At 66.5% G+C, this 55626-nt stretch carries 59 protein-coding genes and 1 tRNA gene (2 of these 60 only partly in view); 31 read left to right on the forward strand and 29 right to left on the reverse strand.

Annotated features, from left to right (window positions below; translation table 11 throughout):
- The 4 genes from ACLJPD_RS23255 to ACLJPD_RS23270 all read right to left on the reverse strand — a co-directional run.
- A protein-coding gene (locus tag ACLJPD_RS23255; RefSeq protein WP_410874860.1) for an ATP-binding cassette domain-containing protein crosses the window boundary here: on the reverse strand, positions 1 to 221 show its beginning. 772 nt of this gene lie to the left of the window's left edge; only the first 221 of its 993 coding nucleotides appear in the window; it begins with the start codon at positions 219 to 221; its stop codon lies off the left edge, out of view.
- 3 nt (positions 222 to 224) lie between these two features.
- Entirely contained in the window at positions 225 to 1058 is an 834-nt protein-coding gene (locus tag ACLJPD_RS23260; protein WP_410874861.1) for an ABC transporter permease, read from the reverse strand.
- A complete protein-coding gene (locus tag ACLJPD_RS23265) occupies positions 1051 to 1839 on the reverse strand; it encodes an ABC transporter permease (RefSeq protein ID WP_410874862.1) in 789 nt (262 codons plus the stop codon). Before ACLJPD_RS23265 ends, ACLJPD_RS23260 begins: the two co-directional genes overlap by 8 nt.
- A gap of 335 nt (positions 1840 to 2174) precedes the next feature.
- Positions 2175 to 2897, reverse strand: coding sequence for a MerR family transcriptional regulator (locus ACLJPD_RS23270; RefSeq protein ID WP_410874863.1), 723 nt, complete (start codon positions 2895 to 2897; stop codon positions 2175 to 2177).
- A gap of 104 nt (positions 2898 to 3001) precedes the next feature.
- Here ACLJPD_RS23270 and ACLJPD_RS23275 point away from each other — a divergent pair, with 104 nt between their 5' ends.
- Positions 3002 to 4555 carry an alpha/beta hydrolase gene (locus ACLJPD_RS23275; protein ID WP_410874864.1) on the forward strand — a complete coding sequence of 518 codons (1554 nt, stop codon included), beginning with the start codon at positions 3002 to 3004 and terminating at the stop codon, positions 4553 to 4555.
- A 22-nt stretch (positions 4556 to 4577) separates the two neighbouring features.
- On the opposite strand, the gene ACLJPD_RS23280 is transcribed toward ACLJPD_RS23275, so the two are convergent.
- The 7 genes from ACLJPD_RS23280 to ACLJPD_RS23310 form a co-directional block, all read right to left on the reverse strand.
- Positions 4578 to 5069, reverse strand: a complete 492-nt coding sequence (locus ACLJPD_RS23280; RefSeq protein WP_410874866.1) for a hypothetical protein — start codon at positions 5067 to 5069, stop codon at positions 4578 to 4580.
- A complete protein-coding gene (locus ACLJPD_RS23285; protein WP_410874867.1) occupies positions 5063 to 5713 on the reverse strand; it encodes a hypothetical protein in 651 nt (216 codons plus the stop codon). Before ACLJPD_RS23285 ends, ACLJPD_RS23280 begins: the two co-directional genes overlap by 7 nt.
- A complete protein-coding gene (locus tag ACLJPD_RS23290) occupies positions 5706 to 6329 on the reverse strand; it encodes a hypothetical protein (protein WP_410874869.1) in 624 nt (207 codons plus the stop codon). Before ACLJPD_RS23290 ends, ACLJPD_RS23285 begins: the two co-directional genes overlap by 8 nt.
- Complete coding sequence (locus ACLJPD_RS23295) at positions 6326 to 7081, reverse strand: ABC transporter ATP-binding protein (RefSeq protein ID WP_410874871.1); 756 nt, start codon at positions 7079 to 7081, stop codon at positions 6326 to 6328. The genes ACLJPD_RS23290 and ACLJPD_RS23295 overlap by 4 nt, the downstream gene beginning before the upstream one ends.
- Positions 7074 to 8150, reverse strand: a complete 1077-nt coding sequence (locus ACLJPD_RS23300) for a FecCD family ABC transporter permease (RefSeq protein WP_410874872.1) — start codon at positions 8148 to 8150, stop codon at positions 7074 to 7076. Before ACLJPD_RS23300 ends, ACLJPD_RS23295 begins: the two co-directional genes overlap by 8 nt.
- Positions 8131 to 9183, reverse strand: coding sequence for an ABC transporter substrate-binding protein (locus tag ACLJPD_RS23305; RefSeq protein ID WP_410874874.1), 1053 nt, complete (start codon positions 9181 to 9183; stop codon positions 8131 to 8133). The genes ACLJPD_RS23300 and ACLJPD_RS23305 overlap by 20 nt, the downstream gene beginning before the upstream one ends.
- Before the next feature lie 335 nt (positions 9184 to 9518).
- Positions 9519 to 10151 (reverse strand): TetR/AcrR family transcriptional regulator, encoded by a 633-nt coding sequence (locus ACLJPD_RS23310; RefSeq protein ID WP_410874876.1) that lies wholly within the window; start codon positions 10149 to 10151, stop codon positions 9519 to 9521.
- 100 nt (positions 10152 to 10251) lie between these two features.
- Here ACLJPD_RS23310 and ACLJPD_RS23315 point away from each other — a divergent pair, with 100 nt between their 5' ends.
- The 7 genes from ACLJPD_RS23315 to ACLJPD_RS23345 all read left to right on the forward strand — a co-directional run bounded on the left by ACLJPD_RS23315 (position 10252) and on the right by ACLJPD_RS23345 (position 15748).
- Complete coding sequence (locus ACLJPD_RS23315; RefSeq protein ID WP_410874878.1) at positions 10252 to 11097, forward strand: NAD(P)H-binding protein; 846 nt, start codon at positions 10252 to 10254, stop codon at positions 11095 to 11097.
- 185 nt (positions 11098 to 11282) lie between these two features.
- The gene (locus ACLJPD_RS23320; protein ID WP_410874879.1) at positions 11283 to 12239 is read left to right on the forward strand and encodes a LysR family transcriptional regulator; all 957 of its coding nucleotides are present in this window, start codon (positions 11283 to 11285) and stop codon (positions 12237 to 12239) included.
- A gap of 136 nt (positions 12240 to 12375) precedes the next feature.
- Positions 12376 to 13371 carry an alpha/beta hydrolase gene (locus ACLJPD_RS23325; protein WP_410874880.1) on the forward strand — a complete coding sequence of 332 codons (996 nt, stop codon included), beginning with the start codon at positions 12376 to 12378 and terminating at the stop codon, positions 13369 to 13371.
- A 109-nt stretch (positions 13372 to 13480) separates the two neighbouring features.
- A complete protein-coding gene (locus tag ACLJPD_RS23330; RefSeq protein WP_410874882.1) occupies positions 13481 to 13810 on the forward strand; it encodes a PadR family transcriptional regulator in 330 nt (109 codons plus the stop codon).
- A gap of 2 nt (positions 13811 to 13812) precedes the next feature.
- Positions 13813 to 14184, forward strand: coding sequence for a DUF1048 domain-containing protein (locus ACLJPD_RS23335; RefSeq protein WP_410874884.1), 372 nt, complete (start codon positions 13813 to 13815; stop codon positions 14182 to 14184).
- Positions 14184 to 14987 (forward strand): ABC transporter ATP-binding protein, encoded by an 804-nt coding sequence (locus ACLJPD_RS23340; protein WP_410874885.1) that lies wholly within the window; start codon positions 14184 to 14186, stop codon positions 14985 to 14987. The genes ACLJPD_RS23335 and ACLJPD_RS23340 overlap by 1 nt, the downstream gene beginning before the upstream one ends.
- Positions 14987 to 15748 (forward strand): ABC transporter permease, encoded by a 762-nt coding sequence (locus tag ACLJPD_RS23345; RefSeq protein WP_410874887.1) that lies wholly within the window; start codon positions 14987 to 14989, stop codon positions 15746 to 15748. The genes ACLJPD_RS23340 and ACLJPD_RS23345 overlap by 1 nt, the downstream gene beginning before the upstream one ends.
- A 62-nt stretch (positions 15749 to 15810) precedes the next feature.
- On the opposite strand, the gene ACLJPD_RS23350 is transcribed toward ACLJPD_RS23345, so the two are convergent.
- Genes ACLJPD_RS23350 through ACLJPD_RS23360 form a run of 3 tightly spaced genes read right to left on the reverse strand, consistent with a single transcriptional unit; the run spans position 15811 to position 17463 of the window.
- On the reverse strand, positions 15811 to 16641 hold the full coding sequence (locus ACLJPD_RS23350) for a helix-turn-helix domain-containing protein (RefSeq protein WP_410874889.1): 831 nt from the start codon (positions 16639 to 16641) through the stop codon (positions 15811 to 15813).
- Complete coding sequence (locus ACLJPD_RS23355; RefSeq protein WP_410874890.1) at positions 16638 to 17153, reverse strand: DUF6879 family protein; 516 nt, start codon at positions 17151 to 17153, stop codon at positions 16638 to 16640. Before ACLJPD_RS23355 ends, ACLJPD_RS23350 begins: the two co-directional genes overlap by 4 nt.
- Positions 17125 to 17463 carry a hypothetical protein gene (locus ACLJPD_RS23360; protein WP_410874891.1) on the reverse strand — a complete coding sequence of 113 codons (339 nt, stop codon included), beginning with the start codon at positions 17461 to 17463 and terminating at the stop codon, positions 17125 to 17127. Before ACLJPD_RS23360 ends, ACLJPD_RS23355 begins: the two co-directional genes overlap by 29 nt.
- A 221-nt stretch (positions 17464 to 17684) precedes the next feature.
- On the opposite strand from ACLJPD_RS23360, the gene ACLJPD_RS23365 reads away from it, so the two are divergent.
- Positions 17685 to 17807 carry a hypothetical protein gene (locus tag ACLJPD_RS23365; protein ID WP_410874892.1) on the forward strand — a complete coding sequence of 41 codons (123 nt, stop codon included), beginning with the start codon at positions 17685 to 17687 and terminating at the stop codon, positions 17805 to 17807.
- Positions 17808 to 18321: 514 nt separating this feature from the next.
- Here ACLJPD_RS23365 and ACLJPD_RS23370 read toward each other — a convergent pair.
- The 3 genes from ACLJPD_RS23370 to ACLJPD_RS23380 form a co-directional block, all read right to left on the reverse strand.
- Entirely contained in the window at positions 18322 to 18732 is a 411-nt protein-coding gene (locus ACLJPD_RS23370; RefSeq protein ID WP_410874893.1) for a hypothetical protein, read from the reverse strand.
- Positions 18733 to 18872: 140 nt separating this feature from the next.
- On the reverse strand, positions 18873 to 20108 hold the full coding sequence (locus tag ACLJPD_RS23375) for a cation:proton antiporter (RefSeq protein WP_410874895.1): 1236 nt from the start codon (positions 20106 to 20108) through the stop codon (positions 18873 to 18875).
- Between the two features lie 11 nt (positions 20109 to 20119).
- Positions 20120 to 21670, reverse strand: a complete 1551-nt coding sequence (locus ACLJPD_RS23380) for a DUF1254 domain-containing protein (protein ID WP_410874897.1) — start codon at positions 21668 to 21670, stop codon at positions 20120 to 20122.
- 261 nt (positions 21671 to 21931) lie between these two features.
- On the opposite strand from ACLJPD_RS23380, the gene ACLJPD_RS23385 reads away from it, so the two are divergent.
- A complete protein-coding gene (locus tag ACLJPD_RS23385; protein WP_410874898.1) occupies positions 21932 to 22888 on the forward strand; it encodes an SCO6745 family protein in 957 nt (318 codons plus the stop codon).
- A gap of 81 nt (positions 22889 to 22969) precedes the next feature.
- On the forward strand, positions 22970 to 24538 hold the full coding sequence (locus ACLJPD_RS23390; RefSeq protein ID WP_410874899.1) for a DUF1254 domain-containing protein: 1569 nt from the start codon (positions 22970 to 22972) through the stop codon (positions 24536 to 24538).
- A 115-nt stretch (positions 24539 to 24653) separates the two neighbouring features.
- On the opposite strand, the gene ACLJPD_RS23395 is transcribed toward ACLJPD_RS23390, so the two are convergent.
- Together ACLJPD_RS23395 and ACLJPD_RS23400 are read right to left on the reverse strand one after the other, a co-directional pair.
- Entirely contained in the window at positions 24654 to 24782 is a 129-nt protein-coding gene (locus ACLJPD_RS23395; RefSeq protein WP_410874900.1) for a hypothetical protein, read from the reverse strand.
- Positions 24783 to 24866: 84 nt separating this feature from the next.
- Positions 24867 to 24940: transfer RNA gene (locus ACLJPD_RS23400), tRNA-Arg, on the reverse strand.
- A 137-nt stretch (positions 24941 to 25077) separates the two neighbouring features.
- Between ACLJPD_RS23400 and ACLJPD_RS23405 the strand changes: the two genes are divergently transcribed.
- The 7 genes from ACLJPD_RS23405 (at position 25078) to ACLJPD_RS23435 (ending at position 36627) form a co-directional block, all read left to right on the forward strand.
- Entirely contained in the window at positions 25078 to 27126 is a 2049-nt protein-coding gene (locus ACLJPD_RS23405) for a cytochrome c oxidase assembly protein (RefSeq protein ID WP_410874902.1), read from the forward strand.
- Positions 27123 to 28100, forward strand: coding sequence for a serine/threonine dehydratase (locus ACLJPD_RS23410; protein WP_410874903.1), 978 nt, complete (start codon positions 27123 to 27125; stop codon positions 28098 to 28100). The genes ACLJPD_RS23405 and ACLJPD_RS23410 overlap by 4 nt, the downstream gene beginning before the upstream one ends.
- Before the next feature lie 158 nt (positions 28101 to 28258).
- A complete protein-coding gene (locus tag ACLJPD_RS23415) occupies positions 28259 to 28618 on the forward strand; it encodes a hypothetical protein (protein ID WP_410874904.1) in 360 nt (119 codons plus the stop codon).
- Between the two features lie 69 nt (positions 28619 to 28687).
- On the forward strand, positions 28688 to 30364 hold the full coding sequence (ettA, locus tag ACLJPD_RS23420; protein ID WP_410874905.1) for an energy-dependent translational throttle protein EttA: 1677 nt from the start codon (positions 28688 to 28690) through the stop codon (positions 30362 to 30364).
- 233 nt (positions 30365 to 30597) lie between these two features.
- Positions 30598 to 35484: an NAD-glutamate dehydrogenase gene (locus ACLJPD_RS23425; protein ID WP_410874906.1), complete on the forward strand. Its 4887-nt coding sequence runs from the start codon at positions 30598 to 30600 to the stop codon at positions 35482 to 35484.
- Entirely contained in the window at positions 35481 to 35951 is a 471-nt protein-coding gene (locus ACLJPD_RS23430; RefSeq protein ID WP_410874907.1) for an acyl-CoA thioesterase, read from the forward strand. Before ACLJPD_RS23425 ends, ACLJPD_RS23430 begins: the two co-directional genes overlap by 4 nt.
- A gap of 4 nt (positions 35952 to 35955) precedes the next feature.
- A complete protein-coding gene (locus ACLJPD_RS23435; RefSeq protein ID WP_410874909.1) occupies positions 35956 to 36627 on the forward strand; it encodes a hypothetical protein in 672 nt (223 codons plus the stop codon).
- A 36-nt stretch (positions 36628 to 36663) separates the two neighbouring features.
- Here ACLJPD_RS23435 and ACLJPD_RS23440 read toward each other — a convergent pair whose 3' ends face one another.
- Entirely contained in the window at positions 36664 to 36984 is a 321-nt protein-coding gene (locus ACLJPD_RS23440; RefSeq protein WP_410874910.1) for an AzlD domain-containing protein, read from the reverse strand.
- A 55-nt stretch (positions 36985 to 37039) separates the two neighbouring features.
- Positions 37040 to 37732, reverse strand: coding sequence for an AzlC family ABC transporter permease (locus ACLJPD_RS23445; RefSeq protein WP_410874911.1), 693 nt, complete (start codon positions 37730 to 37732; stop codon positions 37040 to 37042).
- Positions 37733 to 37799: 67 nt separating this feature from the next.
- On the opposite strand from ACLJPD_RS23445, the gene ACLJPD_RS23450 reads away from it, so the two are divergent.
- Positions 37800 to 38369: a helix-turn-helix domain-containing protein gene (locus ACLJPD_RS23450; RefSeq protein ID WP_410874913.1), complete on the forward strand. Its 570-nt coding sequence runs from the start codon at positions 37800 to 37802 to the stop codon at positions 38367 to 38369.
- 15 nt (positions 38370 to 38384) lie between these two features.
- On the opposite strand, the gene ACLJPD_RS23455 is transcribed toward ACLJPD_RS23450, so the two are convergent.
- A complete protein-coding gene (locus ACLJPD_RS23455; protein ID WP_410874915.1) occupies positions 38385 to 39068 on the reverse strand; it encodes an HNH endonuclease in 684 nt (227 codons plus the stop codon).
- Between the two features lie 164 nt (positions 39069 to 39232).
- Between ACLJPD_RS23455 and ACLJPD_RS23460 the strand changes: the two genes are divergently transcribed.
- From ACLJPD_RS23460 to ACLJPD_RS23475, 4 genes are all read left to right on the forward strand, one after another.
- A complete protein-coding gene (locus ACLJPD_RS23460; protein ID WP_410874917.1) occupies positions 39233 to 39646 on the forward strand; it encodes a globin in 414 nt (137 codons plus the stop codon).
- 238 nt (positions 39647 to 39884) lie between these two features.
- Positions 39885 to 41486 carry an alpha-amylase family glycosyl hydrolase gene (locus ACLJPD_RS23465; RefSeq protein WP_410874918.1) on the forward strand — a complete coding sequence of 534 codons (1602 nt, stop codon included), beginning with the start codon at positions 39885 to 39887 and terminating at the stop codon, positions 41484 to 41486.
- 60 nt (positions 41487 to 41546) lie between these two features.
- The gene (locus ACLJPD_RS23470; protein WP_194829561.1) at positions 41547 to 41825 is read left to right on the forward strand and encodes a hypothetical protein; all 279 of its coding nucleotides are present in this window, start codon (positions 41547 to 41549) and stop codon (positions 41823 to 41825) included.
- Entirely contained in the window at positions 41812 to 42276 is a 465-nt protein-coding gene (locus tag ACLJPD_RS23475; protein ID WP_410874920.1) for a DUF5130 domain-containing protein, read from the forward strand. The genes ACLJPD_RS23470 and ACLJPD_RS23475 overlap by 14 nt, the downstream gene beginning before the upstream one ends.
- 24 nt (positions 42277 to 42300) lie before the next feature.
- Here the strand turns inward: ACLJPD_RS23475 and ACLJPD_RS23480 are convergent, their stop codons facing one another.
- Complete coding sequence (locus ACLJPD_RS23480) at positions 42301 to 42423, reverse strand: hypothetical protein (RefSeq protein WP_410874922.1); 123 nt, start codon at positions 42421 to 42423, stop codon at positions 42301 to 42303.
- A gap of 59 nt (positions 42424 to 42482) precedes the next feature.
- On the opposite strand from ACLJPD_RS23480, the gene ACLJPD_RS23485 reads away from it, so the two are divergent.
- Together ACLJPD_RS23485 and ACLJPD_RS23490 are read left to right on the forward strand one after the other, a co-directional pair.
- The gene (locus tag ACLJPD_RS23485; RefSeq protein ID WP_410874923.1) at positions 42483 to 43682 is read left to right on the forward strand and encodes an alpha/beta hydrolase family protein; all 1200 of its coding nucleotides are present in this window, start codon (positions 42483 to 42485) and stop codon (positions 43680 to 43682) included.
- 67 nt (positions 43683 to 43749) lie between these two features.
- Positions 43750 to 44151, forward strand: coding sequence for a helix-turn-helix domain-containing protein (locus ACLJPD_RS23490; RefSeq protein WP_410874925.1), 402 nt, complete (start codon positions 43750 to 43752; stop codon positions 44149 to 44151).
- Positions 44152 to 44163: 12 nt separating this feature from the next.
- Here ACLJPD_RS23490 and ACLJPD_RS23495 read toward each other — a convergent pair whose 3' ends face one another.
- Positions 44164 to 44778: a TetR/AcrR family transcriptional regulator gene (locus ACLJPD_RS23495; protein WP_410874927.1), complete on the reverse strand. Its 615-nt coding sequence runs from the start codon at positions 44776 to 44778 to the stop codon at positions 44164 to 44166.
- Between the two features lie 60 nt (positions 44779 to 44838).
- On the opposite strand from ACLJPD_RS23495, the gene ACLJPD_RS23500 reads away from it, so the two are divergent.
- From ACLJPD_RS23500 to ACLJPD_RS23510, 3 genes are all read left to right on the forward strand, one after another.
- Positions 44839 to 45831 (forward strand): patatin-like phospholipase family protein, encoded by a 993-nt coding sequence (locus ACLJPD_RS23500; RefSeq protein ID WP_410874928.1) that lies wholly within the window; start codon positions 44839 to 44841, stop codon positions 45829 to 45831.
- 64 nt (positions 45832 to 45895) lie between these two features.
- Positions 45896 to 47374 (forward strand): flavin-containing monooxygenase, encoded by a 1479-nt coding sequence (locus ACLJPD_RS23505; protein WP_410874930.1) that lies wholly within the window; start codon positions 45896 to 45898, stop codon positions 47372 to 47374.
- Complete coding sequence (locus tag ACLJPD_RS23510) at positions 47371 to 48204, forward strand: SDR family oxidoreductase (RefSeq protein ID WP_410874931.1); 834 nt, start codon at positions 47371 to 47373, stop codon at positions 48202 to 48204. Before ACLJPD_RS23505 ends, ACLJPD_RS23510 begins: the two co-directional genes overlap by 4 nt.
- Before the next feature lie 19 nt (positions 48205 to 48223).
- On the opposite strand, the gene ACLJPD_RS23515 is transcribed toward ACLJPD_RS23510, so the two are convergent.
- The 3 genes from ACLJPD_RS23515 to pepN all read right to left on the reverse strand — a co-directional run bounded on the left by ACLJPD_RS23515 (position 48224) and on the right by pepN (position 52139).
- Entirely contained in the window at positions 48224 to 48814 is a 591-nt protein-coding gene (locus ACLJPD_RS23515; protein ID WP_410874932.1) for a ClpP family protease, read from the reverse strand.
- Positions 48811 to 49416: a ClpP family protease gene (locus ACLJPD_RS23520; protein ID WP_410874934.1), complete on the reverse strand. Its 606-nt coding sequence runs from the start codon at positions 49414 to 49416 to the stop codon at positions 48811 to 48813. The genes ACLJPD_RS23515 and ACLJPD_RS23520 overlap by 4 nt, the downstream gene beginning before the upstream one ends.
- Positions 49417 to 49547: 131 nt before the next feature.
- A complete protein-coding gene (pepN, locus tag ACLJPD_RS23525; protein WP_410874936.1) occupies positions 49548 to 52139 on the reverse strand; it encodes an aminopeptidase N in 2592 nt (863 codons plus the stop codon).
- 185 nt (positions 52140 to 52324) lie between these two features.
- On the opposite strand from pepN, the gene ACLJPD_RS23530 reads away from it, so the two are divergent.
- A complete protein-coding gene (locus tag ACLJPD_RS23530; protein WP_410874938.1) occupies positions 52325 to 53161 on the forward strand; it encodes a phosphoribosylaminoimidazolesuccinocarboxamide synthase in 837 nt (278 codons plus the stop codon).
- Positions 53162 to 53169: 8 nt separating this feature from the next.
- Here the strand turns inward: ACLJPD_RS23530 and ACLJPD_RS23535 are convergent, their stop codons facing one another.
- Positions 53170 to 53526: a winged helix-turn-helix transcriptional regulator gene (locus tag ACLJPD_RS23535; protein WP_410874939.1), complete on the reverse strand. Its 357-nt coding sequence runs from the start codon at positions 53524 to 53526 to the stop codon at positions 53170 to 53172.
- Positions 53527 to 53647: 121 nt separating this feature from the next.
- Between ACLJPD_RS23535 and ACLJPD_RS23540 the strand changes: the two genes are divergently transcribed.
- A complete protein-coding gene (locus tag ACLJPD_RS23540; protein WP_410874940.1) occupies positions 53648 to 54469 on the forward strand; it encodes an NAD(P)-dependent oxidoreductase in 822 nt (273 codons plus the stop codon).
- A gap of 103 nt (positions 54470 to 54572) precedes the next feature.
- On the opposite strand, the gene ACLJPD_RS23545 is transcribed toward ACLJPD_RS23540, so the two are convergent.
- The gene (locus ACLJPD_RS23545; RefSeq protein WP_410874942.1) at positions 54573 to 55307 is read right to left on the reverse strand and encodes an NAD(P)H oxidoreductase; all 735 of its coding nucleotides are present in this window, start codon (positions 55305 to 55307) and stop codon (positions 54573 to 54575) included.
- A gap of 123 nt (positions 55308 to 55430) precedes the next feature.
- On the opposite strand from ACLJPD_RS23545, the gene ACLJPD_RS23550 reads away from it, so the two are divergent.
- Positions 55431 to 55626, forward strand: partial view of an AraC family transcriptional regulator gene (locus tag ACLJPD_RS23550; protein ID WP_410874943.1) — the 5' portion only. 752 nt of this gene lie beyond the right edge of the window; the window shows 196 of its 948 coding nt (coding positions 1-196); the start codon lies at positions 55431 to 55433; its stop codon lies off the right edge, out of view.

Here is a 55626-nt window from a genome sequence, read left to right on the forward strand (position 1 = left end):
AGGATGCCGGTGAGCATCTTGATGGTCGTCGACTTGCCTGCGCCGTTGGCGCCGATGTAGCCGACCGCCGAGCCGCGTTCGATCTGGAAACTCATGCGGTCGACGGCGGTGATGGTGTCGCGATGTCGGCGCCAGTGGCGGCCGTTCTTGCGGTAGACGGTGAATTGCCGGGTGAGGTCATCGATGTCGATGATCGGTTCGGAGTGCTCGTTCCCGTCCATCTCCTACCCCCCTCCTCCCTGATAGTGCCTCGTGCCGACCCGCCATGCCGCTGATGCGAGCAGCCACACCCACGCCGCGGCCAGTGGTGTCAACCACGCCGACCACGCGGGCAACAGTGGTGGCCCCGGCAGCCCGAGCAGTGCGATCGTCGGCACGTACGCCGTGAACGCGACGGGAATCGCGAACCCGAACAACAGTTTCAGCGGTGTCGGGAACACCGAGGCGGGCTGCATCGCGGCGAACGACCCGCCGTAGGTGAAGCTGTTGGTGAGCTCGGCACCATCTATAAGGAAGAACTGTAGTCCGGCCGCGCATACGAAAAGGCCACAGAACAGCGCGATTCCACTGATCAGGGTGATCACGATCAAGGTAACCGGGGCGATGCCCCAGTCGATATCGTTGCGCACCAGCCCGATCGCGAGCACGATCACCGCGACCGCGGCGCGGGCGAGCCTGCGTAACGAGATGTCGCTGGTCACCAACTGCAACAACAACGGTTGTGGGCGAAGGTGATACGCGTCAAGGGTGCCCATGCGGATCATCGACGGCAGCGAGTCCAGATGCCCGACCGCGACCTGGGCCAGCGCGAACGAGGTGTTGGACAACCCGAACAGCAGCAGCGCCGCATCGACGTCGAGGCCGCCGAGGGTTTTGACGCTGTGGAAGATGACCCACACCTCGGCGAACTCCACCAGGCCGATGAGGAAGGCGCTGAACACCTCGGTCGCGAACGAAAGGCGGTACACCTGCTGTGCTTTCACACGCGAACGCAATACTGCGAGATAGGGGGAGAACCAGGTCCCGGCTACAACACGCGCGGAAACCGGTTCAGCCACCCTGTACCTCCAGCCTGCGTTGTCCCGCTCGCAGCAACACCCTGCCGAGCAGTCCGATCACCAGCACCCAGAAGCCCTGTATCGCAACGATGACCATGGCATCCGTTCCAGCGGCCCGCCCTGACAGCGTATCGATCGGTGCCTGCAGGATGGACGGAAACGGCGTAGACATGGCGACGACACGCAGCCAGTCGGGGAACATGTGCACCGGGACGAAAAGCCCGGCCAGAAACGTTCCGACGATCTGGTACAGCACCCGGATGCCGCGGATCTCGACCACCCAGAACCCGATCAGCGCCACCGCGAACAGGCACAGAAACGACAACGCCACCGCGAGCAGCACACTGATCAGACCGAGCACATAGGCCATCGGTGAGTCCGGCATCGACAGGCCGAAGGTGGCGGCGCCGATCGCGATGCTCGGCACTCCGCGCGGCAGGATCGTGCAGGCCGCGCGGCCCATATCGGTGGCCAGGTAGCCGAGTTGCACGTCGATCGGGCGCAGGAAATCGATCGCGACGTCACCGGTTCTGATCCGGTCGACGAGGTCGATCTGCGGTCCCATGAACTGGGTGGCGCCGAGCAGTGCCTGCGACAACCACACATACGCCCCGATGGTGCCCTCGTCGTAGCCGCCGAAATCACCGGCGGTCCGCACCGCCGCGACCATCACCGCCGCACGAACGAATCCGAACACACAGTTGGTGAAAAGCCCGGCGAACATCGCCAGTTTGTATTGCGCCTGCCGCTTGAACCCCGCCCGCGCCAACGTCCAATACACCCGGAAAGCACCTGGCTTGCGACGACGCCGCACCGCGAAGGCAAGCCCACCATCCCCCAACACACTGCCCCGCACAATCATTCAACTCTAAGCCGATCGCCATGAATCAGGACGAAAACGGCCCGGATCGCTGGCGTTGCGCGCGTGCGGTTTACCGGTGGAAGCTCAGTCGGTAGGGAAGCCTGTCGCGAACAAGATCGCGATGGCGACCGAGCTGACCACGGAGATAGCAAGGATGATCCACATGAGGCGAAAGATTACCCGCCGCCGGGCGCAGTCACGGCATCGCCTCGTTGTGACCGTCGTCCCACGCCCTGACCTGCGGAAAGGGCTTGTCAGTCGGTATCGGGTGGGTAGAGCAGGTGGTGTAAGCGGATCAGGACGTCGAGCTGGGCTTCGTTGTAGATGTTCTTGATGGCGACGGCCATCGTGTGGTTCGCCCGCTCGGCACCGATCGGGGAGTCGGCGGTCTGGTTCAGCCCTGGGTGTTCGAGATAGAGCTGGCGGACAGACGGCGCCATCCGTTCGGCCAGCTCGGCACGGACGGCCTCGTCGGCATCGGCGGGCAGGTGGTCGAATGCGGCCATCGCGGGATCGTGATCGGTGTTCAGTACCGCGCGCAGCGCATCCTGGCCGGTCGGACCGAGTACCCGCGCGAGGATGAGGGTGAAGGCCCGGTCGGCGTCGGTGAGTTCGGCGGTGCCCGCGCCGAGGTCGGGTGGCAGGTCGGTGGGGGAGCCCTGCCCCAGGGTGAGGGCCAGTTCCACCCGGATGCCCTGCAGGCGTTCGATGGTGGCGGCCAGTTCGGCGTCGAGATTCCGCAGCGCCTCGTGCGGATAGTCACCGTCCTCACCCATCGCGGCGATCTCGGTCAGCGGTATCCCCAGCCCGGACAGGCGTTTGACCCGGAGCACGCGCAGCAGGTGCCCGACGCCGTAGTGCTTGTAGCCGTTGGCGCTGCGTTCGGGCTGCTCGAGCAGTCCCACGTCGTGGTAGTGGCGCACCGTCCGGACGCTGACGCCCGCGAGTTCGGCGAGCTCACGCGTGCTCCACGTCATGATCGGCTCCTCGATGGTCGGCGTGGTGTCGATTCTGCCGTTGACTGTGCCGTAACGGCACAGTGTCTACTGGCGTTCGCCCACCGACAATCGGGAGAATCGACATGGCACCGCCACGAGCCATCCGCTATCGGATCGCCGCCACACTCCTTTCGCTGCCGATGCTGTTCGCCTGCAGTGAGCCGCAATCGCCTGGTCCACCACAGCCTTCGCCGGAATTGCAGCGTTTCTACGGTCAGCAACTCGCGTTCGGCCCGTGTGAGGGATATGCCACGACCGACGCCGACGCCACCGCGTTCGCGAGCAGTCCTGGATTGCAGTGCGCGCGGGTGGAAGTCCCACTGGACTACGACCATCCGGACCGGCGCACCGCGCAGATCGCCTTGCTGAAAGCGCCTGCGCGCGGTGAGTCGATCGGCTCGTTGCTGCTCAACCCGGGCGGACCGGGCGGTCCCGGGATGAGCATGGCGGCCGTCGCCGCGACGACCTGGGCGGACAGCCCGCTCACCGAGCGATTCGACCTGATCGGCTTCGACCCACGCGGCGTCGGCGCCTCCACCCCGGCCATCGACTGCTTCACCGACGCCGAGGTCGACAACGGCGAGAGCATGACCACGGTGACCGTCGGTGACGGACGCTGGACCGAGCAGGACACCCGCAGGATGGTCGACAAATGTGCGGCCGGGTCCGGCGGCCCCGAGGTCCTCGCCACCGTGGGCACCAGGGACGCGGTGCGCGACATGGACATCCTGCGGGCGGCGCTCGGCGACGAAAAACTGAGCTACCTCGGTCAGAGCTACGGCACGCGCCTGGGCGCGGTCTACGCCGAGACGTTCCCGCGCAACGTGCGGGCGATGGTCCTCGACAGCGCCATCGATCCGCACGTGGGCACCGCCGACCGTCGCGTCTCCCAGTTCACGAGCTTCCAGCGATCCTTCGACCAGATGGCCGCCGACTGCGCGAAGAGCCCCGACTGCCCACTCGGCACCGACCCCGCGAAAGCCACCGGAGTCTTCCAGGACCTGGTGCGGCCACTGATCGATCGGCCGATCGTCACCGCCGACGGTCGCGAACTGGACTTCAACGCCGCCTACGGGGCGATCACCGCCGGGCTGTACAGCTCCGCGGCCTGGCCCACCCTCATCAAAGGCATCGCCGAGATCCGCGCAGGCAGAGCCGACACCCTGCTGAAGGTGGGCGAAGCCTTCGCCGGGCGTGACCCCGACGGCCGCTACAGCAACTTCAACGAAGCCCTCTTCGCCATCAACTGCATGGACGAACAGCGCCACACTCCCGAACAGGAACGCGCCCTCAAAGGACGGATCCAGCAAGCCGCCCCCTACACCGACGCGGGCCGAGGCACCGACGGCGCCCGCGACCCGTGCGAGTTCTGGCCCGTCGAACCGACATTGACCTACCCCTACGCCACCGACATCGACGGGCTACCCGACACCTTGACGATCTCGATCACCGGTGACCCGTCCACCCCGTACGCCGGCGGCATCAGCCTGGCCGAGACTCTCGGCGGAACCCTGCTCACCGTCGAAGGCGAACAACACACCGTCGCACTGTCCGGCGCCAGCCCCTGCGTCAACGACATCGTCGCCGACTACCTGATCAACCTGAACACCAGCCCGGATGCCCGATGCACGCTGTGAGGTCGACCTACCGTGGCTCGGCTCACGGGATCTGTTCGTAGACCTCGCCCACCTCGCCGGCGAGCAGCCGGTCGGTCATCTCCTGCTTCAGCACGGTCAGTCGTTCGTCGTCCGCCGGGGTGCGGTCGGTGCGGGCTCCGAGCTCGATGAATTCGTCGGTGACGAATCCGGCGTCGCGCAACCGCACCGACACGGTCCGGTCGCGATAGCCGAATTCCCAGACATAGCGGGCCAGGGTGGCGCCACGCTCGGTCGCGGCGAGTTCTGGCGCGACCACGAAACGATCGCCGGTGACCGCTCGCAGGACCATTTCGATCGCGTCTCGTCCGCCGGGGCCGGGGAACGCGGTGCGGACGGTGACCTCGCGACGCTCGACGGGACCGAGCACCGAGACGGCGTGCCGCATCGCGCAGTACGCGTGCGCCACCCCGCCCGGGAAGTGGGGCCCGTGGTATTTCATCAGGTCTGTGAACGAGATATCGATCGGCGTACCCGATTCGAGGACTGTCAGCATGGGTTCCTCTGATTGGCGGTGGCCCAGTACAACGCCGAATAGAGCAGTTGCGTTGCGCCGGGCATGAATCCGGACCCGTGGTGGTACACCGGGTCCATGGTGGTGACCAGCAGGCGACCCGGGGTCGACTGCTCGTCGAGATAGAGGATCGAACCGTCGCGGGCGCCGTCCTCGGTGTGTAGATCGACCAGGCTCACCGCGCCGGGCGGTGGCTCGAGCACACCGTGGTAGTGCCAGATCACCGCGCGATCGGCGAAGAAATCCCAGGCGGGGTGGCTGGGCTCGCGGGTGCGCAGCCGGTGGTCCTCGCCGGTTCGCCACCACCAGAACACGGTGGGACGACTCTGCAGCCGGACACCGGGCACCCAGCCCTCCACAGCGTTCTCGCCGAAGACCAGGACGGTGGCGCCCCGGTCGAGGGCGGCGAGAATGCCCGCGGTCCAGTGCCCCAACAGATCCGGGCGGAGCCGGTCGGACACCACGAGCACATCGATGTCGGTCAGTTCCTCTGGCGCCCCGGTCCGCACATGAATCGGACGGATCCGGTACGGCGCCAGCGCTGGATCGGCCAGGGTGGCCAGTTGCGCGTGGCTGCCGCCGTGTAGCAAGGCGATCGAGCGGGCGGCGCGAACGAGATCAGTCATCGCGGCCCGCCAACCATCGGACGAGCTGGGTGCGCAATCGGTCGGTGCCGCGGGCGGCGGTGGCGAACTGCAGCAGATCGTTGCCGCCGTGGACCAGCACCCGGCCCGCGCCGAGCGGGTAGTCGTAGTCGATCGGGGCGTTGGTCGTGCCGAGTGTGTGCACCACTCGGGCGTCGTCGGGCAGGTCCGCGTACCAGCCGCGCCCGTAGAAGCCGGCGACGCCGATCCGGGCCAGTTCTTCGAACGGCACAGGCCCCGGTGTTCCGGTGTTGTACAGGAAGGACTTCGGATCGGTTCCTGCCCACACGGGATGCTCGTTCACGCGGGTCAACGCGAGATCGCGCGGGTTGCGGAAGTCGAGCTTTCGCCACGTACTCAGGCCGTCGAGGAAGATGCGTTGCACGTGCCCGTTGACGACGACGCGGCCGCCGCGGGTGACGAAGGAATCCAAGAACGGCCGCTGTTGGAGCAAGTACTCCTGATCGACATCGCCGGTCAGATACACGCCGGTGACCGAGTCGTCGCATACTGTCGGCAGGTCGTAGACATCGATTTCCCGCATGCCGTCGATCACCTGCCGGTCACCTGGGGCCATGAGGGCGTTCAGCACCGTCACGAGATTCCCCTGCCGAAATCGGGAACGGTCAGTCGCCTTATCGCACTGGGTGTTTCGATGTCGGCGGTGACGATCGGCACCCCGTACATCTCGGAAAGCAGTGCGCCGGTGAGCAACTCGCGCGTCGGGCCGATCCGCTGATCGTCGGCGCTCACCATCAGCATCGACCGTTCGGCCACGTGCAGCGCGTGATCGGGGTGGTGGGTGGTCATCACGACCGCCAACCCCTCGTCGGCTAGCGCGCGGAGCACAGTCAGCACCTGGGCCTGGTTGCGGAGGTCGAGGGCGGCGGCGGGTTCGTCGAGCACGATGGTGTCGCAGTCGGAGACCAACGCCCGCGCGATGAGCACCAATTGGCGTTCGCCGCCACTGAGTCCGGTGTAGTCGCGGTCCGCGAGATGCGAAACGCCCACCCGGTGCAGCGCCTCGCGCGCGGCCTCGCGATCGGCGGCGCTGGGCGTGCTGTAGATCTTCACCGTCCGCGCCCGGCCCATGAGCACGATGTCGAGCACCGAGAACGAGAACACCACCGAATGGCTCTGCGGGACATAACCCACGCCGCCGGTCGTCGTGACGGCACCGGTCACGGGGCGGGTGAGTCCGGCCAGGCATTTGAGCATCGTGGTCTTGCCACGTGCGTTCGGCCCGAGCACCGCGAAAACCTGGCCCGCCGCGACGCGCACCGAGACATCACGAAAGATCCACGGCCCCTTGGCCGAATAGCGGAACGACAGCGAGCTCGCCTCAAGCATCCGAACCCCACAGGCGGGTTCGGTTGCGGATCAGCAGCGCCACGAAGAACGGTGCGCCGATGATGGCGGTGAGGATGCCGATCGGGATCTCGGTGGAGCTGATCGTGCGGGAGAGGGTGTCGATCAGGGTGAGATAGCTGGCGCCGAGCAGTGCGCTGACCGGCAGCACCATCCGATTGTCGGTGCCGACCATCATGCGCACCAGGTGCGGGACGACCAGTCCCACCCAGCCGATCACCCCGGCGACCGATACCGATCCCGCGGTGATCAACGCGACGCACACCAGCAGGAGATTGCGCAGCCGCTTGGGCGCGAGCCCCAGCGCGGTCGCGTCCTCGTCGCCCATCGCGAGAATGTTGAGCCGCCAACGCAGCGCGAGCACCACCAGTCCCGCCGCGACGATCGGAATCGCCGCGGTCAACACCTTTGTGTAGCTCGCCGTCGCGAGCGAACCCATGAGCCAGAAGACGATCGAGGGAAGTTCGCTGTAGGGGTCGGCGATATAGGTGATGAACGAGACCATCGCCTGAAACATCGCGCCGACCACGGTGCCGCCGAGAATGATCATCAAAAGCGGCGCCCCCGGGACGGCCCGAGCGATCGCCACGACCAGCGCCAATGCCGCCACACCGCCGAGGAACGCCCCGCCCACCAGTGCGGCGCCGCCGAATCCGGCGAGCAGGATCAGGACGCCGCCGAATGAGGCACCCGATGACACGCCGAGCACCTGGGCGCTGGCGAGCGGGTTGCGGAACACCGCCTGCATCACCGCACCGGTGAGCGCGAGCCCCGCCCCCAACAGGATCGACAACAGCACGCGAGGAAGTCGCACATCGAGCACCACCGTGCTCTCCTGCGGATACCAGGTCTGCTCGATCGGCAGGAACTGCCCCAACAGGATTCGCACGATCTCGTTCGGCGGAACGCCGTAGCGGCCGACGGAGAGCGCGCCGATCGCCACGACGATCAGCAGGACGAAGAACCCCGGAACCGCCAGCATCCGCCGATCGAACCGCCGCGGCGCCGGATCCACCGGCGCCGCCACGTGATCAACGGAGGAACTGGTCATAACCGGCCGCGTCTTTATTGAGGTCCAGACGCAGCACCTGGTCGATCTCGTCGTCGGTGATCTTGTAGGCGAACAGATCGTCGAACCCGGCGCGGATGTCTGCGCGCAGTTGCCCATCGCGCGTGCCCGGGTACAGGATCTGGTGCATCCACAGCCACATCATCGGCGATTCCGCGCCGGGCACCTGCCACCGGTAACCACCGAGTGGGGTCTTGTAGACGCGCTTGTTCTGGACAGCGCTCACATTCGCCAGTCTCGGGTCGGCGTAGATGTCGGCGGGAGTGCTCTGGTCGAATCCGCTGAGCATGATGACCTCGGGGTTCCAGGCCAGGATCTGTTCCGGGCCCACCTGTCCGGAGTCGGAGACGAAACCCTTGGTGACCAGATCCGCGCCGACCAGGTCGAACTGGAATCCGTCGTAACCCTTGGCGCTGGTGGTGCTATAGGTGTCACCAGTGCGCGACAGGATCATCGCCCGTGGGCGTTGGCCCTGCGTCGAGGCCACCCGGGCGCGCATCTCGGACTGCTCGGCGCGCTGCCAGTCGACGAGTTGCTGCCCACGTTCCGGCTTGCCCGCGATCTGCGAGAACAGGGTGATCCACTGTTCGAGATCGTCCTGGGTTCCGTATTTCAGTCCGACCACCGGGAAGCCCGCCGTCTCGATCGGCGCGATCACGTCGTTGCCCCGATCGCCCCACTGGACAACGACATCGGGATCGAGTTGCAGCAGCGTCTCGACATTCGGCACGAAATCGTTGCCCGCGATCACCGCGGAGTCGGCCGAGTCGGGGAACATGGTCGCGAACATGCCGCCCCGATTGGCGGCCAGTGTCGACTGGTTGATGCCGACGATGCGGTCGTAGCTGCGGTCCACCGCGGCGAAGATCGAAGGCGCTGGCATCACGGTGAAAGCCACGGTGTCCGCGGGCCCGTCCAGCGTGACGGTTCGGCCGTTCTGGTCGACGATCGTCAATGCTCCCGTGCCGCCCGCGTTCTCGGTCTGCGCGTCGCGGGTCGAGCACCCGGCGGTCACCGCGATCGCTCCGATCGCACCGATGGCTATCCATCGTCTGGGCCGAAAATTCAGCTTCCGCCGCTGTGCCCGCTGCGTATCCGATGCCATGCGCTCTACCGTCCTATCTGGTCCATCCTCTGATGGATCAGGTTAGGCTAACCTATATCGACGGTTTGCTGGGGCGTGTCCCACTTTCAGCAATTCGGTACCCGGGCGCACAGCTTCCTGTGGCGGGCCTCGTAAAACGACGGATCGATCGCATCGGTGATGAATGTTGCTGTACTGCATGGCAATTCCCGCCGCTGCTGCACCGCAACCGCCACCGGCAGGGAGTCGATGGAAGATGTGCGAAATCAGCGCAGCGGAGACGCTTGGAGATAGCAGATACCGTTCGCGGCGAGGCTGATCGCGGCAGCGGCATCCGAGGCCGACAACGAGCGACCGGTGTAGAGCAGATCGAACGCGTCGAAGCTGGTCAGCATCCACAGCGCGTCAGCGGCCCGGTCGACGGTCACGCCCTCGCGGAGGAGGCCCTGCGCTTCCAGGTTTTGCGCGACATCGTTCATGCAGGCGACGCGTTGATCCTCGAGGCGTTGCACTGCGCCGGCAACGGCCTCGGCGTCGAGTTGCGCCATCGAGTACAGCGCGCGGAAGACATCGCGATCTCCGGCGTACAGCGCGCAGACTCCCTCGATGCCGTTGCGCAGGCCGCGGCGGGCGTCGGGATCAGCGGCGGCCTCCGTCAATTGATCGAAGCCGCCGCGGTGCAGCAGCTCGGCGCCCAGGGCATCGAACAATCCGGCGCGTGAGCCGAAGACCGTGTACACGGTCGGTCTGGCAACGCGCGCCAGCCTGGCCACGTGCTCGACCCGCACCGGTCGGCTCGGCTCCGCGGACAGTTGGCTGCGCAGAGCGCCGAGGATGCGGCGGCGTGTGTCCTCGGCCGCCTCGGCACGCAGGCTCTGTTCGTACTTTCGATTCGACATCGGTGCTCATCTTACTTCACGCAACAGTGTGTAGTATCGAATACAGACCGTAGCTTCAAATTGAGTGCCCCCGCCCCGTGCGTGGGATCGAAAGGTAGACATGAGCGACAGTTCGTACTTGATCACCGGCGCGACCGGCAAGACCGGGCGCAGGGTGACTCGCCTGCTGACCGAACGTGGGTCGAGCGTGCGAGCCGCGTCGCGCACCGGTTCGATCCGCTTCGATTGGCAGCAGGCAAGCACCTGGAAGCCCGCAGTGTCCGGCGCTTCCGCTGTCTACCTGGTGCACCCGGAACTGGGCACCGACCAGGCTGCCGAACAGTTGGCAGCGTTCGCACGTGTCGCCGTCGATGCGGGCGTCCGGCGCGCGGTGATGGTGTCCATGGCGTCACCGGGGGCCGCCGTCGATACCTCCCCGGTAGCCGACGCGGAACGCTCGATCATCGACACGGGAATCGAGTTCACCGTGCTTCGGCCACGGTGGTTCTTCCAGAACTTCGACGAGGACTTCCTCTACGACGCGGTCGTAGCCCAAGACCTGCGCGTACCCGCAGGCGCCAATCCAGAGGGCTTCGTCGACGCCGAAGACATCGCAGCGGTGGCAGTCGCCGCGCTGACCGAAGAAGGTCACAGCGGCAAGGATTATGACGTGACCGGCCCTGCGCTGTTGTCCTTCGCCGACATTGCCGCAGAACTGTCGAACGCGACCGGCGCGACTATCACCTACACCCCGCTCAGCAGAGATCAGTACATTCAAGAGCAAGTCACCGCGGGTGTTCCTGTCGAATTCGCCCAGGTCATCGCCGACGCCTACGACCACATCGCGCGAGGAGACTTGGCATTCTTGACCAGCGACGTCGAGAAAGTCACCGGCCGCGCACCCGCCACTTTCGCAGACTATGCCCGGTCAGCCGCTGGACGGCATGCTTGGCCGAACCTCGCCTGACAGCTGGCCGATCGGGCTGAGGGGTGTTCGGGTGCGACCCGAGAGTCGCCCATTGAACGTGTCGGGGAGCGGAAATGCGTGAATGGATAGTCAAATTCAGCGCGGTCGATGATGACGCCGCTTCGACATTGCGGGTCATCGAACACTTCGACAGCCTGGTAGACCGAGGCGCGTCAGCGCTGGCGATGCTGCGTGCCGCCGCGGCCCTCGCCGACTGCCTTGTCGGTATCGACGACCGCACACGCAACCTGTGTATCGGACTCGACGCACAGGGACGAGCGCTCCCCGAAGACGAGCGGGATCGCATTTCCACTACCCGTCAGGTAAAGCGCGCCGAACACCTCACAGTCTGGCTCGACCGTCACGGTCCACCCAAACCGCTGGACCAGCTCATCCTGGAAAGACTGGCTCGAAGTGTGCACGGAGTCAGACCAGCGCGCTCCTCCGATCCCGACGGCGCCTCGATAGAGGTCATTTGTAATTCGGGAGCAACCGACGCGGCCCGCACCGAGGCACTGTCGCAGTTGGGACTGAGACCGGAATCTCCGGTGACGGTCACCGTCAGCAACATTGCCGATTCCCACGGGCTCCCCGCAGGATCGACCATCGATGACGTCCAGGTGCACCTGTGGCCGTCGACGACTGTCGACGAGGCGGTCCCTGCGGCAATCGCAGTGGGGATGCTCACGTGCGCGGGTCGCGACATCCACCGGATGTGGCACCTAGCCCGCACCGCGCTGCGAATAGCGGTGGATCCGGCAACGTCGGGACCTTGCCACGTCGACTACTCGACGCTGGGAAGTATCGCAGCGGTGGTCGATGCCATCGATGCCCGATCCGCCTCGAAGGTGGAAGACGTGCGGGTGCTTCTCGAGCTGAACAACCAAAGGCCCTGGGTCGTCTCGTCTCTCGACGCCGTACTCAGTTGCGACAGCACCCGTGAAGTCGCGCGGCAACTGAACTTGCATCATTCCACCGTCCAGCAGCGCGTCAGTTGGATCGGAACACAGTTGGGATACCCGTTGTTCAGCCGGGCCGGCCGTGCACGCGCCGCGACGACCCTGCTGTTGTGGAGGATCGTGGCTGCCGATGAACGTATCGGCCAGTCGACTTCCCCTTCCCAGTATTCGGGCCGGAGATAGGCGCGCCTTGCGCGGGTTTCCCCGCGGATCGTTCTTGGTTACCCGCCAATCGGCGGGCGTTATAGGACATATTGAGCGTCTTTGGCGGCTGGGATCGAACTCTCGGTCAGCGTCTACTTGTGGAGAAGGAGACCACATGACTGAGAAATATTCCCACGCCGATCACACCCCTCGACGGCCGCCGATCGACGCCGAGCTGATACCCGCCATGCAGGCGATGAAGACCCTTCTCCCAACGATCAGCCACGAGACCCTCGACGAATTTCGCGAGGTGATGGCAAACGGTCTACCGGGTCAGGAGCCCGACGACTACACAGCCGCCGGCAAAGTCCTTGTCGAAGAACTCGTCATCCCTGGATCAGAGCCAGGTCTCGAGCTGGCAATGACGGTTCTCAAGCCCGCCGACGGAAGCGGCCCATGGCCGCTGATTTACCACACTCACGGTGGCGGCATGGTGCTCGGAACCCGTTTCACCGGCTTCTCGCAGTTCATTCCCTACGCTGCCGACGGTAGCGCCGTCGTAGCCTCTATCGAATACCGGCTGGCACCCGAGAATCCTGATCCGGCTCCGATCACGGACTGCTACACGGGATTGGTGTGGTTGGCGCGTAACGCAGCGGCACTCGACGTCGACCCGGACCACATCATCATCACCGGCGGCAGTGCCGGTGGCGGCCTGGCCGCGGGGACCGCATTGATGGCTCGCGACAGGGGCTTTCCCCGCCTGACCCATCAAATCCTCAACCAGCCCATGCTCGACGACCGTCTGCACACTCACAGTGCCCGGATGCTCGACCGTGAAGGCATCTGGGACCGACACGACAACCTGTTCGGATGGGTCGGTCTGCTCGGCGAGCGTCGTGGCACCGACGACGTCTCCTACTACGCGGCCCCGGCACGAGCACAAGACCTGACCGATCTGCCACGCACGTTCATCGACGTGGGATCGGTCGAGAGCTTCCGCGACGAAGCAGTCGAGTACGCGATGCGCTTGTCGCAAGCGGGTGTCAGCGTGGATCTACATGTGTGGGGTGGAGGCGTTCACGGCTTCGACACGTTTCCGCAGTCCGCCCTGTCGCAGGCGGCGACAGCGACTCGTGACGAGTACTTCCGTCGGGCGCTCGAACGGTGACCCCGAACGGGTGACCACTGCCATCGGTCTAGTGAGTGTTGCTATGTAGCGGTACTCAGCGCTACTATCTACTGGTAGTCAGTGACACCGAGTAGGCAGGAGGTGCGTGGTGGGCAAGCAGATGACGGAAATGCTCAAGGGCACGCTCGAGGGCATGGTCCTGGCGATCTTGTCCGTGCGGTCCGCGTATGGCTACGAAATCACCGCGTGGCTGCGTGATCAGGGCTTCTCCGACATCGCCGAGGGCACCATCTATGCCCTGCTCGTGAGGATCGAGAAGAGGGATCTGGTCGACGTGGAGAAGGTCCCATCGGAGAAGGGGCCGCCGCGCAAGGTGTACACCCTCAACGCTGCAGGCCGGAACTATCTCGACGAGTTCTGGGGGACCTGGAGCTTCCTCGCAGAACGGCTGGAGCAGCTCCGCGAAGGAGGGAAGTAGACATGGCCAAACGTTGGATCGAGAAGGTCACCGGACCATTCGAGGACAAACGGCGCTACCGGCAGTACAAGGCACGCGTGCAGCAACTCCCGCCGAGTTATCGCACGACGGTCGAGGCACTGGACCGGTATCTGATGTATCGCGGGGCGATCACGAACGCGGATGTCCTGTTGGAAATGGCGGAGGATCTCGCCGACCTGTTCGAACAGAACGCCGCGGCCGGAGTTCCGGTCCGGGGGATCGTCGGGGACGACCCGGTGGAATTCGCGGAGACGTTCCTGGCGAACTACTCCGACGGTCAGTGGATCGATGGCGAGCGGCGACGATTGATCGCCGCCATCGAGCGCGTCGAACAGGAAGAGGAGTCGCGCTGATGTCGACACAACAACCGGCGATCCGCGTGCAGGGTCTGGAGAAATCCTTCAAGGACGTGCACGTGTTGCGTGGCGTGGACTTCGACGTGGCGCGGGGCAGCATCTTCGCGCTGCTCGGCTCGAACGGAGCAGGCAAGACCACGGTCGTGCGAATTCTGTCCACGCTACTCAAAGCGGACGCGGGAGCCGCCGCCGTCTGCGGCTTCGACCTGGCCACCCAGCCGGAGAAGGTGCGCGAATCCATCAGTCTCACCGGCCAATTCGCCGCCGTCGACGAAATCCTGAGCGGACGTGAGAATCTCGTGCTGATCGCGCATCTGCGGCGGCTCGAGAATCCGGGTGCGATCGCCGATGAGCTGCTGGAGCGGTTCTCGCTGACCGACGCCGGGTCGCGGAAAGTGTCGACCTATTCGGGTGGCATGCGTCGTCGCCTCGACATCGCCATGAGCCTGATCGGGAATCCGTCGGTCATCTTCCTCGACGAGCCGACGACCGGGCTCGACCCGCAGTCGCGCATCGAGGTGTGGAAGACGGTCAAGTCACTCGCCGACAACGGCACGACCGTGCTGCTCACCACGCAGTATCTGGACGAGGCCGAACAGCTCGCCGACCGGATCGCGATTCTGCACAAGGGCCGCATCATCGTCAACGGAACCCTCGCCGAGCTCAAGGGACTGCTCCCACCCGCGAAGGTCGAATACGTCGAGAAGCAGCCGACACTCGAAGACGTCTTCTTCGCCATCGTCGGTGATGACAGCACCGTCGACGCCGACGCGCCGACATCGATCAGTGAGGCACAGTGATGAATACCCGATTCTTCGGCGATACCGGTTACCTGCTGGGCCGATCTCTGCGCCATATCGCCCGCAGCCCGGACACCATCATCTCGACCGCGATCACGCCGATCGCCATGATGCTGCTGTTCGTCTACGTGTTCGGCGGTGCGATCAACTCGGGCTCGGAGTCGTATGTGAACTACCTGCTGCCCGGCATCCTGCTCATCACGATCGCATCGGGTATCTCCTACACGGCCTTTCGGCTCTTCCTGGATATGAAGAACGGCATCGTCGAACGATTCCAGTCGATGCCGATCGCACGCTCGTCCATCCTGTGGGCGCATGTCCTGACCTCGATGGTCGCCAATCTCATCTCGGTGGTGGTCGTTGTGGTGGTCGCCCTGCTGATGGGTTTCCGGTCGGGGGCGAGTGTGCTGGCCTGGCTCGCGGTCGCCGGCATCCTGGGATTGGTGACCTTGGCTTTGACGTGGTTGGCCGTCATTCCCGGTCTCACCGCCAAGTCCGTGGATGGCGCGAGCGCGTTCGCCTACCCGCTGATCTTCCTGCCGTTCATCAGCTCGGCGTTCGTGCCGACCGACAGCATGCCCGGTCCGGTGCGCGCTTTCGCCGAACATCAACCGGCGACCTCCATCGTCAACGCGATCCGAGACCTGTTCACCCAACAACCGGTCGGCACCGACATCTGGATCGCCCTTGGTTGGTGTGTCGGCATCCTCGTCATCGCCTACCTCGTCGCCACGGCCACCTATCGCCGCAAGGTCTCCTGAAAGCCCCGGGACCCTTGTCGTGCGGGCTGTCGTCTCGTAGGTCAGAGGCCCTCAGCCGCGGCTTACAGCCGCGTTTCCATCGCCTGGCGGATGAGCAGCCGGGCATGGTCCCCTGTGGCGGCCTGGCGGGCGAGCGCGTCGAACGCGCGGAGGTAGATCAGGATCTCGCGAGGTTGGGTCACCCGCAGTTCTGCCGTGATCGCCTCGACCGTGGCCAGCCGCTGATCGAACAGGACGAAGTTCGTCGCCTGGATCGGCATCTCGGCTTTCGCGGGGATGATGCCCAGCAGCACCCTGGACAAGCCCGCGACGGCAAGCAGGCGGTCCAGTTGGCCGACCATGACCGCGTCGCCGCCGACCGTGGTGTGTAGTGCCTGTTCGGCGATGAGAATGTGGAACTTCCGCCGACCTGAGTACAGGAGCTGTTGGCGTTCGATACGGGCGGCGACGCCTTGGTCTACGTCGTCGGGGGTCCGATGGAACTCGACGTAGCGGCGAAGAACTGCCGTCGCGTAGTCCGCTGTTTGCACAATGCCGGGGATGATCTGCGGTTGGAAGATTCGGATCATTTCTGCCGACTCAGCTAGGCGGATGTTCGCCTTCTGCTGCCGGCGTGTGCCGGTGCCCAAAACCTTGCGCCACTCGGTGTACGCGGTCTCGAGGTTGTGCAGGGTCGCGAGAAGGTCGGCGAGTTGGTCAGGGGTGCCAGCATGCGCGCAGTAAGCGCGGAGGTCGTCGGATGACGGTGTCTGTCTGCCGTTCTCGATCTTCGAAACCTTCGCCTCGCCCCAACCCGCGAGGTCAGCCAGGGCGCGGCCGGTAATGCCTGCGGTACGGCGAAGCTCCCGGAGCCTTGCCCCGAGAGCTTCCCGCGCATCTGCCGGATTGGTCACCCGGCGAACTCTACGAATGGAACAGCCACCTTCCACAGCCGGTCACGGGTCGCGACGAAATGATCGACCACGGCCGCGTCGGTGGTGACCGCAAAGCCTGCCGGGGCTCCGTGTTCGTCGGTCAGGTTGTAGACGACTCGCTCGTCATCGAACAACCAGGCATCATCCGGCGGAATCTCTCCGGCGTCGTGACGTGGCACGTACCGGATGTCTTCGCCCGCTTCGACGTTGTGGCCGGTGACCGACAGCAACCATCGCTGATAGTCCGACAGCGGGGTGGTGACCACACGGACACGGCTCACGCTGACGCCGCGTTCGGTGGTTTCCCGCATGAGCGCCTGCCACGGCGTCGTGGTGTACGGCGCTGGCTCACCAGCGAGAAACGCCCGCAGACGTTCATCCTCGTCTGCGACGAAATAGGCGTCTCGGCACTCGAAATGGAACGCTGACCGCTTGGCATCCCGGAACAGTCCGGGCCACAGGTCAGGCTCGTCGTTTGGCCGATAGCGCACCGTAGAAGGTCCTTTCGAGCTTGGGGACCTCGATCGCCGATTCGTCAGCGGCGAGGTTCATCTGTGCGAGCGTTTCCGGGTCGGTGATCGGTCGGCCGGTCAGGGTGAACGTGCCCCTACCGCTGTCGACTACCGGTGCACCGACGTAGGTATCTGGTTGGGCGAAACCTAGGAGCAGGTGCGGGATTTCGACGGTTTCCGGTGAGTCCGTCTGCCATCCCTGCACCGCGTAGGTGCCGCTGTCGGTGGCGAACAAGGTCGGGCAGCCACCCGAGTCGCTGCCGCCGTTGCCAAGGAACGTTAGGCGCATATCGCTACCCCCTGGTGAGAACTTGCGCGAGCTTTCCCGCACTCCCACATCGTGCCACCGTCTCACACCGGTTGTCGCCTGTTCAAGCCAGTTGGAGCAAGTTCGAGAAAGTTTCTGTTCGGGCGGTTATACAACCCCATACCGTCAGCTCCAACGCTCCCGGCGGGTTTGAACTGAGAGTCCCCGCCGGGAGTGGAACCCAAAGAGCACCAGGAGGCGCGATGCTCCCGCAGCGGACACCCGAAACCGAACGCCCCTACCCGACCAACGTTGCGCCACCGAGCGTGATCAGGCGACTGCTCGCAGCGCTCGACGCGTGGCCGACGAACAAGCAGACCTCATGACCAGCGCGACGAAAGCACAGCTGGACGCCCTTCACGAGCGTGCCGCGCGCCGAAAGATGACCGTGAAGCCAGCACCGGAAGGCTGGGCCCTTGCGAGTCCCTTCCGAGTGGTCTGCCTCGGCACCCTGGCAAACGTCGCCCACTGGTTGACCGCAGCCGAAGCGCGTGACCACGAACCGTTGCCGCTCAGTGCGGTCGGCGCACGGGCGGACTCATGATCACGCTCGGGTTCGTCCTCGCGGTTGCCATCCCGGCGGTTGTCCTGGTCGGCACGGTGCTCTGGCCCGAGCGCATCCCAGAGGATCGGACGGTGAACGCCATCCAAGCGCGCATCGAATCCGAGCGCACGCACCGAAAAGGTCGTCGGACTGGTGTCCGACGACCCCCGTGGTCGAATTCTGTGAAGCCCTGCCGCGCCTGGCGGTGCCGCGTCGAGTCGCGCCCCGACCTGGACGCTTGCTGAGGCCCCTTCCGGGATGTCGGAAGGGGCACTGCATTCCCAGCCGGCGTCGGATCAGGCCGTGCGCGGATTCCATGTCGTGACGGCCCAGATGACCACCACATCGAGCACGATGATCAGGATCGACCAGGCCGGGTAGTAGGGCAGCCACAGGAAATTCGCGATGATCGACAGTGACGCGATGACGACCGCGACAATTCGCGCCCACGTGGCGCCGCTCATCAGCCCTATCGCGCTCAGCGCGAGTACGATCCCGCCGATGATGTGGATCCAGCCCCACGTAGTGGTGTCGAATTCATAGACGTAGTCGATGCCGACGACGAACAGGTCGTCCTTGGCCACCGCGGCGATGCCCTGCAGAATGGACAACACGGCGACAACCAGGAGCAGGATCGCGGCGCCGATGGAAGTTCCTGCGGCGAAACCCTGCCGGACCGGATGCTCGGTTTCCGATAAGTGAGCCATCATGAATCCTTCCGTAGAAGACCGACGTCCAACGTTTCCCAATCGGAGCCGCGAAAGCCTCACCCGAAACGGATGAATTGGATCGCCAAAAGCGATGCGCAGTTGGTCACCCGTGTTCTTCGACTGGTTTCGAGATCACGTCACGGAACCGTTTGTTGCTCAGCGTGAGGATGGCGCCGAGCCCAGGCGGCGTAACGCTGGGCCATGGGTGCGGCACTGAGTCCATGAGCCAGTACCGAGAGCCCGATCGTCACGACCGCGGTGGTCAAGAGAAGATCTTGGTGGGGTAGTGCTCGGTCTTCTTCGAGGATGAGGATGGCGAAGACGATGGTGGCGAGCCCACGTGGACCGAACCAGCCGACAAAGGCAACGGTCGGTGCCCGGGTGTGGGTGCCGATCATCGACAGCGCGACCGGGACCATTCGGACAACGGTCAGGCTCAGCACCGCGTAGCCGAGCACGGCCAAGGACAGGTGGCCGAGGGCAGGGCCGAGCAGCACGGCACCGAAGACGATGAAGGTGACGGCATTGAACACGTCGCCGGATTCGTCGAGCAGACCGGCGTCGTCTTTGCCGCTCGCGGTGCGGCGGCGGATCGTGCCGAACGTCAGTCCACCGACGAATGCCGCGATAAATCCCGACCCGCCCAGTGGCACGGCGGCGGTGTAGCCGAGTAGGGCGGCCGCGACAGGAACGATCTGCGCCCACAATGGGTCGATCGTGTGGCGCCGCTGCGCGGTGACCAGGATCGCGGCGGCGATCGCCCCAGCGACAAGCCCTGCCAAGATGCCGTACCCGATCTGTTCGAAGACCAGTCGGGTGGCGGCACCACCACCGATCGCACCGGATTCGGCGTGCGCGATCGCCAGCACGATCAGGAACAGGGGCACACAGATTCCGTCGTTGAGACCGCTTTCGACATTCAAGCCTTGCCGCACCCTCGCCGGTAGCACGGGAAGTGTGACCACCGCCTGTCCCAACGCGGCGTCGGTAGGCGCCAAGATCACCGCGAGCAACAGCGCCTCGGGCCACGCGAGGTCACCGAGCACGACGACCGCGGTAGCGAAACCCGCCGCGATGGTCAACGGCAGACCGACACCGAGAAGTCTTGCGGGAAGGGAGATCTCAGCGCGAAGCTGGACCAGGTCCACCCGCGAGGCGTCGGAGAACAGCACCATCGCCAACGTCACCTCGGCGAGGAGTTTGATGATCTCGGCGGTGGCTTCGACATCGATCATCCCCAGCGACACGCCCCCGAGCAACAGACCGGCGGCGGTGAAGATCATCGGTGCGGTGATCGGTGTACCCGAGATCCGTCCCGAGATCGACGCGAAGATCAACAGCACCGCGGCGATCGCCGGTAATGCCCACGTCACGCGCGCTGTCCTTATCGCGCCCGGTCGATTTCGCCGGGTCGCCAGGTCTTGTCGAAGTAGGACGCGAGCGGACTGTAGAGGCGCAGGATCACGAAATATCCTTTGCCCGGCACACTTTGGATCCAGTTGCCCTCACCGACACCGTCAGGCTTGGTGGGGGCGAAGTGGATCGTGGTCGTCCCGTCTGTGTCGGCGTCGGCAGCCGGGGTCGGGTAGCTCTGGCTGCCGGAGCGCGGGAAGCGCTGTGGTGTCTGCAGCATCGACCGAGTCTGGTTGTCGTACAAGGTGATCGACCAGAACCTGGCCGCGGGGATATCGGGCGGCAATGTCACGCTGTAATGCTCGGCACCGTCGTAGTAGTTGTTCTCGGAGTCTTTGAAGGCAACCAGGTACTGCGACCCGATACCGGTCAGGCGCATACACATCGCCGGGGAGATACCGGTATAGCCGTAGAAGAACAACGTTCGCACGTTCAGCATCTTCGCGCCGCCGACCGGGAACGGTTCGATCCCGTCCGCGGTGACCAGCGGCGGCGGGGTCTCGAAGGTGTATCCGCCGGGGAAGAGCATGTTGGTCCATGCGGAGTTCGGGTAGAACCGCACACCGTCGGACTCGGGTGCATCGAACAACAGCGACCGGGCGGTCGCCTGGCCTATAGCGGCAGCCTCGTCCAGGATCTTGCGCATTCGCTGGTCAGGGGCGAACGGCTGGCCTTTCACGATGCCGATCGCGGCCAGCGCTCCCGTGGTCTCGGCGTCGGTAGCAGTAGCGGGCTGCTCCTGAATCATCGCGTTGAGGAGCTCGTAGAAGCCGAAGTCCGACGGGGGGATCGTATTGAACGCTTTGCCGCTCGCCTCGAGGAATTGCGTCTCGGGAGGCTCGGTTGCGGTGCCTGCGGGGACCTCACCTTCCAGTAGGGTCGCGACGCTGGTGCCGTAACCGCCCGGTGTGTACGGGTAGACCTTCAGGGTGCGTCGGATCACCTCGACTGTCGGCTTCGGGTCGTTGTCCTGCAGAAACGACCTACCCAGCATGAGTGCCTGGTTGGTACCCGAATGCCCGACATGGAAGCCGCTGTCGGGCAGCGTCCCGTCGTATGCCGGGGGAACGAGCAGGAATTTTCCGCCCTCGCCCCGGTCGGGGCCGGGAAGCCCGAAATCGATGATCCAGTGGAACCACATGTCGTCGAAGATGCCCAGCGCCATCGGCGGTGTCTCGACGACCATCGGCCCATCGGTGAGGTCGATGATGGCGACGTAGTAGACCGTGTCGGCGTTGGCAGTCAGGAACAGCGACTGAGAATCCATCAATTCCGAGAACATGACGACCGTGTTGTCCTTGGCACCGATGCTCTGGAACCCTTCACGCAACGCCCAGGTGGACGCACCCTGGAAGGCGTTGAGGAAGACCTCGGTCCCTCGGATCAAGGCGAGGTTGTCGTAGACCTTCGCCACGGTGTCGGCGCTCGGTGCGCCATCGGTGAAGTCCAATGCGCCAAGTGCGGTTTGTAGGCGGTCTTGAACGGTGATCTGTGCCGGAACGGTGTCGCGATCGCTGCTCATCTCTCGGCATTCCCTTCAATCCGGGTAGGCGATGTCGGACGTCGACAGAAACTGGCGTGAGGGCGATCGGGGACTGCACGGCCACGAAGTACGGGCCGGCGTCACACGCCACTTCAGAAATAGCGTCCTCCGAGAGTGGCGGGTCCCGCTTCACCCGAATCGGGTGAAGACTTCGACACGAGTCGAGGCCAGCCTTGGTCAAGGACGATTCACCGTGTCCTCTCCGACAGCAGTCGGACACGAGCACAAGGGGAAGATCCGATGACCGCAGATCTTCGAACGAATGCCCGCCGACTCCGCAACGCGGTCGAGCCGTTGGCAGCCGGCGTCTACTTCGCCCCTGAAGCGCACCAGGCCTACACCGCCCTCGGCTTCGACCCCAGCCCTGTCGCTCAGGACGGCGTCGCCCGCCCAGAAATGACGGCGTACTTCACCAGCCGCGGAGCGTGCATGGGCCACATCCCAGGCGAAGTCGCGGCCGCCGCGTTCGGTTGCTTCAACCCTGGCGTCGTCATCCCCGACCTCGCCGCAGGCTGGCAGATCACCGACCGAAAAACCATTCTCGCTGCCCGTGAACGGTCCGCGACCGCGATGCTCACTCGCATCCTCGGCGAACGACCCGACGGCCTTGTCCGGGCCACCGACCTCCTGCGCCGCGCCGCCGCAGCCGCAACCTGGCCCGCCCACCCCATCTATAGCGGACTACGCTCACTCGGCTTTCCCGATCACCCCATGGGCGCGCTCTGGCGCGCCGCTGACCTCGTCCGAGAACATCGCGGTGACAGCCATGTCATCTCCTGGGCAGTCGGCGGCGCCGACGCCGTCGAAATACTGCTGCTGACCGAGCAGTGGTGGGGTCTGCCCGCTCGCTCCTACACACCCTCACGCGGCTGGACCACCACAGACATGGACGCCGGTTTACAACGACTCGCCCAACGCGGGCTCATGAGCAGCGACGAGGAACTCACCGACGCGGGCCGGGCGTTCCGCGAAGAAATCGAGGTCCGTACTGACGAGCTCGAACGCCCGCTCCTCGACGCGCTCGGTGCCGACCTCGATGAACTGCTCTTCTACCTGGACCCATGGTCGGAAGCCATCATCGCCGGGCATTCCTACCCCACCCGGGTCGCCGGAATCTACAACGTCGGCGGCGGACCACACTTCGGCTCCGGGCTCACCATCGACACCGCAGCTGAGCACTACGAGAACAAGATCTGATCCACCGCGCAACGCTGCGTCCGAACGGAATCGAGCCGATCCGAGTCGATCTCATCCCTAGAACCTTTGGAAGGAACCGCAATGCCATCCGATACTTCCAAGACGCCGGTGCCCGACGCGATCACGACACCGTCGAGCGTGAAGACCGGGATCGGGACCCTGGAATTCGTCGACGGCTACCCGACGGGCGAGACCGCGGCGACGCTGCGTGACCACCTGGACCACCTGCACGGGGTCGAGACATTCATGAACACCATTCAGGGGGTGTCGGCGTTCGCCATCCGGAAGGGATTCCAGGACGCCGGGATCGCGGATGGTGATGTGGTGATCTTCTCCGAGCTGATGGATTCTCGGTCGCTGTTCCTGACCGCGAACGCCGACACCGTCTACTTCTGGTCCTTTCACGACCTCTCGCAAGGACCACTGGTGTTCGAGACACCCTCCGATGTTCTGGGCGTCTTCGACGACATATGGTTCCGCTGGATCAGCGACTTCGGCTTGCCAGGGGCAGACCGAGGACTGGGCGGCACCTACCTCCTGGTCGGCCCCGACTACGACGGGCCGCTGCCCGAGGGCGGCTGCTACATCCGCCACTCGCGCACCAACCACATCACCCTGCTCGGCCGAGCGTTCATCAACGAGAACCCCGGCGACGATCCCGCCCCGACGGTCGCCCGGATCAAAGAGCAGCTGAAGATCTACCCCTACGCCCCCGGCGGCTACGGCAGCAGCGTCGGCGCCTATCTGACAGGCAAGGGCCCACTCGGCAAGTCGACCACTCCACAGAGCCCCCGGTTCGTGGAAGGCACCGGCCTGGCGATGAACACCATCTCGCCCAACGACTTCGGCCACTACGAGATGCTCGACGCCTTGGTGCAACTGGAGTCGGCCGAGGCGCTCGACACCGAACTGGCCGGACAGTTCGCCGCCATCGGAATCGTCAAGGACGAGAAGTTCGCACCCGACAGCCGACTGAGGAAGATCCTCGACGACGCGGCGGCCGTAGGCAATGCCGCATCCCGGACACTGGGGATGGGTGCGTCCCCGACCGAGGGATTCCGCTACTACGACGGTGACACCGCGTGGTGGAACATGCTGTTCGTCGGTGGGTTCGAGTTCACCAACCCGCCGCCCAAGATCACTGTGGACGGCGTCGAGCCCTACCCGAACAAGAACGCCCGTCGGCTGCACTCGCGCACCTCGATGTTCTACACCGCCACTGCTATCACCCCGGCCATGTGCATGCGGCTGACCGGCGTCGGGTCGCAGTACCTGGTCGCCAACCTCGACGCCGACGGCCAACCCTTCGACGGTGCGAAGACCTACCGGGTGAGGCTCCCGAAGGACATCCCGGCTGCCCGCTTCTGGTCGCTGAACCTCTACGACAACCAGACCCGCTCCCTACTGCAGACCGAGCAGCGCTATCCCCGGGCCGGCAGCCAGGAGTTCCCCTCACCCGCCGCAGAGGCCGAGACGGACGGCTCCACCCTCGTGTACTGCTCGCCCGCTCAGCCCGACGGCATAGCCGCGGGCAACTGGATCCAGACCGACCCCGATAAGGGTTGGTTCGCCATTCTGCGCTGCTACAGCCCATTGCAGCCCTTCTTCGACAAGACCTGGCGGGCCGGTGAGTTCGAGGCGATGAGCTAGCCGCCGTCGCTTACGTCCGACGAGGGAAGCCGAGTGGGCCGAACCGCAACGGCCGAGAGCACCATTTGACGCGCTCTTGGCGAGATCTAGCTGGAAATAACCACTGCAGCCTGGATCAGGCCACCTGGAAGCGACGCTGGTCGCGGAATCGAACCGCAGCGATCTGGCGAAAACCTCGCCGGTCCAACCTGGTGCCGCCGCTGTCGCGTTCCACCTCTCCGACGGCGAGCAACAGCTGCTGCATGCACCGATCCGGTGACTTCGGAGTCGGGCTGGTTTCGGGGCTCGCGGGTGTAGTACCCGCAAGCCCCTCACCAGCACAAAGATGCGCCCCCGGCAGGAATCGAACCTGCGACCTAGAGATTAGAAGGCTCTTGCTCTATCCAACTGAGCTACGGAGGCAGTCGCATCAACCTTGGCCGAAGTCGGCCATGCTGTCCAGCCCGAAAAGTATAGCGACCGACCGGATGGCCGGGCGGGGGCTCGGGTGTGGCGCCCCATCGGGGCGTGGCCGGGCGCGTCGAACTACCCTCGTTGTCATGTCGTTATCGCAGGACCCGTCCGCTGGGTCAGCCGTCGACGGCGGGCCACCGGCGGAGTCGGGTCCGGCGGCGTCGTTCGGTGTGCTCAGCGTTGTGGCCGGGTGTATCGCCGCGGTGGTCGCGGCCATAGTGGTGGGGTTGTCGGCGGCGCATGCGCTCAGTTTGCTCGGGATACCCGATCCGGGTGCGCTGACAACATATGGGTTGCCTGCGCTGCGCGCGGTGGCCGATCTGGCCGCCGCGGTGACGGTCGGGTCGCTGTTGTTCGCGGCGTTCCTGCTGCCTCCGCGTGACGGCGGATTGCTCGAGGCGGGCGGGTATCGCGCGGTGCGGCGGGCCTCGGACGCCGCGCTGGTGTGGGCCGCGAGTGCGGCGCTGCTGGTGCCGTTGACGGTGTCGGACACGACCGGACAGCCGGTGAGCGCCATTTGGCGACCCGAAGTGTTGTGGCCGGTGATCACCCAGGTCGAGGTGGCTGGCGCCTGGCGCACGACGGTGCTGTTGGCGCTGATCGTGGCGATCGGCTGCCGGTGTGTGCTGCGCTGGGGCTGGACGCCGGTGCTGCTGGCGGGCGCCTTGGCGACCATGATGCCACTGGCGTTGACGGGGCATTCTTCCTCCGGTGGCTCCCACGATGTGGCGACCAATTCGCTGATCCTGCACATGGTGTCGGCCTCGGTCTGGGTGGGCGGGCTTGTCGCGGTGCTGGCGCACGCCATGCGCGGCGGCGCGAACACCGATATCGCCGCTCGGCGGTTCTCGGTGGCCGCGACCATCTCGATCGTGGTGATCGGCATCAGCGGCGTGATCAACGCCTGGGTGCGGGTGCCCGTGTCGGACCTGTTCACCACCACCTACGGCAGGCTGGTGCTCGCCAAAGCGGCCGCGCTGTTGGTGCTCGGTGCCATCGGCTATCTGCAGCGACGGGCCTCACTGCCCGCGTTGGCGGCCGACCCGCGCGACCGCGGTGCGCTGATCCGCTTCGCCGGCGTGGAGATGTTGATCTTCGCGGCCACCATCGGCCTGGCTGTCGGCCTCGGGCGCACCCCGCCACCGCCGCCGACCACGGTGCCGACGCCGGTCGAAGTGGAGCTGGGCTACACCCTCGCGGGGCCGCCCACGGTGAGCCGTTTGCTGTTCGACTGGCGTTTCGACCTGATCTTCGGAACCCTGGCGATCGTGCTCGCCGCGCTCTACCTGCTCGGTGTCTACCGCCTGCGCAGGCGTGGCGATGCCTGGCCGGTCGGTCGCACCATCGCCTGGTGCAGCGGCTGTCTGGTGCTGTTGCTCGCTACGTCGTCGGGGGTCGGGCGCTATTCACCGGCCATGTTCAGCGTGCACATGGGCGCGCACATGGCGTTGTCGATGCTGGCACCGATTCTGCTCGCCCTCGGTGGCGCGGTGACCCTGGCCTTGCGTGCGCTCCCGCCCGCCGGACGTGGGGGAGTGCCCGGCCCGCGCGAGTGGATTCTGGCGGCCGTGCACAACCCGGTCTCGCGGTTTCTCACCCAGCCCGTGGTGGCGTCGCTGATCTTCGTCGCCGGGTTCTACGCGCTGTACCTGGGCGGGATCTTCGACACCTATGTCGACTCGCACGCCGCCCACCTGATGATGAACGCGCACTTCCTGCTCAGCGGCTACCTGTTCTACTGGGTGGTGATCGGCATCGATCCCAAACCGCGCGAGGTGGCGCCGCTGACCAAGCTCGCGATGGTGTTCGGCACGCTGCCGTTCCACGCGTTCTTCGGCATCGCGCTGATGAGCATGACGACCGTGCTGGGCGACTGGTTCTATCGCACCCTCGACCTCGGCTGGAACATCGACCTACTCGCCGATCAACGCAACGGCGGCAGTTTCGCCTGGGCCAGCGGTGAGGTGCCGTTGGTCGTGGTGATGCTCGCCCTGCTGATCCAGTGGTCACGCAGCGACACCAAGCTGGCCAAGCGCACCGACCGGGCCGCCGACCGCGACAATGACGCCGACCTGACCGCCGTCAACGCGATGTACGCGGAGCTGGCGCGGCGTGACGGCGAGGTCCGCCGGTGAGCGGATTCGGCGTGCCGTCGAGCGAATCGACCGAGCGGGCCGAGCCGGTGCGGGTGCTGCGCGCCGATGTGCGGGCGGCGCGGCGGCGGCTGGCAGGCCGGGTGCGCAAGACGCCGGTGTTCCACACGACTGTGGACGGTCCGAACGGGCCGGTGCCGGTCTCGCTGAAAATGGAATTCCTGCAGCACGGCGGCACATTCACGGTCCGTGGCGCGCTCAATGCCCTGCTGACCACCGATAGTGGCGCCGACCACGTGGTCGTCGCCTCGGCGGGCAATGTGGGGATCGCGGTCGCGTTGGCCGCCGCGCAGCTGGGCAAGGAATGCACGATCGTGGTGCCGGAGTCCGCGCCGCACACCAAGGTGGCCGCGATGTGGGCGCACGGTGCCGAAGTGCTGTGGCACGGGACGACCTACGCAGAGGCGCAACGGCGGGCCCTCACCCTGGCCGCCGAGCGCGGCGCCGACCATCTGCACGCCTATGACATGCCTGCCGTGGTGGCGGGCGCCGGGGTCATCGGGCTCGAGCTCGAAGAACAGGTGCGCGGCAGACCGCCGGTGCTGGCCGCGGTCGGCGGCGGTGGGCTGATCGCGGGCCTCGGCGCGGCGCTGGGCAAGCGCAGGGAGATCGTCGGCATCGAATCCGAGCACATCCCGGTGCTCTCCGCCGCGCTGCGGGCGGGCGCGCCGGTCGATATCGACGTGTCCTCGCGGGCCACCGAGCTGCTGTGCGCGACCAGGGTCGGCGACATCGCCTTCGAGATCGCCCAGCGGCATCAGATGCCCGCTCTCGCGGTCGCCGACGACGCGGTCGCCGCTGCCCGCGCGTATCTCTGGCGCGAATTCCGCGTGGTGGTCGAGCTCGAGGGCGCCGCCGCACTGGCCGCCGTGCAGAGCGGTGTGTACACGCCGGAGCGCGGCGTACGGCCGATCGTGGTCCTGTGCGGGGCGAATACCGAACTCCCCGTGCTCTGACTCGGTAGGTATCCACAACCTCCCGATTCATCCACAGATTCACTCAGCGCCTCCCACCCGCCCCTTCGCCGAGCCATCCTTGGGTGGTCAAAGCGACAACGGTGGATTCGAACGGGGGCGTCTTCCATGTATGAGACACACACGACGGTGGTCGATCGTTGCACCGCGGCGATCCGGTGATCGCCTACGGCCAACTGCGCACGCACGAGTATCGCGGCAAAGACGGCACCGAGCGGCGGGATCTGGAGATGCGCGCGGTCGCGGTCGGGCCCGATCTTGCGCGCTGCCACGCGAGCTTCGTTCGCCGGTCCGAGGGCATGCGATCGCTGCCGCACACGGCGGTGCGGAATATCTCCGACCCCCGCGGCGCTGCCATACCGAAGGCCGACGACGCTGCCACCGGGTATGCGTCGACCGAAGCCGTTGCCGTAACCTCTACGACCGTGGCGGATCCTGTCCCCGCGCGATCGCCGGACGTGGTGTCGAGCACCAACGGTGTCGAGCAGGTCGACGCATGAGGGTCGTTTCCGCGGCACTCGTCCCTTCCGCATCCCGTCCCATTTTCCCCCACCGATAGGCTTCCGCGTATGGCTGAGTTCATTTATCAGATGATCAAGGTGCGCAAAGCGCACGGCGACAAAGTCATCCTCGACGACGTGTACTTGAACTTCCTTCCCGGCGCCAAGATCGGTGTCGTTGGTCCCAACGGCGCGGGTAAATCCAGCGTGCTGAAGATCATGGCGGGACTGGACCGGCCGAACAACGGTGAGGCGTTCCTCGGTTCGGGTGCCACGGTCGGCATCCTCATGCAGGAACCGCACCTGAACGAGGAGAAGACCGTCCGCGGCAACGTGGAGGAGGGCCTCGGCGAGGTTAAGGTCAAGCTGGATCGGTTCAACGAGATCGCCGAACTGATGGCCACCGACTACTCCGATGAGCTCATGGACGAGATGGGCAAGCTCCAGGAGTTCCTCGACCACGCCGATGCCTGGGATGTCGACTCCCAGCTCGAGCAGGCCATGGACGCACTGCGCTGCCCGCCGCCGGACGAGCCGGTCACCAACCTCTCCGGTGGTGAGCGTCGCCGCGTCGCACTGTGCAAGTTGCTGCTGAGCAAGCCCGACCTGCTGCTGCTCGACGAACCGACCAACCACCTCGACGCCGAGAGTGTGCTCTGGCTCGAGAAGCACCTCGCCGACTACCCGGGCGCCGTGCTGGCCGTCACCCACGACCGGTACTTCCTCGACAATGTCGCCGAGTGGATCCTCGAGCTCGACCGTGGCCGCGCCTACCCCTACGAGGGCAACTACTCCACCTACTTGGAGAAGAAGTCGCAACGCCTCGAGGTCCAGGGCAAGAAGGACCAGAAGCTGCAGAAGCGCCTCAAGGACGAACTGGCCTGGGTGCGGTCCGGCGCCAAGGCCCGCCAGGCCAAGAACAAGGCTCGACTGGGTCGCTACGAGGAGATGGCGGCCGAGGCCGAGCAGCACCGCAAGTTGGACTTCGAGGAGATCCAGATCCCCGCGGGTCCGCGACTGGGTGACATCGTGGTCAACGTCTCGCACCTGGACAAGGGCTACGGCGATCGTCAGCTCATCAAGGATCTGTCGTTCACGCTGCCGCGCAACGGCATCGTCGGCGTCATCGGACCCAACGGTGTCGGTAAGACGACGCTGTTCAAGACCATCGTCGGTCTCGAATCGGCCGACAGCGGTGAGGTGAAGGTCGGCGAGACGGTCAAGCTGAGCTATGTCGACCAGAACCGCGCGGGCATCGACCCGAAGAAGAACGTCTGGCAGGTCGTCTCCGAAGGCTTGGACTTCATCCAGGTCGGCAACCAGGAGATGCCCTCGCGCGCCTACGTCAGCGCGTTCGGCTTCAAGGGCCCGGATCAGCAGAAGCCGGCCGGGGTGCTCTCCGGTGGTGAGCGCAACCGCCTGAACCTGGCACTGACCCTCAAGCAGGGCGGCAACCTGATCCTGCTCGACGAACCGACCAACGACCTCGACGTCGAAACCCTCGGTTCGCTCGAGAACGCGCTCGAGCAGTTCCCCGGCTGCGCCGTCGTGATCTCGCACGACCGGTGGTTCCTCGACCGCACCTGCACCCACATCCTGGCGTGGGAGGGCGACGACGACAACGACGCCAAGTGGTTCTGGTTCGAGGGCAACTTCGAGGCCTACGAGGCGAACAAGGTCGAGCGTCTCGGCGCCGAAGCCGCTCGCCCGCACCGTGTTACGCACCGCAAGCTGACGCGCGACTGATACGCGCGGCCCGTGCGACGGCCCGGTGGAACGATCTGTGAACGGTCGCTCTGCCGGGCCGTCGGCGTTGTGCCGATCGCTGCCCCCTCGCGTTCATCCAGCGTTGTGCAAGTTACCGGCGCGGCAAGCCCGAATTCCCTGAGCGTGTTCGAGTAGCCGGAGCTAGTCTCGAAAATGCGTCACCCGCGTTGCGAAATCGAAGCGAACCACAATCCATGGGAGTGGGCTAAACGATGACGGTCTCGTCGGAAATCTCGAGCGCGGCGTGGGCCGCGGGAATGCCGCAGAGCTTGCGCGGCGATCTCGCGACTCTCGAGGAGGCGTATTTCCGACACGTCGATGCCGGAGACCTGGACTTCCCGATCCCCGGAATCACTCAGATCTTCCGGCACCACATGGAATTGGCCGCCGTTCGCCTGCCGGGCAACGCCAAGGTCCGGGTGCACCACCCCGACGACGGGACCGGGATGGGCGCGGCGGTCCAGGTGGTCACCGACGACATGCCGCTGCTGGTGGAGTCGCTCACCGCGGCGCTGGGCCGGATGCAGGTGAGTGTCTCCGAGGTGATCCACCCGATCTTCGAGGTCACCCGCGACGAGAGCGGCCACCTCGCCGGCGCCGCGGCGCACGAGGTGGACCGCCACGGCGCGACCGGGCTCACCGAATCGTGGATGCACCTGCAGCTGCACCCCTCGACGAGTCGGGCCCAGCTCGATCACATCGAACGCACCGTGCCCGCGGTGATCGCCGACGTCCGTCAGGTGATCGACGACACCGAGGCCATGGCCTCGGTGCAGAGCTCGCTCGCCGATGAGCTCGACCGATCCGCCGCCGCGGGCGCCACACCGTTCCCCGGGGTCGAGGTGTCCGACTGCGCCCAGTTGCTGCGCTGGCTGGCCGACGGCAACTTCACCCTGCTCGGTTACGGGCGCTACCGCCGTGGTGTCGAGAACGGCCACACCGTGTCGACGGCGGTGCCCGGCGCGAGCCTCGGCGTCCTTCGCCCCGATGTCGGCACCGACTTCCAGGTGCCGATCAACGGCGAAGACCGTCCGCTGCTGATGCTCACCCAGGGTCTGGTGCGCGCGACCGTGCACCGCTCGGTGTACCCGTACTTCGTCGGCGTCGCCGATGTCGACGAGGTGGGCGCGGTGTTGGGTGTGCACCTGTTCATCGGGGTGTTCACCGTGAGCGCGGTGCACGAGAACGTGCTCGACATCCCGGTCATCAATCGCCGGGTGCGTACCGCGATCGAGGCCGCCGGGTTCGACAAGGACTCGTTCTCCGGGCAGGCGATGCTCGAGGTGATCGAGTCGTTCCCGCGCACCGAACTGTTCTCCGCCGACATCGAGACCATGCGACGTACCGCCGTCGCGGTGCTCGGCGTCGGCTTGCGCAGGCAGGTCCGGCTTTTCCTGCGCTGTGACGGCTACGGCCGCTTCGTGGCCTGCATGGTGTATCTGCCGCGTGATCGCTACACCACCGCGGTCCGCCTGCACATGCAGGACATCCTGGTCGCCGAGCTCGGCGGTGTCGATATCGACTACTCGGCACGGGTGAGCGAAAGTGAGCTCGCCAGTGTGTATTTCACGGTGATGCTGCCGGCCGAGGCCGCCGGGGGGACCGCCCCCGACACCTCCGAGGACAACCGCCTGCGGCTGCAGGCCTTGCTCAACGCGGCCAGCCACACCTGGGACGACCGGATCGACGATGCGGTCGCCTCCTCCACCGTGCTCGACCCCGCTGTGGTCACCCGGTATTCGGCCGCATTGCCCGAAAGCTACAAGGAGGACTTCGCGCCCGCCCGCGCGCTGGCCGACATGGTGCGCCTCGAGCGACTCACCGAGGGCGGCATCGGCCAGTACCTGTACCGCAGGCCAGAAGCGGCGCCCGGATCGTGGCGGTTCAGCCTCTACATCGCCGGTTCCGGTGTCTCGCTGAGTCAGGTGCTCCCGGTGCTACAGAGCCTGGGCGTCGAGGTGGTCGACGAACGGCCCTACCAGCTCGAACGCGAAGGTGGCACCGAGCGCTGGATCTACGATTTCGGGCTGCAGGCCCGCCCCGAACTGCTGCGCAACGCGCTCGGCGGCGACCTCGACGCCGCACTGCTCGAAGCGCCGAGCCAGGTCGACGCCCTGCGTACTCGGTTCACCGACGCCTTCGAAGCAGTCTGGTACGACCGTGCCGAAGCTGACGGTCTCAACGAACTCGTGTTGCGCGCCGGGCTGCCGTGGCGGTCGGTGGCGATTCTGCGTGCCTACGCGAAATACCTGCAGCAGGCCGGATTCCCGTACTCCCAGGTCAATATCGCTCGCGTGCTGCTGGCTCATCCTGAGGTCGCGCGGGACTTCGTCGATCTGTTCGCCGCCCGATTCGATCCGGCCACCGTCTCCGCCGAGGCCGCCGCCGAACTCGAGGCGCGGGTGCGGGCCGGGATCGACGAGGTGGTCAGCATGGATGCCGACCGCATCCTGCGCGCCATCCTCGGCCTGATCAAGGCCACGCTGCGAACCAACAACTACGTCCTCGATGCCGACGGCCGCCCGCGCGACTACCTGGCGCTGAAGGTCGAGCCGCGCGAGATCGCCGAATTGCCCAAGCCGCGGCCGAAATTCGAGATCTTCGTGTACTCGCCCCGTGTCGAGGGCGTGCACCTGCGGTTCGGGTCGGTGGCCCGTGGCGGGCTGCGCTGGTCGGACCGGCTCGAGGACTTCCGCACCGAGATCCTGGGGCTGGTCAAGGCACAGGCGGTGAAGAACGCCGTGATCGTGCCGGTCGGCGCCAAGGGTGGCTTCGTGGTGAAGCGCCCGCCCGCGCCGGTCGGTGACGCGGCCGTCGACCGTCAGGCGAGCATTACCGAGGGCGTCGCGTGCTATCGCACCTTCATCTCCGGGCTGCTCGACGTCACCGACAATGTCGACCTGGCCACCGGCGCGGTGCTGCCGCCCGATCGGGTGGTGCGCCGCGACGGCGACGACACCTACCTGGTGGTCGCTGCCGACAAGGGCACCGCCAGCTTCTCCGATATCGCCAACGAGGTGGCCCTGAGCTACGGCTTCTGGCTCGGCGACGCCTTCGCCTCCGGCGGCTCGGCAGGATATGACCACAAGGCGATGGGCATCACCGCCAAGGGTGCGTGGGAAGCGGTCAAACGCCATTTCCGCGAGATGGACATCGACACCCAGAGCCAGGAATTCACCGTTGTCGGCGTCGGCGATATGAGCGGTGACGTGTTCGGCAACGGCATGCTGCTCTCCCCGCACATCCGGCTGGTCGCCGCGTTCGACCACCGCCACATCTTCCTCGACCCGAACCCCGACGCCGCGAGTTCCTTCGCCGAACGCGAGCGGTTGTTCGCGCTGCCGCGTTCCTCGTGGGCCGACTACGACCGGACCTTGATCAGCGAGGGTGGCGGCGTGTTCGAGCGGACCGTCAAGTCGGTGCCGCTCTCGCCGCAGGCCAGGATCGCGCTCGGGCTGCCCGACTCGGTACAGGCGCTCTCGCCGCCGGAGCTGGTGCGGGCGATCCTGCTCGCGCCGGTGCAGTTGCTGTGGAACGGCGGCATCGGCACCTATGTGAAGGCGAGTACCGAATCCAATGCCGAGGTGGGCGACAAGTCCAACGACGCGGTGCGGGTCGACGGAAATCAGTTGCGGGTCAAGGTGATCGGTGAGGGTGGCAACCTGGGCGCCACCGCGCTCGGCCGGATCGAGTTCTGCCGCAACGGCGGCAAGATGAACACCGACGCACTGGACAATTCCGCCGGCGTCGACTGCTCCGACCATGAGGTCAATATCAAGGTTCTGCTCGACGGCGTGGTCAGCGCGGGTGGGCTCGCGCCCGCCGACCGCAATCCGCTGCTGGCTTCGATGACCGATGAAGTCGCCCGAATGGTGTTGCAGGACAACGTCGATCAGAACGCCTTGATCGGCATCGCCCGCACCGACGCACCCCACATGCTCACGGTGCACGGCCGTGTCATCGCCCACCTCGAACAGCGCCGCGGCCTGGATCGCGAGCTCGAAGCGCTGCCCTCACCCGCCGAGCTGACCCGCCGCGCCGAGGAGGGCGCCGGACTCGCCTCGCCCGAACTGGCCAATCTGCTCGCGCACGTGAAGCTCGGGCTCAAAGCCGACCTGCTCGACACCGATCTGCCCGACAGCACCTTTTTCGCGACGAAGCTGCCGCTGTATTTCCCGACACCGCTGCGCGAACAGTTCGGTGCGGCGATCAAGAAGCACCGGCTGCGCCGCGAGATCGTCACCACGATGATCGTCAACGAGGTCGTCGACTACGGCGGCATCACCTACGCCCACCGGCTCAACGAAGAGGTCGGCGCCACCACCTCCGACACGGTGCGCGCGTTCGCCGCCGTCACCGAGATCTTCGGGCTCCATGACGTGTGGTCGCGCATCCGGAGCTCCGATGCTCCCGCCGCGGTCTGTGACCTGCTGGAACTGGAATCCAAGCGGACCCTGGACCGAGCATCGCGATGGCTGCTGACCAACCGTCCGCAGCCGGTCGCGGTCGGTGCCGAGATCAACCGGTATCACCGCCGGGTGCAGGAGCTGGCGCCGCAGGTGCCGGGCTGGTTGCGCGGGCATCACGTCACCTCGCTCACCCAGAGCGCGGCCGAGCTGATCGCTCGCGGTGCGCCGACCGACCTGGCCACCGAGGTATTCGGGCTGCTCGGACTGTTCCCGCTGCTGGATATCGTCGACATCGCCGATATCACCGATCGCGACGGCGCCGAGGTGGGCGGGCTGTACTACGCGCTCAACGAGCACCTCAAGATCGACTGGCTGCTCGAGGCCGTGAGCCACCTCGAACGTGGCGACCGCTGGCACGCGTTGGCCCGGCTCGCCCTGCGCGACGACATGTACGGTTCGCTGCGTTCGCTCACCCTCGATGTGCTCTCCGGGGGTGACCCGGAGGAAACGGCCGACGAGAAAATTGCATACTGGGAGTCGAAGAACCAGTCCCGGCTGGGCCGTGCGCGCGCGGCACTGTCGGAATTGTTCGAGTCCGGGACCCACGACCTCGCCACACTGTCGGTCGCCGCGCGACAGGTGCGGAGCATGGTGAGCGGGGTGGGCGCCCAATCGGAGGTACCACGGTGACGAGTTCGCCGAACGGCAACACCGCCACGCCCACACCAGAGCTGGTGTTGCCGCAGCGTTTTCACGCGAAGGTCGAGATCCGCTGGTCGGACATGGACGTGTTCCAGCACGTCAACCATGCCCGGATGGTGACGCTGCTCGAAGAGGCGCGAATTCCGTGGTTGTTCGACGACGACAAGCCGACGGCGTCGATGGGGCGGCAGGGCTGTGTGCTGGTCGACCTGCACGTGAAGTACCGGGGGCAGTTGCGGCACGAGGACACCCCGCTCGACATCGCCATGTGGATCAAGCAGTTGCGGGCGGTCGATTTCACCATCGGCTACGAGGTGCGTGCCAACGGTGCGGCCCCCGATTCGCCGCCCGCGGTCATCGCGACCACCCAGCTCGCCGCGTTCGACATCGATACGCAGCGGCTGCGCAGGCTCGGCGAGTCCGAACGCGACTACCTGGCGCTGTGGCGGGCCTGATTTCGTGAGCCCTGAACAACGGGTGCTGCACACGCCCGACCCGGCCGAGCGTGAGAACCTGGCCACTTTCCTCAGCCGTGCCATCCGCCTCGACCCGGCCGCTGTCGTCCGGTTGCGGCGGCGCGGGTCCAGTCTTGTCTCTGCTTGGGTGGCAACAGGATTCGAGACCCTCGCGGTGCGCACGATCACCGCTGAGCTCGGCGTCGACGATGTCACTGTCGGTGCGGACATGGTCCTTGCCGGGCTGGGTACGGGGCACCCGGTGGACCTCGGCTATTCGATGGACTCCGCCTGGCGCGGGGCGCTGCCCCCTACCGACGGCTTCACGCACGTCGACGACGTTCCGGCGCGGACCCTGGTCGAGCTGGCCGAACGCGGCGCGGATGTGGCGCGCGAGCACGGTGGTCCCAAAGGGCCACCGGCCTCCCTGCTCGACCAGTCGGTCCTGACTGTCACCGGCCCCGGCGATATCGAGGTTCAGGTGCCGATGCGCGTGGTCTTCGCGCTCACCGCGATGGATTTCATTCCGCATGCGGGGGAGAAGACCGAGTCACGTCGGATCCAGCCGTCGGAGCTGGTGCGGGTTCGGGCGACGCGGACCTGGCTGCGGTTGGATGCGCGGTACGGGTCGGTGGCTCGGCGGTTGGGTGGCGGGATTCCGTTGTCGCCCAGCTGAATTGGGTGGGCCGCGGACCTGCAGTGAACGGTGGGGTCAGTGCACGCCGAGGAGTCGCAGCACCGCGGTCGTGGTTGCCGCGGCCAGCACGGTGACGAGCAGAGGGGCCCGCCGCCAGGCGAGCACCCCGCCGACCGCGACGCCGGCGGGGAGGGCGATACCCAGGTGGCCGGAGCCGGTAGGCAATGTCGCCGTCGCGACGAGCGCCGCGAGCAGGATCAGGGCACCGGTATCGAGTAGGTGAATCGCCCTTGGAGACAACCGCAGTCGGTGTCGCATCGCCGGGCCGGTCCATCGGAGGGCGTAGGTTCCGACTGCCAGGGCCAGCATGGCGGGCAGCAGATAGGGCGCGTTCATGCGACCACCGAGGCTTCTGTTCGCGTTTGGTGGAGGGGCGAGGGTGTCGACGATGTCATGCCGTCACCGGATCAACAGCAGGCGCGGGCGGTCGGAGCGCGAAGATCAGTCCGACCAGGGCGATCAGTACCGGCAGGCCCGCCGGAACGAACGGCGCGACGACCACGGCCGACCCCGCACCGACCAGTACCGGTCGCAACGTCGACCGATCGCGCAGTGCGGGCAGGATCAGCGCCAGCAGGATCACCGGGAACACCGCGTCCAACCCGAGCGCCGACGTGTCGGGAACGAGTGAACCCAGCGCCGCGCCGAGGGTAGCCCCCAGTGGCCAGCACAGCGCGACCCCGATCCCGCAGGCCCAGTACGCCGCGCGTTTGCGTTCGTGGTCGCCGGGCGCCGCGGCGAAAGCGACCGACTCGTCGTTGAGGACGTGGATGCCGAGCACTCGTTTCCAGCCGTGCCCGAACACCTCGGGCGCCGACAGCCCGTACGGCAGGTGTCGCGCGTTGAGCAGCAGCCCGGCCACCACCGCAGCCAGCGGACTACCGCCGGCCGCGACGATCCCGAAGAACAGCAACTCCGACCCGCCTGCCAGCACGGTCACCGCCATCACGATCGGCATCCACATCGGGAACCCGGCCGCGATCGTCGACGCGCCGTAGGACACCCCGAACAAGCCGACGGCACAGCACGCCGCGGCTACGGCAGCCACGGTTCTCCGGTCGAGTGTTCGCCAAATCGAACGCATGTTGTTTATATTGAACGCTGAGGGTGGGTAAAGTCAACGCGGTATCGCCAGCCCTCAGGAGGCGTAGATGGACCGGCAGGACCCCGTCGTCGGACCGCCCCAGGCGGTGATCGCGGCGGCGCTTCGACGTGAACGCGCCCGCGCCGGCCTGTCGCTGACCGAGGTCGCCAGCCGGGCGGGGGTCGCGAAATCCACCCTGTCGCAACTGGAATCGGGCACGGGCAATCCCAGTCTGGAAACCCTGTGGGCACTGTGTGTAGCCCTCGAGATGCCGTTCTCCCGGCTGCTCGATCCGCCGCGTGCCAACGTTCAGGTCATCCGCGCCGACGAGGGCGCGCCCGTCCCATCGGCCGATGCCGACTATCGGGTGACATTGCTCGCAGCGGGCCAGTCGCACACCCGCTGTGATGTGTACCGCATCGCGGCCGAACCCGGGCACACCCGTCGTTCGGATCCGCACAGCCCCGGCGTCGTCGAACATGTCGTCCTGGCGGCGGGCCGTGCCATGGCGGGTCCGGCCGACGACCCCGTGGAGATGCGCCCCGGCGACTACATCCGCTACCTGGGCGATCTCCCGCACATCTTCGAAGCCCTCGAACCGGGAACCTGGGCGACGATGGTCATCGAGAGCGCCTGAATCGATCGCGCGGTATCAGGCAGCTCCTTCGCCGAGGTACTGCAACCAGATCGGATCCAGATCGGCGGTGGTCGACAGCAGCCGCCAGTGCGGGCCCTTGGGGGAGACCAGTGGGTGGCGCAGGTGCCAGCCCAGGTCTGCCAGCATTTTGTCGGCCTTGCGGTGATTGCAGGGGGCGCAGCTGGCGACGCAGTTCTCCCACGAGTGCTCGCCGCCGCGACTGCGGGGGATCACGTGGTCGATGGTCTCGGCCTTGCCGCCGCAGTACCCGCAGCGGTAGTGGTCGCGATGCATGAGCGCGGCGCGGGTCATCGGCACGCGGGCGCGGTAGGGCACCCGCACATAGGTGCGCAGGCGGATGACGGAAGGAATCGCCACTTGCGAGCCCGCGGAGTGCAGGACCGGGCCTTCGGGATCGTCGTGGACGGCGTCTGCTTTGGCGCAGATCAGCAGCACGACGGCGCGACGCGCGGACAGCGCGGTGAGCGGCTCGTAGGTGGCGTTGAGCAGCAGGACCCGGCGTTTGCGCCATGCGGCGGCGTCGTGGTCCCCAGCGAGATGCAGCGGGGCGGGGATATGCGTGTGATCGGACACGATGTGCAGCGGAACAGCCCCCGAGCCACGATTGTGGACGTCGGCGGGCTGGAGTTGTCGATGCGTGCGCGCCTCGTGTGAACGGGCGCTCGGTCGCTGCTTCATCTTCTTGACCTCAATTTCATGATTGGCAGGATCATGTGGTATCTGGGGCCGATACTGCCCTCAGTTGACCATGGTTCTGCCGGTATTGCACGGCAATTTTTCAAACTTCCGGATGAACTGTGGTTGAAGGGCAGCGCGTTCGTGACCGTGGTGATCGGGGCACAATGGAGCCCGTGAGTACCGGTGAGCAGACAACGACCTCCTTCTACGAAGCCGTGGGCGGCGCCGAGACGTTCCGCCGCCTGGTGTCGGTGTTCTATCGCGAGGTCGCGGCCGATGAGATCCTGCGTCCGCTGTACCCGGAGGAGGACCTCGGTCCGGCCGAGCGCCGGTTGCGGATGTTCCTCGAACAGTACTGGGGCGGTCCGCGCACCTACTCCGACGAGCGCGGGCACCCGCGCCTGCGCATGCGCCACAACCCGTTCGTCGTCGGGCCGCTCGAACGCGACGCCTGGATGCGGTGCATGACCATCGCGGTCGGTGAGATCGAACCCTCGATCCTGGACGACGAACACCGCAAGGCCCTGCTGGACTATTTCCAAATGGCTGCTGCCTCCCTACAGAATTCCCCAACCTGACCCAGGCGTACACCGCATTCCCGCAGCCTCCCTACAGAACTCCCCATAATCGCTCGTACCCAGCGTACGGGTGCTTGGTGTTCGCTGATGACCAGCAGATAGCGCCCCGGTTTCGCGCTGGTGCGGTCTTTTACCACGATGTTTCGCAACGGCGTGGCGAACGCTGGTTATTTGCCGGATTCGCAAAAAGTCTCGCCCCACCTGATTATCGCGGCCGAACTTTGGCAATATTGCACGTGTGACACAGACACCTGCCTCGCCGGTGCCGGGGGAAGCAAGCACCGATCCGTGGTGGAAAACCGCCGTGTTCTATCAGGTCTATCCGCGTTCGTTCGCTGACTCCGATGGTGACGGTGTCGGCGATCTGGGCGGTGTGCGCGAGAAGATGGGGTACCTGGAGCTATTGGGCGTAGACGCGCTGTGGATCTGTCCGGTGATGCGTTCACCGCAGGCCGACGGTGGCTACGACGTGTCCGATCCGCGCGATATCGACCCGCTGTTCGGCGGGTTGGGGGCGCTGGACGAGTTGATCGCCGAGGCGCACGACCGCGAGATCAAGGTGACGATGGATCTGGTGCCCAACCACACCAGCATCGAACACGCGTGGTTCGCCGAGGCACTGGAGGCTGCGCCGGGTAGTCCCGAACGCGCCCGCTACATCTTCCGCGACGGTCGCGGCGAGAACGGTGACGAGCCGCCCAACAACTGGCCGAGCATCTTCGGTGGTCCCGCCTGGACCAGGATCACCGAGCCCGATGGCGTGCCGGGGCAGTGGTACCTGCACATCTTCGCGCCCGAACAACCCGACCTGAACTGGGACAACCCCGAGGTCGCCGACGATTTCGAGAAGACCCTGCGCTTCTGGCTCGACCGCGGTGTCGACGGTTTCCGCCTCGATGTCGCACACGGGATGGCCAAGCCCGAAGGCCTGCCCGACATGGCGAAGGTCGAGACCAAGATGCTCGTCCATGACGACGACGACCCCCGCTTCAACAACCCCGGTGTGCACGCCATCCACCGCCGCATCCGCACCGTGCTCAACGACTATCCGGACGCGGTGTCGATCGGCGAGGTATGGGTCGACGACAACGTCCGCTTCGGCGAATACGTCCGCCCCGACGAGCTGCACCTGGCGTTCAACTTCCGCCTCGCCGAGACCCCCTTCACCGCGCAGGGTGTGCACGATGCGATCGAGCACTCGCTCGCGGCGATCGCCGACGCGGGCGCGCCACCCACGTGGACGCTGTCCAATCACGACATCGAACGTGAGGTGACCCGCTACGGCGGTGGCAAGACCGGCGTCGCGCGGGCACGGGCGATGATGATGGTCGAACTGGCCCTGCCCGGTGCGGTGTTCATCTACAACGGCGCCGAACTCGGCCTCCCCAATGTCGATGACCTGCCCGACGAGGTCCTGCAGGACCCGGTGTGGGAGCGCACGGGCCATACCGAACGCGGTCGCGACGGTTGCCGCGTCCCGATGCCGTGGGAGGGCGCGAACACCCCGTTCGGTTTCACCGAGGGCAAGCCGTGGCTGCCGATCCCGGTGGACTGGACCGACCGCACCGTCGAAGCGCAGCTGGAAACCCTGCACTCGACCCTGTCGCTGTACCGATTGGCGATCGACCTGCGCGCCACCCGGCCGGAGTTCGCGGGACAGCGGATCGAGTGGTACGGCAGCCCCGACGGTTGCCTCGCCTTCCGTCGTCCGGGCGGGCTGATCTGCGTGCTCAATGCTTCCGACGGCGCGATCCAGCTGCCGCCGGGCGAGGTGCTGCTGTCCAGTGCGCCCGTCGCCGACGACCGGTTGGCGCCGAATGCGGCGGCCTGGTTGGTCTGACACGCGGGTTAGGGACAGCCGGAGGATGAACTACTACACAGCATCGTCTACCGTTGGTGCGTGAGCATTCTCGAGACAGTGCTGATCTTCGTCGGCATCCCGGCCGCGATCTACTTCGCGATCGCGGGCTTGTCCTATCTCGGTAAGCCATTCCCCGGTGAGAAGCCGGCCCACTTCGCACTCGGGCAGAAGTGGACCCACCGGCCGGTGCTGTGGAGTGCTACCGATGAGGTGACCGCTGCGGCGGGTCACCACACCGCCGAGCCGCATGGCAGTCATGCGGCTCTCGAAACCGCGCACGCGGAGCTGATCGGAGGCCGGGCAAGTGGCAAGTTCTAATTGGCCCGCGGTGGTCGAGGCCGACCTGCCGCACGGGTTCGCCCTGACCAGCAGCGGTCGCGTGTCCGGCGTGCACGAGCCGGGCACCGTGTTCGACGAGGTGCCGTTCACCGATCGTGAGCGCATCTCGCTCGACAACGCGCTCACCGAGGCGACCCGCGCCACCAAGGTCCGCTTCAACATCTACCTCGGCGACCTCGGTGCCGATCCGGCGGCCGGTGCCGACGCGATCCTGCCGAACACCCCGGAGTCGGCCGATTCGGTGCTCATCGCCGTGTCCCCGAACCAGGGCGCGATCGAGGTCCGTTCCGGTGCGAACGTGGCCGAGCGCGCCAACGACCGCATCTGCCAGCTCGGCGTCACCGCCGCCCTGGCCTCGTTCCGTCAGGGCAACCTGATCGACGGCCTGATCTCGGCCACCCGCGTGATGTCCGCCGCGATCGGCCGCTAGTCCGTTCTCCACCGTCCGGCGCGTTCACCTCGTGGTGAACGCGCCGGACGTGTTTCGGCGCAGGCCGTTTCGCCTCGCCGCGATGATCAGCGTCTTGCTCGGTGCACGGCTGGGCATCGTCGCGATGATCAGCGGTCGCGGTGGCATCGAGTAACCTGATCGGCGGTCTATCGGCCACATCATCGGCCGGCGTATCGGGGGGAAACTTGCACACACGTATTGTTCGCGTGATCGCGGCGGCCTGTCTCGCGCTGACCGCGTCGGCTTGCGCGCAGGACAGCGATCCCGTCGAATTCGCCGCGGCCGCACCGCTTTCGGAGTTCTACAGCCCCCGTGCGGAAAAGATTCCGGGACCGCGCGGTTCGGTGATCCACACGAAAAGGCTCACCGGCGCGCAGGTCGTGCCCGGTGCGCGCACCTATCTGACGCTGTACCGCTCGGTCGACCTGCTCGGCAAGCCCGTCGCTGTGTCGGGGACCCTGTCCGTGCCGGAAGGCACTGAACCCGAAGGTGGTTGGCCGCTGATCTCCTGGGCACCGGGCAGTACCGGGGTCGCCGATGTGTGCGCGGCCTCGCGCTCGGAAGGCTCCACGCCGAGCAACGATGAGCAGGCGCGGTGGGTGGCCAAGGGTTACGCGGTCGCCAGGACCGACTACCTCGGCCTCGGCACGCCCGGCGAGCACGGCTACATGATCGGCGCGACCGAACAGCGCGCGATGGCCGACATCGCCACGGCGGCAAGGACGATCGACAAGTCCGTCGGTGCGCGCTGGGTGGCGCTCGGTCATTCGCAAGGCGGGCATGCGGCGCTGTTCGCCGCCGCCGACGCCGCGGGATGGGCGCCGAGTTCGCCCCTGCTCGGCGCGGTCGCGCTGGCCCCCACCTCCCATCTCGGCGAGCAGGTGCGGTTGGCGAAGTGGGCCGCGTCGAACCCGCTGGGCAAGATCGGCACGGGCGACCTGTCGGTCTACCTGCCGCTGCTGGTGCGTGGCGCCCAGACCGTGACCGATGTCGATCCCACGCGGTTCCTCACGACCCGTGCCACCTCCCTGCTCCCCGTCGCCGACTCCGACTGCACCGGTGGGCTGCGGGACAAGAACAAATGGGGCGGCCTGTCGCCGAAGGACGTGTTCACCGCCGACGGCGATCTGTCGGCGCTGCTGCGCGTGCTCGACGACAACGACCCTGGCGGCCTCCGCTTCACCACCCCGGTCCTCGTTCTGCAGGGCCGCTCCGATCTCACCGTCCCGCTGAGGTCGACCGATGCGCTGGTGGCCGAACTGCAGGCGGGCGGCCAGTCGGTCGACTACCGCAAGTACGACGACACCGACCACAGCGAAATCGTCGCCGCGTCTTTCGCCGACGCGCTGGCCTGGGCCGATACCCGCTTCGGAATGACCCGCTGAGTCGCGGCGGTTACGCCCAGAGCAGAAGAGCCGGGTGTTTCACGCTCGGTGTCCCTAGTCTCGGAGTATGGGCGAGCACAACGGGTTGCGGGTGATTCCGGGTGGACGCGGCGAACAGCGGTCGCGGCCGGAACCACTCTGGCGTGAAGCGTTGGGCGAACGCCTGCGGGCCCTGCGCCTGGAACAGCGCTCCACCCTCGTCGATACCGCGGGGCGCGCGGGTATCTCGCCGCAGTACCTGTCCGAAGTCGAGCGCGGACGCAAAGAGCCGTCGAGCGAGATGATCGCAGCGCTGGCCGGCGCCCTCGGTACATCGCTGGGCGAACTCGTCGCCCAGGTGGCTGAATCGATGCGCAGGTACGCTCTCGTTCCGACTCGTGCGGTGGTGCTGGGCGGGCGACGCCAGATCGCGCCCTCCCATGCGGGCCCGATGTCACCGGCCCCGGACGCCGTCCTGCTCGCCGCCTGATTCGGCGGCCGATCAGCCCTCCGGTGTCGCGCTTGTTTGCGCGGCGGCGATCTGGCTGCGGAGCAGGTCGACGATCGCGCTGATCGGCAGTGCGGGGTCGATCGCGCGCTGCACGCCGAGGCCGATACCGAGCGAGAGTAGTTGCAGCGCGGCATCTTCCGCGGGAATCGGCAGCTCGAGGCCGAGCTGATCGGACTGAGTCTGGATCACCGTGGCCAGCATCGTGGTGAGGGTGGTTCTGCGCTCGGCGAGTTCGGCGCGGACCTCGGGCAGGTGCCGGGTGCTGGTCGCGAACTCGACCTCCAGCGCGGTCCAGCCGACATCGCCGATGTTCTCGTCGGCCCATCGGGCGAATCCTTCGATGCGCTCCGCGATGGTGTCGTGCGGCATCACCGCGTCCACGAGGGACTGGGCGCGCTCCACGTGGACGACGTCGAGCACGGCCAGGCCCAATTCGTGCTTCGTCGCGAAATTGGAGTACACCGCGCCCTTGGAGTACCCGGCCTCGGTGGCCACCTTCTCGAGTGGGGTCACGTTGTAGCCATCGGCCAGGAACAACCGCTTGGCGGTCTCGACCAGTCGCTCGCGAGTGAGTGCGTGCGACTCCTTGCGGGTCATCCTGGCCATGTGCGGGAGTTTAGCAAGACGGGCTACCGCTGGAATTCAAATACCGTTAGTATTCGAAATATGACAACACGACGTGGCGTAGCGATCGGCTGCGGTGGCCTGCTCGGCTTCGCCTGGACCGCCGTAGCCCTCGACGCCGTCGAACGCGCCTTGAACTGGGACATCCGCACCGCCGACGTTCTGGTCGGCACCTCCGCGGGCGCGGAACTCGTGGCGGCCCTCGGCTCCGGCCGCACCCCCACCGACCTGCTCGCCGCCCTCGACCGGGCCCCCGACGCCGACCCGATCCTGGCCGCCCACGTTGCCGTCGACCCCGGCAAGTTCCCCCCGCTGCCGCACCTCGGATTCCCCGGCTTCGGCCTGGTCGGCGCCGGTCTGCGCGCTCGTTCGCCCTACACCGCGCTGGCCGGGCTCCTGCCGCGGGGCCGCAGTGACGCCGACTGGTTGCGTTCCTTCGGTCAGGCGCTGGCCGCCCCGAGCGGCTGGGTGAGCCATCCCGCGACCTGGGTGGTCGGCGCCGACGCGGCAACGGGTGCGCGAGTCGCCTTCGGAGCGAACGGATCGGGAACTGCTCTCGCGACGGCCGGAAGATCGGCTGGTACGGCGCCGGTCGATCTGGGTGCCGCGATCGCCGCTTCCTGGGCTATCCCCGGTTGGTTCCCGCCCGTGCGGATCGGCGAAAACGACTACGTCGACGGTGGTTCGGTGTCCTCGGTATCGGCCGATCTGCTGGTCCCACTCGAACTCGACGAAGTGGTGGTTGTCGCCCCGATGACCTCCGAAGGCGGCGCACCGGCCACTGGCCTGAACCGGCTCGAACGTCTGCTCCGTGCGCAGATGACCCGCGGCCTCGACCGCGAAGTGGCCCTGCTGCGCGCCGCGGGCACCCGCGTGATCCGCGTCGAACCGGGCCCCGAAGAACTCGCCGCCATGGGCGCGAACTTCATGGATTCGGCCCGTCGCCCAGCCACTCTCGCCGCCGCTCGCCGCCACGTCCCGGCCCGGGTCGCCGACGCGATGCGCGCCTCGCGACTCGCGGGCCGACTCGCATGATCCGCTGCGCCGATCGGTATCGGCGCTGCGCGCACCACTCGTTGTCGTTCGAAGGAGAAGTTGTATGAGCCGCCATCATGAGGTCGTGGTGATCGGAGCGGGAGTTTCCGGCATCTGCGCCGCGATCAAGTTGATCGAAGCGGGCGTCGAGGATGTGGTGATCGTCGAGAAAGCCGAAACCTTCGGCGGCACTTGGCGAGCCAACACCTATCCCGGTTGTGCCTGCGACGTACCGTCGGGCCTGTACTCGTTCTCCTTCGCGCCGAACAGCGAGTGGTCGCGGCTGTTCGCGCCCCAACCCGAGATCCTCGACTACGTCGACCGGGTGGCGCGTGCGCACGGGTTGGCCGAGCGCACCCGGTTCGGGGTGGAGGTGGTCGGTTCGCAGTTCGACGATGCCGCGCGGCTGTGGCGGCTCGACACCAGCGAGGGCCCGCTGAGTGCGCGCTTCGTCGTGTCGGCCGCGGGACCGTGGAACGAACCGCGCCTGCCCGAGATCCCGGGTCTGGCCGAATTCCCCGGCGAGGTGTTCCATTCCGCGCGCTGGAACCATGATTACGACCTGCGCGGCAAGCGGGTCGCGGTGGTCGGCTCCGGGGCGTCCGCGGTGCAGTTCGTGCCCGCCATCGCGCCCGACGTCGCCGAACTGCACCTGTTCCAGCGCACCGCGCAGTGGGTGCTGCCGAAACTCGATCATCGCGTGCCCGTCGTCGAGAAGCGGGTGATGCGCCGGTTCCCGTTCGCGCACAAGGCATTACGGTCGGTCGAGTACGCGATGATGGAAGCGCTCGGGGTGGCCTTCCGACACCCGCGACCGCTGATGCAGACGGTGCAAGCCGTCGGTTCGGCGTATCTGCGTGCGGTGGTGCGTGATCCGGCACTGCGGGCGAAGCTGACCCCGGACTATCTGCTCGGCTGCAAGCGAATCCTGTTCTCCAACAGCTATCTTCAATCGTTGACCCGCGACAACGTCGACGTGCACGCCACCGGGGTCACCGAATTCCGTGGCAACACCGTGGTCGGCGCCGACGGCACCACCGCCGAGGTCGACGCCGTCATCCTCGGCACCGGCTTCCACATCCTCGACACCCCGCTGGCCGACATCGTCCGCGGCGCCGACGGCCGCACCTTGGCCGAGCACTGGAAGGGCTCGCCCGAGGCCTATCTCGGCACCATCACCACCGGTTTCCCCAACGCGTTCACCGTGCTCGGCCCCAGCCTCGGCACCGGCCACTCCTCGGCGTTCGCCATTCTCGAAGCCCAGGTCGCCTTCCTCGTCTCGGCGATCGTGAGCGCCCGCCGCGAAGGCTGGGCGGCGCTGGACGTGCGTCCCGAGGTGCAGGCGCGCTACGTCGACCAGGTGCAAGCCGCGCTGGCCGGCACGGTCTACAACGCGGGCGGTTGCCAGAGCTACTACATGGATGCCAACGGCCGCAACAGTTTCAGCTGGCCGTGGTCCACCGGCGAACTCACCACCCGCGTCAGCGCCTTCGACCCGTCCGACTTCACCATCACCCACGACCATCGAGAGGCCACGGTATGAGCTACCCACGGATCGACCTGGCAGGCGCCACCATCGCGATCACCGGCGCCGCCCGCGGCATCGGACTCGCCACGGCCGCGGCGTTCATCGAAGCCGGTGCGTACGTCGCGCTCGGTGACCTCGACGAGGCGCTGGCCGTGCAGGCGGCGGCAGACCTCGGCGATCATGCGATGGGCCATGCCCTCGACGTCACCGACAAGGACTCCTACGCGGCGTTTCTCGATGCTACCAACCAGTGGCACGGCCCGCTGGACGTGCTGGTGAACAACGCGGGTGTGATGCCGAACGGCCCGTTCCTCGACCAGTCCGACCGCATCGACCAGCTCACCATGGACGTCAATGTCTACGGCGTCATCCATGGCATGCGGCTGGCCCTGCCCGGAATGGTCGAGCGCGGCTACGGCCACGTCGTGAATGTGGCCTCGCTGGCGGGCAAGTTCCCGCTCAAGGGCTTGGCCGTGTACAACGCCAGCAAGTACGCGGTGGTCGGCCTGACCGCCGCCACCAGGCTGGAAATGGACGCCACCGGGGTCAGCGTGAGCGCGGTGCTCCCGTCGGCCGTGCGCACCGAACTCAGCTCCGGCATCGACTACGGGATCCTGCCCGCCGTCGACCCCGAGGACATCGCCGCCGCGGTGGTCCGCACGGTCAAGACCCGGGCGGCCGAGACCGCGGTGCCCGGCTATGTCGGCCTGTTGGCGAACGCGTCCGGTCTCGTGCCGGAGCCGGTGATGCGAGCCTTCCGCAAGGCTGCCCACGACGACGCCGCCATCACCCGCGTCGACGACGACGTCCGTCGCGCCTACCTCAATCGCATCGAAAAGCAGTGAGCGCCACACGATCGGCTGGTCACTCCCGTTCGTGCAGGACGTGGTCGACCAGCCCGTAGTCGAGTGCGGTGTCGGCCGTGAACACCCGGTCGCGGTCGGTGTCGCGGCGCAGGGTCTCCGGGGTCTGGCCGGTGTGTTTGGCCAAAATCGCCTCGATCGCCGCGCGCATGCGGATGATCTCGTCGGCCTGCAGGATCAGGTCGGGAATCGTGCCCTGACCGCGAGTCGCGGGCTGGTGCAACACGATGCGCGTGTGCGGCAGCATCGCCCGATGACCGGCCGCACCGCCTGCGAGCAGGACGGCGCCGACCGCGATCGCCTGGCCGACGCAGGTGGTGTGCACCGGTGCCTTGATGAAGCGCATGGTGTCGTAGACGGCGAGCATGGCGGACAGGTCGCCGCCTTCGCAATTGATGTAGAGGCTGATCGCCTGGCCGGGGCTGTCGGATTCCAGGTGCAGGAGTTGGGCGATGAGCGCGTTGGCGACGCCGGAGTCGATGGGGGTGCCCAGGTAGACGATGCGTTCGCTGAGCAGGTGCGAATAGATATCGGTGATCCGCTCTCCACCGCCGCGATGCTGGGACACCACATTCGGAATCGGGTAGGTCATGCGGTGATCCCGATGCGATGACGGTTCGGAACGACCTGGTCGAAGGATTCGACGATGTGGTCGATGAACCCGTACTCGAGTGCCTGGGGTGCGGTGAACCAGCGGTCGTGCAGCGAGTCCTCGTAGATGCGGTCGAAAGGTTGCCCGGTGTCCTCGGCGATGAGGCCGAGCACGGTGTCGACGGTGTGGCGCAGATCGTCGGCCTGCACTTCCACTTCCACCGCACTACCGCCGATTCCCGCCGACCCCTGGTGCATGAGGACGCGGGCGTGCGGCAGGGCATACCGTTTGCCCTTCGCTCCGGACGAGAGCAGGAATTGTCCTGCGCTGCACGCCAATCCGAGGGCCAGGGTGGAAATCTCGCACGGAACGAGCCGCATCACGTCGCGGATCGCCAGCATCGACGGCACCGAACCGCCGGGGGAGTGGATCCACAGCGAGATCCCGGCCTCGGGGCTCTGGGCGCCGAGGGTGAGCAGTTGGGTGATGAGCAGGGTGCCGTTGTCGTCGTCGAGGGGGCCGTCGAGTACGAGGATCCGGCGGCCGAACAGTTGTTCGCGGGCCCGCCAGCTGAACATCGGGGTCTTGTCGTCGTGTGCCATGAGTCCACGGTGCCTCGCGCCCACCATGATTCGCCGCCGATGCTGCCGTCAGCAGATCCGCTCACAGCAGCGAGCGGGGCCCGCAGACGCCGAAGGGCCCGGTGCGCTGCGGCACCGGGCCCTCGAATGACCTACTTGGCGTCGAACTCCCTTGCGCGCAAAGAACGTTCGATGCCCGATCGACCCTCTGAGACCAGGCGGTAGAGGGCGGGCGGGTGGTCGCCTGCCAGGAACTCGTCGGCCGCGGCGACTGCTTCCTCGCTGATCGCCCAGTGCGGATACAGGCCGATCACCACGGTCTGGGCCACTTCACTCGAGCGGCGGTCCCAGACGGCGGGGATCTCGGCGAAGTACTTGGCCACATACGGGGCAAGCAACTCGCCCTGACCGGCGGGGGCGAACCCGCCGACGATGGCGCGGGCGGTGATGTTGGGGACCGAGTCGTCGCCCACCACGGTCTTCCAGGCCTGCGCCTTGACCTCGGCGATCGGACGGGCGGTGGCCGCCATGGCCGCCTGACGCTTGCCCGCCGCGGTCGGGTCGCCCCGCAGTTCGGCATCGATGGTCGGGGTGTCGACACCGTCGCCGTCGATCCGGCCCGCCCCCGCGAGTGCGGTGACCACGCGCCAGCGCAGATCGGTGTCGACCGTCAGTCCGGCCAGGCCGGCCGCGGCGGGTTCACCGTCGAGCAGTTGGGCCAGCGCGTCGAGGTGGCGCGATTCCAGCTTCGCCCCGGTCAGCGCGTTGACGAAGGCCAACTGGTGATCCGATCCGGCCTCGGCGCCACGAGCCAGTTCCAGCAGCCGGTCGGCGAATTCCGGCCAGCCGACCTGGTCGGCCCACTCGGGATCGGCGTAACTGCCGATGGCGGTGTTGGCCTGCATGAGCAGTCGCTGCACCACCCCGATCTCGGATTCGGAGCCGATTCCGCGTTGCACGAGTGCCACGAAATCGCGGGCCTTCATCTCGGCCTGGCGGGTCATCTCCCAGGCCGCCGACCAGGCCAGCGTGCGTGGCAACGAGTCGGCGATGTCACCGACACGCTGCACGACCACGTCGAGGGAATCGGGGTCGAGGCGCAGCGAGCAGTAGGTGAGGTCGTCATCGTTGACCAGCACCAGCGCACCGCGGGGCACGCCGACCAGCTCGGGCACCTCGGTACGCCCGGCGGCGTCGAGGTCGAGCTCGACTCGCTTGGTGCGCACCAGCTTTCCATCGACATCGTCATAGACGCCTACCGCGATCCGGTGCACCCGGTACTCGCCCGCACCCGGCGCGGCGCCTTCCTGCACGACCGCGAAGCTGGAGAACGTGCCGTCCGGCGCGACGACGAAATCGGGGCGCAGGATATTGAGGCCGGTGGTCTTGAGCCACTGCGCGCCCCAGTCCGACAGGTCACGGCCCGACGCCTTCTCCAGTGCTGCCAGCAGATCGTCGAAAGTGGCGTTGCCGTAGGCATGTTCGGCGAAGTAGTCACGCAGACCGGCCAGGAACGGCTGCAGCCCCACGTAGGCCACCAGCTGCTTGAGCACCGAAGCGCCCTTGGCGTAGGTGATTCCGTCGAAGTTGACCTCCACCGCGTGCAGGTCGGGGATGTCGGCGGCGATCGGGTGGGTCGAGGGCAGCTGGTCCTGGCGGTAGGCCCAGGACTTCTCCACATTCGCGAAAGTGGTCCAGGCACTGGTGTATTCGGTGGCCTCGGCCTGGCACAGCACCGAGGCGAAGGTCGCGAAGGACTCGTTCAACCACAGGTCGTCCCACCACTTCATGGTCACCAGGTCGCCGAACCACATGTGCGCCATCTCGTGCAGCACGGTCTCGGCGCGACGCTCATAGGACGCCCGGGTCACCTTGGACCGGAACACGTAGTCCTCGAGGTAGGTCACTGCGCCCGCGTTCTCCATCGCGCCCGCGTTGAACTCCGGCACGAACAACTGGTCGTACTTGCCGAACGGGTACGGCACGCCGAAGTTGTTGTGGTAGAACTCGAAACCCTGCTTGGTCTCGGTGAACAGCCGCTCGGCATCCATGTACTCGGCCAGCGAGGCGCGGCAGAACAGGCCGAGCGGGATCTCACCGGTCGCGTCGGTGAATGTGTCGGTCCACGTCGCGTAGGGGCCCGCGACCAGGGCCACCAGGTAGGTGCTCAGCCGCGGGGTGGTGGCGAAGGTGTGGCGCACGACCGCGCCGATCGGGTGCTGTTCGATATCGGCGCCGTTGGACACGACCACCCAGTCGCTGGGCGCGGTGGCCACGACGTCGAAGGTGGCCTTGAGATCGGGCTGATCGAAGCAGGCGAACATCCGCTTGGCATCGGCGGTCTCGAACTGCGAGTACAGGTAGACATTGTCGTCGGTCGGGTCGACGAACCGGTGCAGACCCTCACCGGTGTGCGAGTACTCGCAGTCGGCCTCGACGACCAGCTCGTTGTTCTCGGCCAGCCCCGGCAGCGCGATTCCGGTCGACTCGTCGTAGGCGCTCACATCCAGCGCGACGCCGTTGAGCACCGCCGAGCGCACCCGCGCCGCCACCAGATCGATGAACGTGCTGGCGCCCGCGGTGGCGGTGAAGGTGACGGTGGTCGTCGACCCGAACGTGTCCGACACCTCGGACCCGGCACCACGCGGCTTATCGGTGAGGTCGAGTTCGATCCGATAGTTCTGCACGGCCACCACGGCCGCGCGTTCGACCGCCTGGTCGCGGGTGAGATTCGGGGCGGACATAGATCTCCTTCGTTCTCGACGAACACGGCACGGTGGTTCGGCGTCCACAATGCCACCTGCCGTCGGCGCCCGCTCACGAGTTTCCGGCGACGGGTGGACCGGGGAGGCCTGATCGCGGCTCCGGGTGGGGCGGTAGAGTTCGGGCAAACCCGCAGGTACCGCACCGAAGATTCGGAGGCTCGACGTTGAAGCATGTGCACGCCGGGAAAGTTCGCGACCTCTACTCCGACGGCGACACCCTGCTGCTCGTCGCGTCGGACCGGGTCTCGGTCTACGACGTGGTGCTGCCGACGCCGATTCCGGACAAGGGCGCTCTGCTGACGCAGTTGTCGAACTGGTGGTTCGAGTACTTCACCGGGATTCCGAATCACGTGGTCTCGGCGACCGACGTGCCCGCTGAGTTCGCCGGGCGTGGGATTCGGGTGAAGCCGTTGAAGATGCTGTCTGTCGAGTGCATCGCGCGGGGGTATCTGACCGGCTCCGGACTCAAGGAGTACGAGCGGTCGGGGACGGTGTCGGGGATCGCGCTGCCCGCGGGGTTGCGCGACGGCGACAAGCTGCCCGAGCCGATCTTCACGCCGTCGACGAAGGCTTCCGAGGGGCACGACGAGGCGATCAGCTTCGCCGATGTGGTGAATCAAGAGGGTCGCGAGGTGGCCGAGAAGCTGCGCGACCTCACGCTCGAGATCTACTCTCGTGGGGCCGAGCACGCGGCGAAGGCGGGCGTGATCGTGGCCGATACCAAGGTCGAATTCGGTTGGGACGGAGACGTCCTCACCTTGGGCGACGAAGTACTGACCTCGGACTCCTCGCGCTTCTGGCCCGCCGACGAGTGGGAGCCGGGCCGCGCCCAGCGCTCCTTCGACAAGCAGTTCGTGCGCGACTGGTCGACCTCGACCGGCTGGAACAAGGAATACCCCGGCCCCGAGATCCCCGCCGATGTGGTCGAAGGTACCCGCCGCAAGTACGAAGAGGCTTACGAGCGGATCACCGGGCAGAAATGGGCTGCAGGCCAGGCTTGATCCAAGGGTCAGTGCACGGGTGCGTCGACGCCTTTGACCGCGCAGATGTGGTTCATGTTCTCCCTGCCCCAGGCGCCGAGTACGGCAAGAGCGGCGTTGAGTGACACCCCACGCTCGGTGAGTGAGTACTCCACCTTCGGGGGAACTTGCGCGTAGACCTCGCGATTGATGATTCCGTCGTGCTCGAGCTCGCGCAGTTGCTGGATCAGCATCTTCTCGGTCACCCCGGGGATCAGGCGTTTCAGGTCACCGAAGCGCTGGGTGCCGGTCGACAGCGCCCACAGGATCAGCGCTTTCCACTTGCCGCCGACGACGTCGAGCGCGGCGTCGAGCTCGCAGGAATACGGACGCACCCGCTGCTTCATGGGCTCCTTACTTACTTTTTGGTGAGTATTGCACCTAATAGTCGGTACTTGTCGATTGTAGCGCTTCGCGCGAGGCTGGAAGTGCGTTGCCGACCGGGCAGCAAACCTCGAAGCAAAGGCAATGATGACGAATTCAACGGCAGCACAGCATGTTTCGGTGATCGGCCTCGGAGCGATGGGCACCGCGCTGGCGAAGGCGCTGCTGGCGGGCGGCCACCAGGTGACGGTGTGGAACCGCACCGCGTCGCGGGCCGAAGCGCTGGGGGCGCAGGGTGCGCGGGTAGCCGCAACCTCGGCCGAGGCGATGGCGGCGGCCGATCTGGTCATCCTGTGTGTCCTCGACGACGCCGCCGTGCGCGAACACATCGAGCCCGCCGCAGCGCTGGTGCGGGGTCGCGTGGTGGTCAACCTGACCACCACTACGCCTGAGCAGGCGCGCTCGCTGGGCGGATGGGCCGCGGCCAACGCGGTCGAGTTGATCGATGGCGGCATCATGGCATCGCCCGAAATGATCGGCGGCCCGGCATCTCTCGTGATCTACAGCGGGGTGAGCGCGGCATTCGACCGCCACCGGTCGGTGCTGGAGCTGTTCGGCCGGGCTGAATTCGTCGGCGAGGATCTCGGTGCCGCTGCCATGTACGACGTGTCGATCCTCGGCGCGATGTACGCCATGTTCGCCGCGTTCCACCAGGGCGCCACGATGGTCCGCACCACCGGCGGTACCGCGGCGCACTTGGCCGCGCTGATGGTCCCGTTCCTGCAAGCGATATCGACATCGCTTACCGAGCAGGCCGTCGGCATCGACACTCCCGCCGACTACGTCCAGGTTCAGAGTGACGAGTTCACCGCCGCCGCCATCGACCTGATCGACAAGTCCGCCGTCGAATCCGGCACCCCCACCGAGCTCTACGCGGTCGTGCGCCGCACCCTCACCGGCCGGTGACCGGGCCGCCGCATAGTCGAGCGCGGCGGTCGGGCCCGATCGCGCAGTGACCGGCGAGGGTCACTGCGCGATCGACGACGGTGTGGAAGCGGGGCCTTGCGGTTCAGACGTTGACCAGTTCGGCGGCGAGCAAGTCGTCGACAAAGGCTTCGGCTTTCGCGTCGAAGGCCGCGTAGTGGGTGGTCCGCGCGTCGCCGCTGATCGCCTCGCCGATCACGAGATTGCCTTCGGCGTCGAGACTCTGGGGCTGCTCCTCGGCATCGGGAAGCAGGCCGACGCGGGAGTCCGCGAAACCACTGTAATAGGCCAGACCCTCGTTGAGCTGGGCTTCCAGCAGTTGCTGCATGCCGGGGATGATCGCGTCATCGGCTGTGGCACCGGCCAATCCGAGCCACAGGATGCGCTTGCCCGCCAGGCGTGGCTTGCTGCGGCCGTAGGCGAAGCCGTAGTTCCAGACAGCGTCGATCCAGCCCTTGAGCAGCGCGGGCACGCTCTGCCAGTAGACCGGGAACACCACGACCATGACGTCGGCGGCCAGCATGCGCCGCATGTGCGCCTCGGCCGTGGGGGAGTAGACCTTGTCGCGATTGCCCCACTCGGGCTGGTCGGCCACGGTCATCCGCGGGTCGAAGTTCTCGGCCTGCAGATCGAGGAAGTCGATGGTGTATCCGGCGGCGGTGAGGCGGTCGACGGCCCGGCCCGCGATGTGGGCTGACAGCGAGTCGGCGCGATGATGTCCGAGAACCACGAGCGCGGTCGGTGCGGAGCGGTCGGCGGTGCTCGATCCGGTGGTGGTCAGTTCGGCGGTGGCAGTCGTGGTGGCGGCGGACTGGGTCACGGTGAGCTCCTGTTCGATCGTGGCGCGGGCTGCTCGGCCCGATGTACTGAGTCAACCGTGAATCGCGTGGACGATCTATGGGTGATCATCTCTGGTCGATAGGAATTCGTCTACGCTGGTCTGGTGGACCCGTTGAGTTCGTTGCTGAGCGGCATTCGTGCCGAAGGATCGGTCGTCGCCCATGCCCTGTTACGCCCACCGTGGACGATTCGCTTCGCCGATCGTGCGCCGCTGATCATGGTGACGGTGCTGCGTGGCGGCGGGACGCTGGTGCTCGATGATGGATCACGCACGAGTCTGATCGCGGGCGACACCGCGC

The organism is Nocardia sp. A7, assembly GCF_046549215.1.
Classification (GTDB): domain Bacteria; phylum Actinomycetota; class Actinomycetes; order Mycobacteriales; family Mycobacteriaceae; genus Nocardia.

What these genes read in the sequence shown, in the direction of transcription:
- ACLJPD_RS23270 (WP_410874863.1), bottom strand. Translation starts at nt 2,897, where the DNA reads ATGACGTGGAGCACGCGTGAGCTCGCCGAACTCGCGGGCGTCAGCGTC.
- ACLJPD_RS23275 (WP_410874864.1), top strand. Translation starts at nt 3,002, where the DNA reads ATGGCACCGCCACGAGCCATCCGCTATCGGATCGCCGCCACACTCCTT.
- ACLJPD_RS23280 (WP_410874866.1), bottom strand. Translation starts at nt 5,069, where the DNA reads ATGCTGACAGTCCTCGAATCGGGTACGCCGATCGATATCTCGTTCACA.
- ACLJPD_RS23285 (WP_410874867.1), bottom strand. Translation starts at nt 5,713, where the DNA reads ATGACTGATCTCGTTCGCGCCGCCCGCTCGATCGCCTTGCTACACGGC.
- ACLJPD_RS23295 (WP_410874871.1), bottom strand. Translation starts at nt 7,081, where the DNA reads ATGCTTGAGGCGAGCTCGCTGTCGTTCCGCTATTCGGCCAAGGGGCCG.
- ACLJPD_RS23300 (WP_410874872.1), bottom strand. Translation starts at nt 8,150, where the DNA reads ATGACCAGTTCCTCCGTTGATCACGTGGCGGCGCCGGTGGATCCGGCG.
- ACLJPD_RS23310 (WP_410874876.1), bottom strand. Translation starts at nt 10,151, where the DNA reads ATGTCGAATCGAAAGTACGAACAGAGCCTGCGTGCCGAGGCGGCCGAG.
- ACLJPD_RS23315 (WP_410874878.1), top strand. Translation starts at nt 10,252, where the DNA reads ATGAGCGACAGTTCGTACTTGATCACCGGCGCGACCGGCAAGACCGGG.
- ACLJPD_RS23320 (WP_410874879.1), top strand. Translation starts at nt 11,283, where the DNA reads ATGCTGCGTGCCGCCGCGGCCCTCGCCGACTGCCTTGTCGGTATCGAC.
- ACLJPD_RS23325 (WP_410874880.1), top strand. Translation starts at nt 12,376, where the DNA reads ATGACTGAGAAATATTCCCACGCCGATCACACCCCTCGACGGCCGCCG.
- ACLJPD_RS23335 (WP_410874884.1), top strand. Translation starts at nt 13,813, where the DNA reads ATGGCCAAACGTTGGATCGAGAAGGTCACCGGACCATTCGAGGACAAA.
- ACLJPD_RS23340 (WP_410874885.1), top strand. Translation starts at nt 14,184, where the DNA reads ATGTCGACACAACAACCGGCGATCCGCGTGCAGGGTCTGGAGAAATCC.
- ACLJPD_RS23345 (WP_410874887.1), top strand. Translation starts at nt 14,987, where the DNA reads ATGAATACCCGATTCTTCGGCGATACCGGTTACCTGCTGGGCCGATCT.
- ACLJPD_RS23360 (WP_410874891.1), bottom strand. Translation starts at nt 17,463, where the DNA reads ATGCGCCTAACGTTCCTTGGCAACGGCGGCAGCGACTCGGGTGGCTGC.
- ACLJPD_RS23365 (WP_410874892.1), top strand. Translation starts at nt 17,685, where the DNA reads ATGCTCCCGCAGCGGACACCCGAAACCGAACGCCCCTACCCGACCAAC.
- ACLJPD_RS23370 (WP_410874893.1), bottom strand. Translation starts at nt 18,732, where the DNA reads ATGGCTCACTTATCGGAAACCGAGCATCCGGTCCGGCAGGGTTTCGCC.
- ACLJPD_RS23380 (WP_410874897.1), bottom strand. Translation starts at nt 21,670, where the DNA reads ATGAGCAGCGATCGCGACACCGTTCCGGCACAGATCACCGTTCAAGAC.
- ACLJPD_RS23385 (WP_410874898.1), top strand. Translation starts at nt 21,932, where the DNA reads ATGACCGCAGATCTTCGAACGAATGCCCGCCGACTCCGCAACGCGGTC.
- ACLJPD_RS23390 (WP_410874899.1), top strand. Translation starts at nt 22,970, where the DNA reads ATGCCATCCGATACTTCCAAGACGCCGGTGCCCGACGCGATCACGACA.
- ACLJPD_RS23395 (WP_410874900.1), bottom strand. Translation starts at nt 24,782, where the DNA reads ATGCAGCAGCTGTTGCTCGCCGTCGGAGAGGTGGAACGCGACAGCGGC.
- ACLJPD_RS23405 (WP_410874902.1), top strand. Translation starts at nt 25,078, where the DNA reads ATGTCGTTATCGCAGGACCCGTCCGCTGGGTCAGCCGTCGACGGCGGG.
- ettA (WP_410874905.1), top strand. Translation starts at nt 28,688, where the DNA reads ATGGCTGAGTTCATTTATCAGATGATCAAGGTGCGCAAAGCGCACGGC.
- ACLJPD_RS23425 (WP_410874906.1), top strand. Translation starts at nt 30,598, where the DNA reads ATGACGGTCTCGTCGGAAATCTCGAGCGCGGCGTGGGCCGCGGGAATG.
- ACLJPD_RS23440 (WP_410874910.1), bottom strand. Translation starts at nt 36,984, where the DNA reads ATGAACGCGCCCTATCTGCTGCCCGCCATGCTGGCCCTGGCAGTCGGA.
- ACLJPD_RS23445 (WP_410874911.1), bottom strand. Translation starts at nt 37,732, where the DNA reads ATGCGTTCGATTTGGCGAACACTCGACCGGAGAACCGTGGCTGCCGTA.
- ACLJPD_RS23450 (WP_410874913.1), top strand. Translation starts at nt 37,800, where the DNA reads ATGGACCGGCAGGACCCCGTCGTCGGACCGCCCCAGGCGGTGATCGCG.
- ACLJPD_RS23455 (WP_410874915.1), bottom strand. Translation starts at nt 39,068, where the DNA reads ATGAAGCAGCGACCGAGCGCCCGTTCACACGAGGCGCGCACGCATCGA.
- ACLJPD_RS23460 (WP_410874917.1), top strand. Translation starts at nt 39,233, where the DNA reads ATGGAGCCCGTGAGTACCGGTGAGCAGACAACGACCTCCTTCTACGAA.
- ACLJPD_RS23480 (WP_410874922.1), bottom strand. Translation starts at nt 42,423, where the DNA reads ATGCCACCGCGACCGCTGATCATCGCGACGATGCCCAGCCGTGCACCG.
- ACLJPD_RS23490 (WP_410874925.1), top strand. Translation starts at nt 43,750, where the DNA reads ATGGGCGAGCACAACGGGTTGCGGGTGATTCCGGGTGGACGCGGCGAA.
- ACLJPD_RS23495 (WP_410874927.1), bottom strand. Translation starts at nt 44,778, where the DNA reads ATGGCCAGGATGACCCGCAAGGAGTCGCACGCACTCACTCGCGAGCGA.
- ACLJPD_RS23500 (WP_410874928.1), top strand. Translation starts at nt 44,839, where the DNA reads ATGACAACACGACGTGGCGTAGCGATCGGCTGCGGTGGCCTGCTCGGC.
- ACLJPD_RS23505 (WP_410874930.1), top strand. Translation starts at nt 45,896, where the DNA reads ATGAGCCGCCATCATGAGGTCGTGGTGATCGGAGCGGGAGTTTCCGGC.
- ACLJPD_RS23510 (WP_410874931.1), top strand. Translation starts at nt 47,371, where the DNA reads ATGAGCTACCCACGGATCGACCTGGCAGGCGCCACCATCGCGATCACC.
- ACLJPD_RS23515 (WP_410874932.1), bottom strand. Translation starts at nt 48,814, where the DNA reads ATGACCTACCCGATTCCGAATGTGGTGTCCCAGCATCGCGGCGGTGGA.
- ACLJPD_RS23520 (WP_410874934.1), bottom strand. Translation starts at nt 49,416, where the DNA reads ATGGCACACGACGACAAGACCCCGATGTTCAGCTGGCGGGCCCGCGAA.
- pepN (WP_410874936.1), bottom strand. Translation starts at nt 52,139, where the DNA reads ATGTCCGCCCCGAATCTCACCCGCGACCAGGCGGTCGAACGCGCGGCC.
- ACLJPD_RS23535 (WP_410874939.1), bottom strand. Translation starts at nt 53,526, where the DNA reads ATGAAGCAGCGGGTGCGTCCGTATTCCTGCGAGCTCGACGCCGCGCTC.
- ACLJPD_RS23540 (WP_410874940.1), top strand. Translation starts at nt 53,648, where the DNA reads ATGATGACGAATTCAACGGCAGCACAGCATGTTTCGGTGATCGGCCTC.